The 57,671-nt window shown below is 66.1% G+C and carries 50 protein-coding genes (2 of these 50 running past the window's edge); 28 read left to right on the top strand and 22 right to left on the bottom strand.

Translation table 11 applies throughout. The features are described 5' to 3' along the window. On the bottom strand, window positions 1-236 hold the start of the coding sequence (locus NX775_RS21380) for a metallophosphoesterase (protein ID WP_258837800.1). 901 nt of this gene lie to the left of the window's left edge; only the first 236 of its 1,137 coding nucleotides appear in the window; its start codon is at window positions 234-236; the stop codon falls past the left edge of the window. A gap of 197 nt (window positions 237-433) precedes the next feature. Between NX775_RS21380 and NX775_RS21375 the strand changes: the two genes are divergently transcribed. The 8 genes from NX775_RS21375 to NX775_RS21340 all read left to right on the top strand — a co-directional run bounded on the left by NX775_RS21375 (window position 434) and on the right by NX775_RS21340 (window position 9,938). After that, entirely contained in the window at window positions 434-925 is a 492-nt protein-coding gene (locus NX775_RS21375) for a glycine zipper 2TM domain-containing protein (protein ID WP_258837799.1), read from the top strand. Between the two features lie 279 nt (window positions 926-1,204). Then, window positions 1,205-2,167, top strand: a complete 963-nt coding sequence (locus NX775_RS21370; protein ID WP_258837798.1) for a protein kinase domain-containing protein — start codon at window positions 1,205-1,207, stop codon at window positions 2,165-2,167. Further along, entirely contained in the window at window positions 2,164-4,524 is a 2,361-nt protein-coding gene (locus NX775_RS21365) for an FtsW/RodA/SpoVE family cell cycle protein (RefSeq protein ID WP_258837797.1), read from the top strand. Before NX775_RS21370 ends, NX775_RS21365 begins: the two co-directional genes overlap by 4 nt. Continuing rightward, window positions 4,485-6,050: an RAD23 family protein gene (locus tag NX775_RS21360; protein ID WP_258837796.1), complete on the top strand. Its 1,566-nt coding sequence runs from the start codon at window positions 4,485-4,487 to the stop codon at window positions 6,048-6,050. Before NX775_RS21365 ends, NX775_RS21360 begins: the two co-directional genes overlap by 40 nt. Window positions 6,051-6,057: 7 nt before the next feature. After that, window positions 6,058-6,534 carry an SH3 domain-containing protein gene (locus NX775_RS21355; protein ID WP_258837795.1) on the top strand — a complete coding sequence of 159 codons (477 nt, stop codon included), beginning with the start codon at window positions 6,058-6,060 and terminating at the stop codon, window positions 6,532-6,534. Between the two features lie 189 nt (window positions 6,535-6,723). Beyond that, a complete protein-coding gene (locus NX775_RS21350; protein WP_258837794.1) occupies window positions 6,724-7,143 on the top strand; it encodes a hypothetical protein in 420 nt (139 codons plus the stop codon). Between the two features lie 74 nt (window positions 7,144-7,217). Further along, window positions 7,218-7,892, top strand: a complete 675-nt coding sequence (locus NX775_RS21345) for a DUF6624 domain-containing protein (RefSeq protein ID WP_307732373.1) — start codon at window positions 7,218-7,220, stop codon at window positions 7,890-7,892. Window positions 7,893-8,345: 453 nt separating this feature from the next. Beyond that, window positions 8,346-9,938, top strand: coding sequence for a diguanylate cyclase (locus NX775_RS21340; protein WP_258837792.1), 1,593 nt, complete (start codon window positions 8,346-8,348; stop codon window positions 9,936-9,938). Between the two features lie 39 nt (window positions 9,939-9,977). Here NX775_RS21340 and NX775_RS21335 read toward each other — a convergent pair whose 3' ends face one another. The 5 genes from NX775_RS21335 to NX775_RS21315 all read right to left on the bottom strand — a co-directional run bounded on the left by NX775_RS21335 (window position 9,978) and on the right by NX775_RS21315 (window position 15,922). Continuing rightward, window positions 9,978-10,676, bottom strand: a complete 699-nt coding sequence (locus NX775_RS21335; protein WP_258837791.1) for a hypothetical protein — start codon at window positions 10,674-10,676, stop codon at window positions 9,978-9,980. Window positions 10,677-10,771: 95 nt separating this feature from the next. Continuing rightward, the gene (locus tag NX775_RS21330; protein ID WP_258837790.1) at window positions 10,772-12,901 is read right to left on the bottom strand and encodes a two-component system response regulator; all 2,130 of its coding nucleotides are present in this window, start codon (window positions 12,899-12,901) and stop codon (window positions 10,772-10,774) included. A 33-nt stretch (window positions 12,902-12,934) separates the two neighbouring features. Beyond that, window positions 12,935-13,876 carry a polysaccharide pyruvyl transferase family protein gene (locus NX775_RS21325; RefSeq protein WP_258837789.1) on the bottom strand — a complete coding sequence of 314 codons (942 nt, stop codon included), beginning with the start codon at window positions 13,874-13,876 and terminating at the stop codon, window positions 12,935-12,937. Window positions 13,877-13,897: 21 nt separating this feature from the next. Beyond that, entirely contained in the window at window positions 13,898-15,205 is a 1,308-nt protein-coding gene (locus NX775_RS21320) for a lipopolysaccharide biosynthesis protein (RefSeq protein ID WP_258837788.1), read from the bottom strand. A 240-nt stretch (window positions 15,206-15,445) separates the two neighbouring features. Then, a complete protein-coding gene (locus NX775_RS21315) occupies window positions 15,446-15,922 on the bottom strand; it encodes a GNAT family N-acetyltransferase (protein WP_258837787.1) in 477 nt (158 codons plus the stop codon). 165 nt (window positions 15,923-16,087) lie between these two features. Here NX775_RS21315 and NX775_RS21310 point away from each other — a divergent pair, with 165 nt between their 5' ends. Both NX775_RS21310 and NX775_RS21305 read left to right on the top strand, forming a co-directional pair. Beyond that, on the top strand, window positions 16,088-17,068 hold the full coding sequence (locus tag NX775_RS21310) for a PP2C family protein-serine/threonine phosphatase (RefSeq protein ID WP_258837786.1): 981 nt from the start codon (window positions 16,088-16,090) through the stop codon (window positions 17,066-17,068). A gap of 138 nt (window positions 17,069-17,206) precedes the next feature. Continuing rightward, window positions 17,207-18,790: an FHA domain-containing protein gene (locus tag NX775_RS21305; protein WP_258837785.1), complete on the top strand. Its 1,584-nt coding sequence runs from the start codon at window positions 17,207-17,209 to the stop codon at window positions 18,788-18,790. Between the two features lie 201 nt (window positions 18,791-18,991). Here NX775_RS21305 and NX775_RS21300 read toward each other — a convergent pair whose 3' ends face one another. The 8 genes from NX775_RS21300 to NX775_RS21265 form a co-directional block, all read right to left on the bottom strand. Continuing rightward, window positions 18,992-19,882: a pirin family protein gene (locus tag NX775_RS21300; protein WP_258837784.1), complete on the bottom strand. Its 891-nt coding sequence runs from the start codon at window positions 19,880-19,882 to the stop codon at window positions 18,992-18,994. A gap of 70 nt (window positions 19,883-19,952) precedes the next feature. Beyond that, window positions 19,953-22,229, bottom strand: coding sequence for a bifunctional serine/threonine-protein kinase/formylglycine-generating enzyme family protein (locus NX775_RS21295; protein WP_258837783.1), 2,277 nt, complete (start codon window positions 22,227-22,229; stop codon window positions 19,953-19,955). A 7-nt stretch (window positions 22,230-22,236) separates the two neighbouring features. Beyond that, entirely contained in the window at window positions 22,237-24,291 is a 2,055-nt protein-coding gene (locus NX775_RS21290) for a coiled-coil domain-containing protein (protein WP_258837782.1), read from the bottom strand. 125 nt (window positions 24,292-24,416) lie between these two features. Continuing rightward, window positions 24,417-25,421, bottom strand: a complete 1,005-nt coding sequence (locus NX775_RS21285) for a hypothetical protein (protein WP_258837781.1) — start codon at window positions 25,419-25,421, stop codon at window positions 24,417-24,419. Then, entirely contained in the window at window positions 25,418-26,497 is a 1,080-nt protein-coding gene (locus tag NX775_RS21280) for a hypothetical protein (protein ID WP_258837780.1), read from the bottom strand. The genes NX775_RS21285 and NX775_RS21280 overlap by 4 nt, the downstream gene beginning before the upstream one ends. Window positions 26,498-26,527: 30 nt before the next feature. Then, window positions 26,528-27,079, bottom strand: a complete 552-nt coding sequence (locus NX775_RS21275) for a hypothetical protein (protein WP_258837779.1) — start codon at window positions 27,077-27,079, stop codon at window positions 26,528-26,530. Further along, window positions 27,076-28,362: a hypothetical protein gene (locus tag NX775_RS21270; RefSeq protein WP_258837778.1), complete on the bottom strand. Its 1,287-nt coding sequence runs from the start codon at window positions 28,360-28,362 to the stop codon at window positions 27,076-27,078. Before NX775_RS21270 ends, NX775_RS21275 begins: the two co-directional genes overlap by 4 nt. Window positions 28,363-28,453: 91 nt before the next feature. Further along, a complete protein-coding gene (locus NX775_RS21265) occupies window positions 28,454-31,540 on the bottom strand; it encodes a penicillin-binding transpeptidase domain-containing protein (RefSeq protein ID WP_258837777.1) in 3,087 nt (1,028 codons plus the stop codon). Window positions 31,541-31,765: 225 nt separating this feature from the next. Between NX775_RS21265 and NX775_RS21260 the strand changes: the two genes are divergently transcribed. Then, complete coding sequence (locus NX775_RS21260; RefSeq protein ID WP_258837776.1) at window positions 31,766-32,011, top strand: hypothetical protein; 246 nt, start codon at window positions 31,766-31,768, stop codon at window positions 32,009-32,011. Between the two features lie 163 nt (window positions 32,012-32,174). Next, entirely contained in the window at window positions 32,175-32,765 is a 591-nt protein-coding gene (locus NX775_RS21255; protein ID WP_258837775.1) for a YXWGXW repeat-containing protein, read from the top strand. A gap of 22 nt (window positions 32,766-32,787) precedes the next feature. Here NX775_RS21255 and NX775_RS21250 read toward each other — a convergent pair whose 3' ends face one another. Next, window positions 32,788-34,743 (bottom strand): S9 family peptidase, encoded by a 1,956-nt coding sequence (locus NX775_RS21250; protein WP_258837774.1) that lies wholly within the window; start codon window positions 34,741-34,743, stop codon window positions 32,788-32,790. 87 nt (window positions 34,744-34,830) lie between these two features. Between NX775_RS21250 and NX775_RS21245 the strand changes: the two genes are divergently transcribed. The 3 genes from NX775_RS21245 (at window position 34,831) to NX775_RS21235 (ending at window position 37,471) form a co-directional block, all read left to right on the top strand. Further along, window positions 34,831-35,499 (top strand): ribonuclease HI family protein, encoded by a 669-nt coding sequence (locus NX775_RS21245; protein ID WP_258837773.1) that lies wholly within the window; start codon window positions 34,831-34,833, stop codon window positions 35,497-35,499. After that, window positions 35,493-36,152: an HD domain-containing protein gene (locus tag NX775_RS21240; protein WP_258837772.1), complete on the top strand. Its 660-nt coding sequence runs from the start codon at window positions 35,493-35,495 to the stop codon at window positions 36,150-36,152. Before NX775_RS21245 ends, NX775_RS21240 begins: the two co-directional genes overlap by 7 nt. Window positions 36,153-36,220: 68 nt before the next feature. Beyond that, window positions 36,221-37,471 (top strand): TCR/Tet family MFS transporter, encoded by a 1,251-nt coding sequence (locus tag NX775_RS21235; RefSeq protein ID WP_258837771.1) that lies wholly within the window; start codon window positions 36,221-36,223, stop codon window positions 37,469-37,471. A gap of 221 nt (window positions 37,472-37,692) precedes the next feature. Here the strand turns inward: NX775_RS21235 and NX775_RS21230 are convergent, their stop codons facing one another. Continuing rightward, a complete protein-coding gene (locus NX775_RS21230) occupies window positions 37,693-39,846 on the bottom strand; it encodes a TonB-dependent receptor plug domain-containing protein (protein ID WP_258837770.1) in 2,154 nt (717 codons plus the stop codon). 296 nt (window positions 39,847-40,142) lie between these two features. On the opposite strand from NX775_RS21230, the gene asd reads away from it, so the two are divergent. Further along, a complete protein-coding gene (gene asd, locus NX775_RS21225) occupies window positions 40,143-40,976 on the top strand; it encodes an archaetidylserine decarboxylase (RefSeq protein WP_502572607.1) in 834 nt (277 codons plus the stop codon). A gap of 6 nt (window positions 40,977-40,982) precedes the next feature. On the opposite strand, the gene NX775_RS21220 is transcribed toward asd, so the two are convergent. Then, entirely contained in the window at window positions 40,983-41,954 is a 972-nt protein-coding gene (locus NX775_RS21220; protein ID WP_258837768.1) for a LysR family transcriptional regulator, read from the bottom strand. A 108-nt stretch (window positions 41,955-42,062) separates the two neighbouring features. Here NX775_RS21220 and NX775_RS21215 point away from each other — a divergent pair, with 108 nt between their 5' ends. The 10 genes from NX775_RS21215 (at window position 42,063) to NX775_RS21170 (ending at window position 52,037) form a co-directional block, all read left to right on the top strand. Then, window positions 42,063-42,659, top strand: coding sequence for an FMN-dependent NADH-azoreductase (locus NX775_RS21215; protein ID WP_258837767.1), 597 nt, complete (start codon window positions 42,063-42,065; stop codon window positions 42,657-42,659). A gap of 139 nt (window positions 42,660-42,798) precedes the next feature. After that, complete coding sequence (locus NX775_RS21210; RefSeq protein ID WP_258837863.1) at window positions 42,799-43,593, top strand: pirin family protein; 795 nt, start codon at window positions 42,799-42,801, stop codon at window positions 43,591-43,593. Between the two features lie 81 nt (window positions 43,594-43,674). Continuing rightward, complete coding sequence (locus tag NX775_RS21205; protein WP_258837766.1) at window positions 43,675-44,145, top strand: hypothetical protein; 471 nt, start codon at window positions 43,675-43,677, stop codon at window positions 44,143-44,145. A 75-nt stretch (window positions 44,146-44,220) separates the two neighbouring features. After that, complete coding sequence (locus NX775_RS21200) at window positions 44,221-45,195, top strand: succinylglutamate desuccinylase/aspartoacylase family protein (protein WP_258837765.1); 975 nt, start codon at window positions 44,221-44,223, stop codon at window positions 45,193-45,195. Between the two features lie 172 nt (window positions 45,196-45,367). After that, window positions 45,368-45,664 (top strand): ArsR/SmtB family transcription factor, encoded by a 297-nt coding sequence (locus NX775_RS21195; RefSeq protein WP_258837764.1) that lies wholly within the window; start codon window positions 45,368-45,370, stop codon window positions 45,662-45,664. A gap of 9 nt (window positions 45,665-45,673) precedes the next feature. Continuing rightward, window positions 45,674-46,735: an alkene reductase gene (locus tag NX775_RS21190; RefSeq protein ID WP_258837763.1), complete on the top strand. Its 1,062-nt coding sequence runs from the start codon at window positions 45,674-45,676 to the stop codon at window positions 46,733-46,735. A gap of 172 nt (window positions 46,736-46,907) precedes the next feature. After that, the gene (locus NX775_RS21185) at window positions 46,908-47,876 is read left to right on the top strand and encodes an IS1595 family transposase (protein ID WP_258837762.1); all 969 of its coding nucleotides are present in this window, start codon (window positions 46,908-46,910) and stop codon (window positions 47,874-47,876) included. Between the two features lie 180 nt (window positions 47,877-48,056). Next, window positions 48,057-50,711, top strand: coding sequence for an aminopeptidase N (gene pepN, locus NX775_RS21180; protein WP_258837761.1), 2,655 nt, complete (start codon window positions 48,057-48,059; stop codon window positions 50,709-50,711). Between the two features lie 7 nt (window positions 50,712-50,718). Next, window positions 50,719-51,477, top strand: coding sequence for a hypothetical protein (locus NX775_RS21175; protein ID WP_258837760.1), 759 nt, complete (start codon window positions 50,719-50,721; stop codon window positions 51,475-51,477). Window positions 51,478-51,575: 98 nt separating this feature from the next. After that, the gene (locus NX775_RS21170; protein ID WP_258837759.1) at window positions 51,576-52,037 is read left to right on the top strand and encodes an acyl-CoA thioesterase; all 462 of its coding nucleotides are present in this window, start codon (window positions 51,576-51,578) and stop codon (window positions 52,035-52,037) included. Here the strand turns inward: NX775_RS21170 and arsC are convergent. After that, window positions 52,012-52,359: an arsenate reductase (glutaredoxin) gene (gene arsC / locus NX775_RS21165; RefSeq protein WP_258837758.1), complete on the bottom strand. Its 348-nt coding sequence runs from the start codon at window positions 52,357-52,359 to the stop codon at window positions 52,012-52,014. The genes NX775_RS21170 and arsC overlap by 26 nt on opposite strands. A 191-nt stretch (window positions 52,360-52,550) precedes the next feature. Between arsC and NX775_RS21160 the strand changes: the two genes are divergently transcribed. Next, window positions 52,551-53,183, top strand: a complete 633-nt coding sequence (locus NX775_RS21160) for a 1-acyl-sn-glycerol-3-phosphate acyltransferase (RefSeq protein ID WP_258837757.1) — start codon at window positions 52,551-52,553, stop codon at window positions 53,181-53,183. 25 nt (window positions 53,184-53,208) lie between these two features. On the opposite strand, the gene NX775_RS21155 is transcribed toward NX775_RS21160, so the two are convergent. Next, window positions 53,209-53,655 (bottom strand): ester cyclase, encoded by a 447-nt coding sequence (locus NX775_RS21155; protein WP_258837756.1) that lies wholly within the window; start codon window positions 53,653-53,655, stop codon window positions 53,209-53,211. Between the two features lie 94 nt (window positions 53,656-53,749). On the opposite strand from NX775_RS21155, the gene NX775_RS21150 reads away from it, so the two are divergent. Then, window positions 53,750-54,661 (top strand): LysR family transcriptional regulator, encoded by a 912-nt coding sequence (locus NX775_RS21150; RefSeq protein WP_258837755.1) that lies wholly within the window; start codon window positions 53,750-53,752, stop codon window positions 54,659-54,661. A 36-nt stretch (window positions 54,662-54,697) separates the two neighbouring features. Here NX775_RS21150 and NX775_RS21145 read toward each other — a convergent pair whose 3' ends face one another. The 3 genes from NX775_RS21145 to ureG form a co-directional block, all read right to left on the bottom strand. Next, the gene (locus NX775_RS21145; protein WP_258837754.1) at window positions 54,698-56,392 is read right to left on the bottom strand and encodes a SulP family inorganic anion transporter; all 1,695 of its coding nucleotides are present in this window, start codon (window positions 56,390-56,392) and stop codon (window positions 54,698-54,700) included. A gap of 73 nt (window positions 56,393-56,465) precedes the next feature. Beyond that, window positions 56,466-57,044: a HupE/UreJ family protein gene (locus NX775_RS21140; protein WP_258837753.1), complete on the bottom strand. Its 579-nt coding sequence runs from the start codon at window positions 57,042-57,044 to the stop codon at window positions 56,466-56,468. Between the two features lie 16 nt (window positions 57,045-57,060). Continuing rightward, window positions 57,061-57,671: the 3' portion of an urease accessory protein UreG gene (ureG, locus tag NX775_RS21135; protein WP_258837752.1), read on the bottom strand. It continues 13 nt past the right edge of the window; only the last 611 of its 624 coding nucleotides appear in the window; its start codon lies beyond the right edge, outside the window; its stop codon occupies window positions 57,061-57,063.

Genomic DNA, 57,671 nt, shown 5'->3' with positions numbered 1-57,671 from the left:
AACAGGCCCATCGACAGCAAGCCGAACCAGGCCACGGCATCGGACCAGCGGCGCCGGCGCATCGAGGCCGACATCAGCCCCACCGGCACCAGGATGCCCAGCAGGCACAACAATAATCCGGCGATCAGGTTGCCGACCATGCCAAGGGCCAGGTCGGGCAACAGGCGCATGCCGAGATACACCAGCAGCATGACCATGAGGAGCAGAACAACGAGGAAGCTTCGGCTTGGACGCATGAGGGGGATAGATGAAAAGCAATAGGAGCTACATGGGGCACATGGGCCGAGATGCAAGCGAGGATGTTACAGACCGGGCATCACTTGTAAAAATCTGTATTAGCAGATGGCACTATCAAGAACCAAGAATATAGTGATTCCTACCCGGTGAGCGAGAACATCATTCCGATCTCCGCCGGGGTAAAAAGGAAAAAGCCATGTTGAAATCGAAGACCTTTGGTGCTGTGCTGCTGGCCGCCGTCGCCGTATCGCCGGCGGCAATGGCCGGCGATCGTGGTACGAATACGGCCATCGGCGCCGTGCTCGGTGCAGTCGTTGGCCACACGGTTGGCGGCACCGGCGGCGCAGTGGCAGGCGGTGTGATCGGCGCGGCAGTGGGCAACTCGGTCCACTCGCGCGATGACCGTCGCCACTACGGCGATCGCGGTAACTATTACGACAATCGCGGCGGGTATTACCAGTCGCAACCGACCTACGTGCAGCAGCGCCCGGTGTATGTGCAGCAGCGTCCTGTGTACGTCCAGCCACGCCCGGTGTATGTGGAATCGCGTCCGGTGTACGTGCAACCACGTCCCGTCTACGTCGAATACCGTGACGGTGGCCGCGGCTGGGACCGTCATGACCGCCGCGACCGTTATGACCGCCACGACCGCTGGGACCGCGATGACCGTCGCGGCTACGGCCGCTAACCACGAAAGCCGCGCACTGCGCGGCTTTTTCTTTGCCCACAGCCGGGGTCAGGTCTGACATTCGGACACGACCTCAGCTTTAGCCACTTTCAACGGTGTCTTGCCCAGCATTAGCGTGGCCTTTTTTCCAGCCAGGTCCGATGTCCAACTACGCGACTGTCGAGACCGTGTCCGAATGTCAGACCTGACCCTGGCTTTTGCCCCGCGCTATTCCACTCCTTTCTGCTTCCCCCCGCTTTGCTTCCCCATCGGCGCGTTGCGCCATGCTCGGGGGACACCATGTACGATGCAGGCACCGTCATTTCGCTCACCGGCGGCCAATACCGCCTGCGCGAACCGCTGGCCGGGGCTGCTTATGGCGTCGTGTGGCGCGCCGACTGCCTGCATGCCACCGGCGCCGTTGCTCTCAAGCTCGTCAACCTCGACCAGATGGCGCGCGCCCCGGAAGCATTACGCGCACGCTGGCTGGACAGCGCCAACACCGAGATCGCGTTCCTGCGCAGCCTCGCGCCATGGGATGGCCGCCACATCGTGCGCCTGCTCGACAGTGGCGAGCATCTCGGGCTGCCGGCACTGGCCCTCGAACTGCTCGATGGCGACCTGGCCGCTTACCTGGCGGAAGAAACCGCTGCCGGCCGCACGATCGCCCCGGTCCGCGCGCTGGCCTGGACCGGTCAGGTCAACCAGGCGCTGGCCAAAGTCCACGCCAACGGCTGGCGCTACCTCGACCTGAAACCGGGCAATCTGCTGCTCGATCGCGCCGCCGACACGCTCAAGCTGGCCGATTTCGGCACCAACCGGCGCCTGGACGACCTGCGCGCCCATACCTATGCCGGCACCGCCAACTGGCAGGCCCCCGAGCAATTCTTCCCCGACGCCGACGGCTACGCCACCGAAGCGCGCACCGACTATTTCGCCCTGGGTGCCCTCTTCTATTACCTCGTCTGCGGCCGCCTGCTGCGTTACAGCAGCACCTGCGGCCAGGCTTGGCAAACGCATGGCCGCGATGGCGCAGCCGCGCTGCTGGCCACGCACCAGGCACGCCCGCCCGTGCTGCAACTCGATGAAGCGGCGCTGTTTGCCAACCACCTGGGCCAGGCCGCTGTGCCGGGCCTGGCGCTGCTGCGCCGTCTGCTGGCCGACAGCCCTGCCGAGCGGCCGCAGCATGCACTGGACATCAGCCGCTTGCTGGGTCAAGCGACCAGCCTGCTTGGCGTCCCGCCAGCCAGGAGCGCAGCATGACATCCAGCCGCCAACGCATGTCCTCCGGCGCCGCGACGGCATCGGTCCTGCTCGCGTTGCTGTGCGCCGTACAGTTGCTGGCCGTCTTGCGCGCGCCTGCCGCCTGGCTCCCGCGCGAGATCGCGGTCACCCTGCAGCCGGGTACATCGATCGTACTGGGCCGCGCGGAGCTGGGCGCGCCGCGCGCCGCCACGCGCCAGCTGACGCTGCGCCGCGATGCCGGCGGTGCGTGGTGGCTGCGCAATCTGGAGCCGGTCCAGCCGATCGTGCTGCGCCGTGGCGACGTGCGCGTGCGCAGCAGCGACGTGCCGCTGGAGCGCGGCCAACAGATTCAGACCGGCGCCGCGCGCTTCGAAGTGCTCGCGCAGGATGCCGGCAGCGTGACGCTGTCGAACGGCGAGCGTACCTGGCGCTACGACGGCGCCACGCTGCTGCAGGACGGCGCACTGCAGCCGGCCTGCCCCGATGCACCCCTCGCCAGCCGCGTGCTCGCACTGTGGAACCGGATCACGCCGTACCCCCTTGGCCTGGCGCGGCCCGTCAGCCTGGGCGGCCTGCTGTATTGCGGCAACCGGCTGGCCAGCAGCACGTTCGAGGCAGGCACGGCAATGCTGGGGCGCATGCCCGATGGCCGTATCGCGCTCTCGGTACGGGGCGACCAGCCGGTTCTCGTCTCGACCGCACAAGACTGGGAAGATGCCGCCCAGCGCGACCAGCCGCTGGCGGCCACCGATGCGGTTGCCGTCGGCCGCACCGTCTTCACGCTGGTCCCGAATGGCGACATGCTGCACTTGACGCCATCGGGCCAGGTCGCGCTGTCGAACGTGCCGCAGGTCCAGTTGCCCGACGCCGTGCGCTGGCAGTGGCAGGAACGCACGCTGTTTGCGCTGCCTGCCCCCCCGCCGCTGGCCTGGGCCGCCGCGATTGGCGTGCTGCTGCTGGGTGCGGGCAGCGTACTGCCCCTGCTGCGCCAGCGCGTCGCCAGCGCACGCCTCGCCATGCCGCTGATCGCGGCGCTGGTCGCGGCCACGGCCACCCTGCTGCTGATCGCCCAGCGCAGCAGCGGCGCGCCCGGTGTGGGCGTCTCGCTGCTGCTGGCCTGGGCCACGCTGTGGCTGACCCTGCGGTTTCACGCGCGCATCAGTCTGCTGTCCGCCGCCGCCGTGCTGCTGCTGGGCACCGGCCTGCTGGTGCAGCTCGAGATGGGCCTGGGCGCGAGCGACACCGCCTGGCTGCGCCACTTCCAGAACTCCACCGCGCTGCTGGGCCTGGGCTTGCCCGGCATGCTGCTGCTGTTATCGAGCGTCGGCCGCAACAACCTGTCGCGCCCCGTCACCGAACGCGTGCTCCTGGTCCTGGCCGGGATCGCGCTCGTCGGCGTGCTGCTGCAGGTCTGCTTCGGCAGCGAGACGGGCGTGTTCGACATCCAGCCGTTCGAGTTCGCGAAGTTCGCGCTGGCCGCACTGAGCGCCCACTGCCTGGCGCTGGTCGCAGGCGGCGCAACGCACCAGCAGCGCAACTGGCGCTTCTGGCTGCGCATGGCCGCGCCCGTGCTGCTGTTCGTGTTTTTGCTGGGTGTTGCGCTGGTACGCGTCGACGACTATTCGCCACTGGTGCTGCTGCTGGTCTGGAGCAGCGCGATGGCGCTGGTCTGGTGCGCGAGCCGTGGCCGGCGCGCCGCCCTCGTCACGGCCGCCGTTGCCATCTGCCTGCTGGTGGCCGGCGGCGCAGCGATGCGCAGCGGCGGGGCCGTCCTCGGTGCGCTGGGCTTTTATCCCGAGCGGTTCCAGGTCTGGAGCGCCCCCACTGTCCACCCGCACACGGGCCAGCAGATGCTGCTCGGCGCGCGCGCCATCGCCCAAGGTGGCTGGCTGGGGGCCGACAAGGCCTTCGGTCTGGCGGCGCTGGGCGGCGCGGCCGGCGACGCGCTGGCGATCCCCGCGATCCAGGATGACTTCGCGCCGGCCTTCCTGCTGCAGCGCCACGGCCTGGCCGCCGGCCTGGCGTTGTGGACGCTGCAGGCGCTGTTCCTGGTGGCGCTGGTGCGCGTTGCCGCCGGTGCCTGGGGCCGGGCGCTGGCCGCCAACGATTTCCGGCGCGCCTGGCTGGGACGCTTCCAGTGCTTCGCGCTGTGCGGCGGCGCCGCCTTCGTCGCCGGCCACCTGCTGCTGGCGTGGGGCACCAACCTGGCGATGTTCCCGATCATGGGCCAGCCGATGAGCTTTCTGTCGGCCGGCGGCTCGCACCTGCTGTTTTTCATCTGCCCCCTGCTAGCGTTCGGCATGGCAAGCACCCCATTCAACGAGGAGATTCAATCATGCCGGTCTATGTCCAACACGAAGTCCTGGGCAAGGTAGAAGACGTGTTCAACGCCGACGCGCTGTGGCAGGCGCCCGGTCTGTCGCTGTTCTCGCGCCGCACGCTGCTGCGCGACCTGCTCGAACGCTCGCCGCGCGAACTGCGCGGCCGCGCCGCCACCCGCTGCTTCTCGCATGTGACGCTGGTGCTGCCGCAGGACGACGTCGACGACGACCGTCACCTGACCCGCGGCGCGCGCGTGCGCGACCTGGCGCAGTCGCTCGCCGCGCTGCATCAGAAGGATTTCGGCGACCTGCTCGGCGGCGATGAGGTGCGCTATTTCATTTCCGGCGACGAGCGCATCGCGCCGGGCGAAGTGCAGGTCAAGTTCGGCCACGCCGTCTACTTGCCGGCGCCGGGCGAACAGGTGCAGTACACGGTGACCGCCTCGCGCGACAGCGCAATCTGGCAACCCGTGTGCGCGATCTACCCGAACCAGCGCCTGACCCTGGTGGGCATGGACCCGGCCAACGCCACGTTCGCGGTGCCGGGCTGGCCGTTTGGCCCGGACGGCGGCCTGCTCCTCGTGAACGACGGGCCGGAAGCGCCCCTCGAACTGCAGGTGCGCCCGAAAGACAGTTTCGACTGCGTCTTTGACGCTGCCAATGGCTACTACGTCCTGCGCGGAAAAGGCGCGAGCGCTCAGCGCCTGCTGCTCAGAATCAGCCGCGCTGGCGCAGCCGTTAAGCCGCCTGTCTCCGTGGCGGCTGCGCCTGCCGCCCCAGCCACCACACCCCAGCGCAGCCCCGCCGTCTGGAAGTCGCGCAGCAGCACGCCGCCGGCCGACCTGACCGCGATGCCGCTGGCAGCGCCAACGCCCGTGGCCACCCCGGTGCCAGCACCGACGCCGGAAGCCGACGCCACCTACGCGCCCGTCGCGCGCCATCGCATCACGCTGGCCGCGCTGGCCTTGCCGCGTCTGAGCCGCTACCGCGACACGGGTGCGCAGGCGCTCGAAGTGGGCCTCGACGCCCAACTCGTACCGGCCGCGCCGGGCAAGGACAACGTGATCCGCTTCGCCATCGACGATGCCGACGAGCTGCACGCGATCACGCCGGCCGGTCGCCAGCGCATTGCCGTGCCCTCGCAGTTCTCGCCGATGGACGGGGCCAGCATCGGCCTGCTCGCCGCACCGCAGTCGATGGCGGAGCGCTACAGCGCCCTCCTGGTGCTGCCGCAAGGCCCGTCGCAACCGGCGGCCGGCGGCTCGCGTCTGACGTTCGGACGCGGCATGCCGTCACTGGCCGCGCTGCGCGTGCTCGATGCGCCGCAGTTCGTGCGCCAGGCCGACGGCGGCGCCGCCAGCGCCGACCGCCTCGGCCTGTCGCGCAGCGCCTTCAGCTGGGAAGCGTCTAGCGATGGCCTGCGCGTCGTGCGCCTGTCGCCGAGCCAGGCGCTGTATCACCTGGATGCCGAACTGGCCCTGGTCGCGCAGATCGACGTGGCCACGCAGGATGCGCCGTATCTGATCCCGCCCGGCCACCACGTGGTGGCGGGCCACTACGTACTGCGCTTCGACGCCTGAGGCCAGCATGCCATCGTCGACCCACATCGCAGCGCATTTCGCCACGTACATTGGCGCGTTTGGCGCAGCCCTCGTGCTGACGCTGTGCGCCTGCGCGTGGCTCACGCCCCGCGCGTGGTGGCGCCGGCCCAACGCCCGCGCACTGGGCGTGCTGGTCGCCGGTACCGCGGCCGGCGGCGCGCTGCTGCTGGCGCTGTTCGGCATGCCGGGCACAATGCCGGCGTCGGTCGAGCTGGCCGAGGCGCCGCTGCTGGCAAACGACGTGCCCGTGGCCGGCGCGCCCTACCGCGTGCGCGATGCGCTCAACTTGCGCGTCGCGGGCGGCATCGGGGCCGAGCGTTTGCTGGTGGTGCCGGGCGGTGCACGCGTGATTGCGACGGGCCAGCGCGATGGCGACTGGTGGCAGGTGCGCGCCACGGTCGATGGCAAGGATGTCGAAGGCTGGGCGAGCAGCCTGTGGCTGCGGCGCGCGGACGAACGCTGATTTTTCCGGATCACAACCGCAGAAGCGATCCACTGATCGTGCCTTTCTTATCGAGATTGACCGATCATAATCAGCTGGCTTCCGCAACATCGAATCGTTGTGACAGTGAGAATTCAAGCATTTCCCACTTGAAACCGCCTGTACACTCCAGGTCTTCGACATTTAAATTACATACCCAGGGAGTACATCATGCATATGCAGCTATCCACGCCTGGTACCCTTCGCCGCGTTGGCACTCGTTCTATCGCTGCTATCCTGATCGCAGGCTCCATCACTGGTGCGATAAGCGCCAATGCAGAGCCAGTGGCCCCTGCGCCGACGTATATGGTATCGATGGCACTTGAAGCAGACGGTGAGAAATCGATTCCGCGTGTACTGGCCAAGGCGGGAGAACAATTCGCGGTAGCCTCAGGTAACTGGCGAGTCGAGATGACAGTGCGTCCAGGAGAAACACTCACTGACGTATGGGTGTCCAGTAAGATTTTCAAAGATTCTACGTTGATTAGTACGCCAACCTTGGCAGCACACGTTAACGAAAAAGCTGTTATTAAAGTTGGCGACGGCAGCGATGCTTTCAGCTTGGCTACGACGGTATCGCCGCAGCCGTAACCTGACTAAACCGTCGATTTCTCCCATGAGTCGACTTGGTGCTTGCGACCACTATTACGATTACGTCCCGGTTGATGAAAAAAATAGCAGTCGCATTCACCCTTCTTTCGTGTTTCAGTTTCACGAAAGCGCATGCACAACATGTGCCGCCACCATGCAATGATTATGAGCGAACCTTGGAAGCCATGAGGACTGCTGACCAAGCACTGCGGCATCGTATTGGCGAGCTCACACGTTTTCCACAAGCCGATGCAATGACTATCAAGAAGGTCACAGGGCATATTATTCTGGTCGATCGGACCAATACAGCGAAGCTCGTTTCTCTGGTCAAGCAATGTGGCTGGCCACGTCCCAAGATCCATGGAGAAAAGGCCGTTGATTACGCCTGGTTGATTGCGCAGCACGCTGACATGAATCAGACCGCGCAGCGTACCTTTCTCAAGCACCTGAAACAGGCCGTGGATAGCGGCGACTCGCCTGCTTACACCTATGCGTTTCTTGCTGACCGCATCGCGTTGAATGAAGGGAAACCCCAACAATATGGAACGCAGGTCGAAAACAAAACAGAGTGTGATGTCGTGATCGTCCCTCTCGACGACTATGCCAAAGCCGATGCGCGCAGGAAGACTGTCGGATGGCCATCGCTAAAAGATTATGTGTTTTTGCTGACGAAACATTTGAAGGAAAAAGGGTGTCCAGCGCCGCACGTTGCGATCGGCACTGAGTTACCGCCGCCTTTGTATCGTTGACGCGACCTGCTTTATCAGAGCAAAGCGATCCACGACGCTTGAGCAACCGACGACATCCTACGATCGTTCCAGAGACTTGCTCGTCAATATCGAGAAGGAGCGTATGCCTGGCTCGATGGCAAGGATGTCGAAGGCTGGGCGAGCGGACGAACGCTGGTCGCCGGTTGCGGGACGTACCGCCAGTCGGCCTCCGTCGCTGCCCACCTGTATCCCTTTCGGGTTCGCCCAGGGCCAGACATGTGGCCCCATCGTCCAAACAGACGCGGAAACAAGCAGCTCCTTCACTTATTGCCAACGCATAGCGGGGTTATGATTGCACATCATTAATTATTTCCCTAAGGCATGTTTTCCAGACTCGACCCCAGCCTTAAGGTATTCGGCGCCCTGATCATCATCATCGTTGCCTGCCTCGCCACGCTGCCCTGTATCAGCAGCTACCAGGCGAACGCTACTTTGCGCGCGCTGCAGGACGGCGCGAAAAAGGAGCGTGCATACAATCTCGCGCTCAGCCTGCTGAAGGATGCCGAGACCGGTCAACGCGGCTTCCTGATCGGCAGCGACGAAAGCTTCCTCGACCCCTACAACGTCGGCGTTGCGGGCATTCCTGCGGCGCTCGAGGATTTGCATCGACTCGCCAGTTCGGACCAGGAGCGAACCCTGGTGGCACGCATTGCCAGTCTCAGCCAGGCCAAGGTCCTCGAGATGGACAGCAGTATCCGCCTTAAAAGGGCGGGCAAGACGCAGGCGGCCATCGACGCCGTGGCGAGCCAGAAAGGCAAGCTCCTGATGGACGAGCTGCGCACCCAGTTCGGCCGCCAGATTTATGTGCTGGCCGAGCAGCGCAAGGTGCTGCGGGACGAACTGACGTCAACGCTGGGATACAACTCCGCGCTTGGTATCGGCGCCGCCCTGGCCAGCCTGGTCGTGATCGTGGCAACGGTGCTCATCGTGACCAGGAGCTTGAACAAGCAGGCGGAAGTGGCCAACCAGTCGCAGTTATTGGCCGAAAACAACGCGCTATTGGCGAAGCAGTCGGCCGTGCGCGCAGAGCGTCTGTCGGTGGCAGCGGAGATGTTGCACGCGCTGGACAGCGTCAAGGCGCCGTCCGAACTTGCCCGCATGCTGCCGGTATTCCTCCGCAAGCTATTACCGGACACGGCTGGCGCGGTATATCTCTACCGCAATTCGCGCGATGCACTCGAACTCAATGCGTCGTGGAATCTGACCGACGAAGCGCCCCCTGCCATCGCCCGCGATGAATGCTGGTGTCTGCGGCTGGGCAAAATGCATGTCGCGACGGCGCAGCACGACCTGTTCTGCGATCACGGCACGCCCTGGATTGGCAAGTATGCATCCCAGACGTGCGTCCCGATGATCTCTCAAGGCGATGTCGTGGGTGTTCTGATGGTCCTGGACGACCGGCACGAAGACAACCAGAGCGACAGCATGCACATCATCGCACTGGCGGAACAGCTGAGCCTGGCGATCAGCAACGTCTCGCTGCGCGACACGCTGCGCCACCAGTCAACGGTCGATCCGCTCACCGGCCTGTACAACCGGCGCTTCTTCGACGAATCGCTCAAGCGCGAGCTGGCGCGCGCCCAGCGTAGCCAGAGCGCCTGTTCGGTGGTGATGATCGACCTGGACCATTTCAAGCGCGTCAATGATACCTACGGCCATGAAGGCGGCGATCTGGTACTGAAGGCCGCCAGTCACGCCATCTTGCAACGGGTGCGCGCAAGCGACGTCGTGTGCCGCTACGGTGGAGAAGAACTGGTGCTGATGCTGCCGGACTGCAGTGCCGAGGAGGCGGAGAAGTGCGCCGAAGGCATCCGTTCGTCGATTGGCGGGATCGTCATCGAGCACGCGGGACAGACCATTTCGGGTATTTCAGCATCGTTCGGTGTGGCGCAATGGCCTGGTCATGGCAATGGCGAACAGGCTCTGCTGTCTGCCGCTGACCGCGCCTTGTACGCGGCAAAAAAAGGTGGGCGCAACCGGGTGATGGTGGCTGACGTCGTCATGCCGGCGCTGGAAGACGCCTAGTCGCCAACGGGCCGGGAAGCAGCGTTGCCGCTGACCGGCTCAGTCACGCGCAGTGCGCCATTCCTGCTGCCGGGCTGGCTCTTCATCCTTCGGGCAGGTCGTGATGCGCTGCTTGCCGTGCTTCTCGAACATTTCGACATCGGTCGTCGGCGCGCGGTCCGTCAGGCAGTAGGTGCCGTTTCCAGTAATGACACGGGTGCGCCGCGCGCCGTCGCCCGTGTTGTTGACCAGTTCGGCGACGCGCGGCGCCTCCCACAGGCGCGGGAGCGCCATCTCGCGCGCATGCTCGATGCCACGGCGCAGGCGCAGTTGCGGGCTGTCCGGCGGCAGCACGATCGTCGGCTGGCGCTCCTTGCGTAATGCCCGATCGATGTCGCCGATGCTGCGGCGTGCGCTGTCCATGATGGCGGCGGTGCTGGGGATGGCCGATTCAACCGGTACTGGCGGCGCATCCGGCACTAGCGCGGTCACCGGTGACGGAATTTGTACGGGCGTTTCTGCCTGCACCGCAGGCACAGGCCGCAACGGCATACTGGGCTTTGGCGTTGCCGCCACCTCCCGCTGGATCGGCTGCACGACAATCATGCGCGGCACCGGCGCCGGCACACGCAGCCACAGCATCGCGGCATCGTCCCCCACGACCGGCGCCGGCAACGTACGCGCCATCTGCCACCCCAGGATCAACAAAGCATGCACGAGCAGCGTGGCCACCAGGCCCGCGCTGCGGGGGTCATTCAAACGGTAACGCCAGGTGGCCCGGTTCATCTCCGCAGTATAGCCACCCCGACGGCGTCACTTACTCAACAATTCTCACCGCGCCCGGCCGCGTCCCCTCACGCGGCGGCAGACACCGGCACCTTGGCAGCGTGCAGCGCCATCAGCGACGTCACCAGGTGCGCCGGCAACGGACGGCTGACCAGGTAGCCCTGGATCTGGTCGCACCCGTGCGCCAGCAGGAAGGCCTTCTGCGCCGACGTCTCGACGCCTTCGGCGACGACCTGCACGTTCAGGCTGTGCGCCATCGTGATGATCGCGTTGACGATGGCGGCGTCGTCGGCATTCGTGGTTACGTCGCGAATGAACGCGATATCGATCTTGAGCTTGTCGATCGGAAAACGGCGCAGATAGGCCAGGCTCGAATAACCGGTGCCGAAATCGTCGACCGAAACCTGGATGCCGTGTGCGCGCAGATTGCTCAGACACTGCATCGTGCGCTCGGTGTTGATCATCAGCGACGTCTCGGTCAGTTCCAATTCCAGCAGCGCGGCCGGCACGTCATGCTCTGCCAGCGCGCGCAGGACATCGCCTTCAAGGTCACCCTCGGCGAACTGGCGCCCGGCGATATTGACCGACACCTGCATCGGCCCGGTTGCATGAAGCGTCCAGGCCTTGATCTGGCGGCAGGCCGTGTCGATCACCCAGCGGCCGACGCGCACGATCAGCCCCGTCTCTTCGAGCACCGGCACGAACAGGCCCGGCGACACCAGCCCGTGACCGGGCCGGTCCCAGCGCAGCAGCGCTTCGACACCGACAATGGTGTCTGCGCCGAGCAGCAGCTTGGGCTGGTAATACAATTCGAATTCCTCGTTCTCGACCGCCTTGCGCAGCGCGTGCTCGAGATCCTGGCGCTGCAGCGCATCGGCATTCATCTGGGCCGTGAAGAAGCGGTAGGTGTCGCGCCCGGCCTGCTTGGCCTCGTACATGGCGGTGTCGGCATACTTGATCAGCACCTCGGGGTCGGCGCCATCCTGCGGATGAACCGTGATGCCGACGCTGGCCGTGACGATGACCTCGAAGCCGCGCAGATTAAACGGCGGATACAGCACCTCGGCGATGCGGCCGGCTACGGTGGCCGCGTGCGCCGGGTCCTGGTCGAGCATCAGGATCAGGCCGAATTCGTCGCCGCCCAGGCGCGCGACGGTATCGCGCTCGCTCACGCAGGTGGCCAGGCGCGCGCTGAACTGCACCAGCAATTCGTCGCCCATGGCGTGACCGAGCGTGTCGTTGACGTTCTTGAAGCGATCGAGGTCCAGAAAGACCACCGCCACACTGGGACTTTCGCCATGCGTTTCCCGGACCGTGCCGTGGAGCGCCTCGTAGAACCAGGCGCGGTTGGGCAGGCCGGTGAGCACGTCATGGCTGGCCTGGTATTGCAGGATTTGCTGCGCGACCCGGCGCTCGGTGATGTCGCGCACCACGCTGACGATGATCCAGTCATTGCCGGACAACAGGGCCTGACGGTGGATCTCGACGTCCACCGACCCGCCATCCTTGCAGTGCAGTGTGACCTCGCTCAGCCTCGGCTTGATCCGGCCACCCGGCGTGGGCTCGAACATCGCCTCCAGTTCGTCGTGGGTCGCCGCGCCCAGCGCCACCGGGCCCAGGTTCAGCATCTCGGCGCGCGTGTAGCCCAGCATGGCGCAGGTGGTGTCGTTGACTTCGACGAAGCGCATCGTGTCGCGGCTGACCAGCATGAGCGCATCCGGCGTCGCATTCATCGCCGTGCGAAAGCGCAGCAAGTCGGCGGTGCGGGCAGCGATTTTCTGCTCGAGCACGAGCACCTGGTCTTCCAGGTCGCCCATATCTTTCAGGCGCAGCAGATTGCGCACCCGCAGTCCGAGCTCGGTAGGGTCGACGGGTTTGCTCAAAAATTCTTCGGCCCCCGCCTCCAGTCCCGCCTGGCGCGTGCCGGTGTCCTCCACGCCGGTGACCATGATGATCGGGATATTCTCGGTCGCCGGATCGGCCTTGAGGATGCTGGCCACCTGGCAGCCGTCGATGCCCGGCATCGTCTGCGCAATCAGGATCAGGTCGGGCGCTTCGGACGCGACCGAGGACAATGCCTCTTCGCCGCTGGCAGCGCTCGTCGTCTCGTAGCCGCCGGGCGCCAGCAGGCAGGCGAGCCGGTCGCGGCTCCTGGCTTCATCGTCGACGATCAGGACAGTCGGGGCGGAGGTGGTCATGAGGTACTATCCTTGGAAAAAACGGGCATGCGATCACACCTTCACCAGTCGCACCAGATCGCTGTGGGCGGTCCATTCGTCGATGTACGTGGAATTCTTGCCGTAACTGTTGTCGATCACGGTGTGGTGCTTGTCCATCAGGCACGCCAGGATGTGGCCGTGCAGGCGGTCGGTCACGATGTGGTCATGGCGCGCAAACAGCGCCACGGCCCTGGACGAAAAGCGCTGCGCGACCGGTATCCAATACCATGGCCCGATCAGCTTCTTGCAGGTTTGCCAGCCGCGCTTGATAAAGGCGGCCTGGATGCGCCAGGCAAAATCGATCAATCGCTTATCCTTGCCCACGACCTCGATCCAGTCGGTTCGGGTATCGAATTGCGCATCCTTCAGCGACGCCGGCACGACCGGCTTTTCCGTGTCCACGCGCTCGATGCGCAGCACGCCACTGGCCTTGCCGCCGCTGGCGATCGGATACAGGTGATGCGCCATATCGGGCGCCAGATACACATTGTCGGAAAACCGATTCGCAATCTGCTGCGACGCTTTATCCCGCACAAAAATGTGGACATCGGCATGGCGCCGGAACACGGCGACCGACCGGTCACGCGCCGCTTCACTCGCAAAGAACACGGTTTGCGGCAACATCACGATGCGGTTAGCCGGAAAGCGCGTGATGATTTCTTCGCGTATCTCGTTGATGTTCGCGTACAGGTCGCCGAAATTGCCGCCCCCGTGAAACACCAGGATGTCGCCCGGCCTGACCCATGACGGATCGAATGCCCACGACGTCGATATCGTTCGGGGAGACAAGCGCTTTTTTTTGAAGAACGCCAGCGTGCCCTGCATGATGAGCAGATCGCCGATATTGTCGTGCATCGGAATATCGATGTAATGAAAGTCTCTGCCCTTCAGCAAATCATGAATGGTGTCATGCTTGTTTTGCAGATCCTGCATCATCAAACGATGGTTACTCAAGGCTACTCCCGAAAAATCAGGTTACTTGGCGCGCGTCACCAGCCGGCGCAGGATGGCAAGATCGCCGCGGGTCGGGATGAAATCGGGCATCGGCTCATTGAGCCGGCGCACCCCGAGAATGATCGTCGTGATCAAGCGCAGACAGGCCCCCGCCAGCATCAGCCCCGCCAGCCAGACATACGTATTTTCCTGCGGCAGAAACGGGATGGCGATCAGCACCGGAACCACGGCGATGATCTGGCGCGCCAGCACCAGCCCCGGTTGTCCGGCGGCGGTGAAACGCTGCGCCAGCGTCCAGCTGGCGCCACCGATCACGCATTCGAACAGCAAAATCGCAAACGGCATCGTCATCGCTGCAAAGGACTTGCCATAGATGAGGTTGAGCAACCAAGGCGACAGCGCACCCCCGATCGCGGCCAGCACCATCAGTGGCGCGAACGTCACGCGGAAGGTATTGCGCACTGCCTGGCTCAGTGCTTGCTCATCCCGGCCGGCAAAGCGCGAAAACAACGCAACCGACGCCGATTCCTGCACCGCCCCGATCAGGCGTGACGTCGTGAATGCCAGCGCATAGAAACCATATTCGCGGATGGTGCCGCGATTGAGCAGGAACAGCTTGTCGAAATTGACCAGAAACAAGCTCAGCAACCCAATGCCCTGCTGGTGAAAGCCATAGCGCAAAACAACCCAGGGCTGAACCGGCTCCTTGACCTCGACTTTCAACTGCCAGACCCGGTGCTTGCGCGCCCACCACAGTCCCATGACCGTGACGCCAATCAGCATGAGCAATTGCGTGGCCAGGATCTGTTCAAAGCTCACCACGTCGAACCACAGCACCAGGGGCAGCATCAGGACCAGATTGCCGAACACCTGCGTAAAGCGCAGGATATTGAAGAAATGCAGATCCGAATGCAGTTGGGTCAGCGTGAAGATGTACATCTGGCTTGCCATGAACGCGGCAAACGCCAGGATCAGCCACATGAACCGGTGCAACTGCACCGCATCGCTCAATTGCAGCCCGGCGGCGGCCAGCGCAGTGGCAAAGATGCTGATGCTCAGCAGCGACAGCAGAAGGAAGCGCAGATACGGAAACTGCCGCGCCGCCCCGAAGTGATACAGATAGCTGCTGCCCATGCCGCACTGCGCGATACCGGCGGACAGCGAACAGACCAGGATGGCCGCCGACAGCAGGCCGCGCCCTTCCGGGCCCAATATGCGGGCGGTAATGACGGATGAGATGAATCCCACCACGGTCATGCCCATGGTGGTCATCAGGGTCTTGCCGAACGCGCGCGAAATGGATGGCATCGACGGCGCTGTCGCGCTCATGCCCGTGCCTCCCGTGCTGCCTTGGGCAGGACGGTTGCAGGAAGTGTGCGGATCAGGTTATGCAGAATCATCATCATCAAAACTTGTCGAGCACGGCGCACCAATGCGCCGCTCACGCCCGGTCAATACGGACGACCACCATTGTAACCTGCTGCCAAAACGAAAACTTTTGTCGCGAGGCAATATATACTGAAAGTGCACAGTACGTTACATGGCCGGGACGTGGGTCAGGCAACTGGGTCAATCCCCCGCCCAGGCAAGGTGCATCGGATTGAACGACAGTCCCTTGACGCACTGGGTTGGCGCCACCCGCACGAAGCCAAGCCGTTCGTAGGCCGACACGGCGTAGTTCGACGCATTGACCGTGAAATTGCCGTCTCCGCCGCGCGCAATGGCGGCGGCGCGCGCTGCGTGCCACAGGCGCCGCGCCAATCCCTGCCGCTGCCAGGCCGTGCCGACGAACAGGTGAAACAGATGGCTGTTGTCGCGGATCGCGATGAAGCCGGCCAGCCGCTCGCCATCGAGCGCCACATGGCAGATGTGCCCGCGCGCCAGGTAGCTGCGGATGCCATGCTCGTCATTCTCGGCCAGGAAGGTCGCGGCGCCGAGCGGCGTTGATTCGTGCACGATGAATTCCAGCGCCAGGCTGCGCAGCAGCGCGGCCATGGCCGGCGCCAGGACCGGCACGTCGGCAGAATCGAGGGGGCGGATGACCATGGCGCGTTCCGAAAAAGGCGGTGGTAGAAACGTCAACATACCATGACCGGTGTACCGGCTTGCAAATTCATTGCCTTTGGGTGGCGCGAATAATGGCATCTGTTCAACGCATGACTTGCCAACAAACAGTAGTACAGTGTCATCATCCCACCATCCCCCCAGCCCATGCCTTCGACGCTTGCCGACTTTCGCTTTGCCCCCTCCTTCGATGTCGCCGTCGCGAGCCGTGTGGGCGCAGGGCCCGCCACCCGCAGCGAAAACCAGGATAACTTTGTCGTCATCGATTTCGATGGCCGCGCCTGCCATCTGCACGACCAGCTGCCGGTCATCACAACGATTGCCGGCTGGCCCGCCGGGCATGGCCGTCTGGCAGTCCTCGACGGGATGGGTGGCCATGGCCACGGGCGCGAAGCGGCCGAAGCGCTTGCCGCCGGCCTTCTTGCCATGCCGCCCTGCACCGCACTCGCCGCGTTGACGGCCAACCTCGATGTCCTGCACGCCATGTTGCAGGCGCAGTTTGCCGATGGCGCCGGCGCGACGGGCCGGCCCGGCACGACGCTGACACTGCTCGAACTGCCGCCCGGCGCCGCGCCGCTGCTGTACCACGTGGGCGACTCGCGGCTGTATGAACTCGATGCGCAGCAGGCCACGGCGCTGACAGTCGACCACGTACCGACCACCGGCGCCGCAATCGCCGGCCGGCTTGGCGAAGCCGACTGGTGGCGCGAAGTCCACGGTCGCCACGCGCCGCAGATTGCCCAGGCGTTCATTCTTGGCAATGCCTTTGCCGATCCCTCGCGCCTGTCCGATGGCTTGTTTGCCCTCACGCCCGCGAACCTGCCATGCTGGCTGGCCCACCTGCCCGACCGCCGCGCGCTGCCATTGCGGACCGACGCAGCCTATTTGCTGGCCACCGACGGCTTCTGGTCGTGCGCCCAGCCGGACATGTTGGTCGCGCGCTGGCCGGCGCTGCTGGCCGATGCGCCAGCGGCGGCGACGCTCGTCGAACGCTTGTTCGCACTGATGGAGAACGAGCCGCCTGCTGGTGTGCAACCGGATAATCTGACGGCGCTCGTGCTGCGCCCCCTGCCCCGCCACGCCGACGAGACCGCCTTGCCGCTGGACGACGACGCCACGAATTATTGAACGTTGAAAAGATAGCAAATTATTTTGATGCTTTAGGAAAATAATGTTGGTAATCAACGAGCTCGGTGCGCCGTGCCTGCTGAAAACAGCGTAAGCTTGCAACACCGTTTTCGAACTTTCTAAACTGATCAATCTGACATGAATCGCTGCCGCAATCCCGCGCATCCGCACTGCACCGTCTGGGTCACCCCCGGCGAGGTGCGGTGCGCGCACGGGCATGCCCAGCCTGAGGCGGCGGCCGGTGCGTATCAGGCACACGCCGCGCCGTTGCCGCCGTCGGCAAACCCGGTAGTCGATGGCTTGCCAGCCAGTTTCGATACGATCAGCGCGGTGCGCACGCGCCGGGACACGGTCGTCCCGACACCGGCACCTGAGTCGACCAGCCTGCAGCGCCCGCAACTGCACATCAGCGGGTTCGATCCGCGCGCGGCAGGCGGCCGCCAGGCCCTGCGTCTCGAGCTGCGTGGGATGCCTATGGATTGCGCGCCCGACGTGCGCATGCTCGTCCATTCGGCGCTGCGCCTGCACGGCGGCGAAAGCTATTGCTTCCAGCGCACCTCGCGCGGCGACTGGCGGCCGCTGTTTCTCGAATTTTCGTCGCGCGGCCTCGAACACGGCCAGTACCGCATCGAGATCGAACTGCACAGCCGCCACGCCCATGCGCCCGACGCCAGTCGCACCTGGACCTGCTCGCCCGTGATTCTCGTGCCGCGCCAGGATGCCAGTCTGGGTGAAATCCACCAGACCTTCCTCGCCACGCACAAGAACGTGCGCGTCACGGCCGACGACGCCGGCATCGCCCGCGTCAATGCGCCAGGCGGCGGCCGCATCGATATCGACGTCGTGGCCCGCAACGCGTCCATTGCCCACCTGAACCTGGACGGCGGCAACGGCACCGGCAAGATCGACATGGGCATGACCACCATTGCCTGGGACGAAGACCTGATCGAAATCGACCTGCCGGCCCAGCCTGCCGCGCACCCATGCCTGACCGACAGCGCGTGCCTCGTGCACGCCGAAGCCGATTCGGCCACGCAGCGCCACGTGCGCCTGTTCGCGCTCGACGAATTCATGCTCGGCCGCTTCGAGCTCGATGCGCCCGACGCCGACGTGCTGCTGGCCCACCATCGCGAAACCGGCATGGACATCGGTGGCCTGACGCGCCGGCTGTCCGGCCGCCACGCCATCATCCGCCGCAGCCGCGCCGGGTTCGAGATCGAAGACGTGTCGCGCTATGGTTTGCTGCTCGACGGCGTCTGGCCCGGCAAGCACATGCCAGTGCAGCTGCGCCTGGGCATGCGCATCGAAATGACGGCCAGCATCAAGGGCATCGTCACGCTCGAAGTGACGGCGCTGCTGGCGCATGCGGTCGTGCTGCACCGGCTCGATGCGGGCGCACGCGCCGAATGCTTTTATCTGATGGCGCCGGATGCGGTGCCGCCGGCCGGTCAGGCAGCACTCAACGGCGCTGGCGCCCAGCCGATGGCGCTGCCGCGCGCCGCCGCCCTGCCGCTGCTGTTCCACCGTAATGGCGGCTTTTGGCAACGTGACCGGGCGAACGGCCGCGACGCGCCGCTGGCGATCAGTGGCACGCTCGACCGGGTGCAACAACCCGGCATCGGCATGGCGGCGCGCTTCGTCCCCACTGCCTATCCCGAGGCGCGCGCCGACCGGCGCAGCGTCGATCGCCGCAGCCTGATTGCAGCCGCGCTCAGCGCCTGATCAGCCGTACGACGGCACCAGCACCAGAAAAACCAGCGCCGCACCGGCCAGCAGCACGGCCTGCAGGGCGAACACGATCGCCGGCGCACGCAGGTGGTCAGGAATTTTCATGGCATCACCTCCCTCGTATTGACACGCACAGAGTGATGCCAGATTACGCCCGCCCGCACTGACCGGGCGCGCGTTAGCCGCGCGGCAAGGTCAGTCGCGGCGCCAGGTTGGCGGCCACTGCGGCAGCGGGATGCGTTCATTGTCGCCCGCCAACGGCACGAAGCGATCGTTTTCCCAGTCGCGCGCCGCCTGTTCGATGCGCTCGCGGCTGCTCGAGACGAAGTTCCAGAAAATGAAGCGCTTGCCGTCGAGCGGCGCCCCGCCGATCACAACAAAGCGTGCGCCGGCAGCGGCGCTCACTCGCACCGCCGCCCCCGGCTCGAGCATCGCCATCGTGTTGGCGGCGACGGGCTCGCCGTCGATCTCGATCGTGCCGAACGGCGCGTACAGCGCGGTTTCATCGGGCAAGTCATCCAGTTCGATGGCCGCGCCGGGCGCCAGTTGCACGTCGAGGTACAGCGTCTGGCTGAAGGTCGGCACCGGCGACGTCTGGCCGAATGCGCTGCCCACCAGCAGCCGCACCGTGGCGCCCGGCAATGCGATCTCGGGAATCCGGTCGGCCGGTGTGTGGCTGAACGCAGCGGGCGTTTCTTCGTGCTCGCGCGGCAGCGCCGCCCACAGTTGCAGGCCGTGCGTGCGGCGCGTGCGTTCGAGCAGATCTTCAGGCGTACGCTCGGAATGCACGATGCCGCTGCCGGCTGTCATCCAGTTGACGGCGCCCGGCTCGATGCGCTGCTCGGTGCCCAGGCTGTCGCGGTGCATGATCGCGCCCTCGAACAGGTACGTCACCGTGGCCAGCCCGATATGCGGGTGCGGCCGCACATCGTGGCGGGCGCCGGCCGGCGCTTCCACCGGCCCCATGTGGTCGAAAAACAGGAACGGCCCGATGGATTGGCGGGCCGCAGCGGGCAACATGCGGCGCACGGTGAAACCGCCGCCCAGGTCTTTATCGTGGGATCGAAACAGGTGCGCGATGGCCATGGCAGGTGTCGTAAACAAGAAAGGGAATGCCTCACTGTACACCGGATCGCCCGGCGCGTTCCAGTCTTGCCTACATCAGTTCGCGCACCACGCGCAGGCCGACGATATCGTTGGACAGCACGGCCGAGAAACCGTTGCGCAGCGCCGAGCGCAGATAGCGCGGGTTGTACAGCCACGAGCCGCCGCGCAGGATGCGGCGCACCTGGTCGCCGCCCGTTTCCCAGGCGCTGCCGTCGTCCGGCGCGCCGTCGTAGTTCTCGTGCACGACGTCCTGCACCCATTCCCAGACATTGCCGTGCATGTCGTGCAGGCCCCAGGCGTTCGGTGCGAAGGTATCGACCTTCGTGGTGCCGTGCCGGAACTCGCCGCGCGGCCCCCCGTTGTAGGTGAACGTGCCGTCGAAATTGGCTTGCGTCGTGGCGATCGTGTCGCCCGTGTTGAATGCGGTTTTGGTGCCGGCGCGGCACGCGTATTCCCATTCGGCTTCGCTTGGCAGGCGATAGCGCTTGCCGGTCGCTGCGCTCAGCCACGCGACGTATTGCAGCGCGTCGAACCACGTCACGCCGACCACCGGATGATCGTCGGTTTGCGGAAAGCCCGGCGCGGCCCAGTCGACCTCGCCGGCCGGCTGCCAGCTGCTTGCCTGCGCGAAGGCGCGCCACTCGCCCACCGTCACCGGATAGCGGCCCATCGCAAACGGGCGCTCGATGCCGACCCAGTGCTGCGGCGTTTCACGCGCGATCCAATTCTTTTGCGAACCGGCCGCCATCGCGATGCGGCGCTCGTGCTCGGGAGAACCCATCTGGAAGCGCCCCGTCTGGATCAGCACCATCGCCGGGCCACTGCCACTGCCGTCGATGAAGGCGTCGCGCAGGATGCCGGTGTCGGCGACCGGCGCCGCCGCCGTCGGGACATCTGCCAGCGCCACGGCGGCCACTGCGTCGGGCGCCCGTTCCTGGCTGACAGGCTCGCCCACAGCGCCCGCTGCGGCGTCCTCGCGCGCCTTTTTCTGCTGCGCCAGATAGGCTGCCGCAGCTTTGAGTTGCGCGGCCTTGCGCGCCGCTTCTTCCTTGGCCGCCTGGGTCTTGGCGACTTCTTCGTCGCGCCGGGCCAGCAGTTGCTGGCGCAGCGATTCCTTGCGCGCCAGGCGCGCCTGTTCGGCTTCGAGCCGTTCGCGCCGCTGCTGTTCGCGCAGCTGCACGCGGCGCTGCTCGTCCTGTTGCGCCTTGATGACAGCGGCCGCCTCGGCCTCGATTGCGCGCCGCGCGGCCAGTTCGCGCGCCACGCGTTCCTGCTCGACGCGCTCGCGGGCGTCCTGCGCCGCCTGTTCGACGGCAGACGGCCCGGCCGCCGCGCGGATCGCTGCGAGCAGCGCGTGCACGCTGGCCGGGCGCGCCGCCGGGTCGCGCCCGAAACCACCGCGCAGCACCTCCCACTGGCGCGCGCCCAGCGTTTCGGGCACCGTGCCGCCCGGTTCGCCTGGCAGCACGCCCGTGAGCAGCTGGTGGATCATGACGGAAACCGCATACACGTCCAGCGTGGGCTCCGGTGTACGGCCTTCGATCACGGCTTCCGGCGCGCGGTAGCCGGCCGTGCCGGAGGTGGCCGGGGCATCGAGCTTCGACGCCGGGCCGCTGGCCCGCGCGCGCGCCGCGATGCCGAAGTCGAGCAGCTTGACGTCGCCCTTGGTCGTGACGAATACATTGCCCGGCTTGATGTCACGGTGAACCAGGTGATGCCGGTCCCACGCATAGTCCAGCGCAGCGGCGACCGGATCGAGCAAGGCCAGCACGCGCGCCAGTGGCAGGCGGCCTTCGCGTGCCAGCACGGCGTCGAGGTCTTCGCCTTCGAGATACTCCATGATCAGGAAAAAGCTCGACGTGGCCGGGTCCTGCGCCCATTCGTAGACGCGGACGATGTGTTCGTGCGCCAGGCGCCGCGCGCGCGTGGCTTCCTGGATCAGAAGCTTGGCGTGACTGGCAGCGGACGTCGCATGGGCGGGCAGGATCTTGAGCGCCACCTGGGCGCTGTGCCCCAATTCGGCGTGCGTAGCCAGGTCGGTCGCCTGCCACACCTGGCCCATGCCGCCATGCGCGATCAGGCGTTCGAGCCGGTAGCGCCGGTTTTGCGGGCCGATTTCCTGGCCCGTCATCAGGCCGATTTCGGTGCCGGGGCGAACTGCAGGCGCAGCGGCGTCGTAGAGCGCATCCGGATCAGCGGGCCGCTCGCCCGGCTGGTAGGACGCGTCGAGGATCGCGTTCTTGCGCAGCTCGAACTCTTGCCGGCTCAGCAGGCCGTCGTCGTGCAGTGCGCGCAGTTCGCGGATCTTGTCGATGGCTGTTTGCATTGATCGATCAGGCAGACGGCGCCCCGCCGCAGGCGGCGCACACGCGATCGTCGCGTTGCAGGGCGTGGCCATGCACGCACTGGCGCGAACCCGCCACACCGGCTTGTGCATGCAAGGCCGCCTTGTTCACGTCGTTCTGCAGTCGCAAGAGGTCGAGCTGATGGCGCCGGTCCTTGTCCACTTCGTGTTCACGGCGCGCCTGTTCGTCGCGCACCAGCTGCGCCGCCGCGCGCGCCGCCTCGCCCATGTCGACCTTGCCGGCGCCAGCCACGCCGGCCAGCGCCGTCAACTGGTCAGCATCCATGTCGGCATGCACGCGTGTTTTGAGGTAATCGGCCAGCACGACGGCATTGGCGGCATCGGCCAGGGCCAGCTTGGCCGTGTCGTCCATCGCGCCCAGCGCCGCGGCGCGTTCCATCGCCAGCCGTGCGAGGGCGATCTCATGCGCCCGCTCGCCGGCGCGCGCCGCCTCGCCCAGGCCGGCGCGGCGTTCGTCAGCATGCAGCGCCACGTCCTGCAGCGAGCGCGCCTGCAACGCTTCGAGTTCGATCGTGCGCTGCAGTTTGTCCTGCTGGGCTTCGGCATCGAGCTTGCCGGCGCCGCGCCGTGCGCCCTCGATGCGCTGACGCGCCTGTTCGTCTTCCCATTCCTGCGTGCGGCCGGCCTCGCGCAGGCGCGCATCGTTGGCCAGCTTCAGGGCCTGGTAGCGCGCCTGGTACTCGGCTTCGTCGATATCGCGCATGCGCCGCGCCGCTTCGGCTTCGCTCTCGCGCAGGCGAATCAGTTCGTCACGCTGGCGCGTCGCGTCCTCGATCAGGCGCGCCTGATCGATCTTGTGGCGGATCTGCTGCTGCAGCAACTGCTGCGAGAACCGCTGCTGCGCCGACTGGCGCGCATGCTGCGCTTCCTGCTGGGCGCTGGCGACTTCGGCGCGCATGTGCACGCCGGCCAGCGCGCGCAGGTGCTGCCACTGCGCCGCTTCGTCCGCGCGCTGCGCCCCTTTTTGCGCGGCCTCGTGCTGCAGCTCGGCCAGCACCTGGCCAGCGCCCTGCGCCATTGCCTGCTCGCGCGAGGTGGCTTCGAGGATGCGGCCATACAGTTCGATCTGGCGTGCACGCACGCCGTGTGCGCGGTCGGCGCCCTGCAGCGACATCTCGGCGCGCGCGATGGCGTCGTCCTGGCGCAGCTCGGCGCGCCGGATGCGCAGGCGCGCTTCTTCTTCACTGCGCTTGATGCCCTGCCATTCTTCGGCCGTGTACAGCTCGTCCAGGTGGCGCTTGTGCGCCAGTTGCACGTGCTGCTCGTCGGCCGCCAGCCACATGCTGCCCACGCGCGCGCGGTTGGCGTCGTATTTGTCGTGGCGCAGCTCCACCGTCTGCACGCTCGTCACCGCCAGGCCGTAGTCGGCCAGCAGGAGCTTGAGGCCGCCCTGCAGGCGTTCGTCGAGTTCTTCGCGCAGCGCGCCGCCGGCCGCCATCTCGCGGATAGAACGCGCGCCGATGAATTCCAGCGCCAGCTGGCGCACCGGATGGGCCAGCAGTTCGCGCAACTCGGGCGTGCCGATGGTGCCGGGCGTGGTCATGAAGTGGCGCGCAAAGGCCGGGACGTTCTCGATTTTGATGCTGACCGTGAAGCGCACCGAAATGGCAAGCTGCTCGCAGGTGGGGATGTCGTCGAACTCGAATGGCACCGGCAACGCCGTCGTGCGCGTGACGAGGATTTCCGCGTGCTGGTCGCGCAGCAGATGGTTCAGGCGCGTGAAGAAGCCTTCGAGTTCGTATTCGCCCTGCGGCACTTCGGTCGCCTTGTCGCCCTGCAGGATGAAGCCGCGCGCCGTGGCGGGCACGCGCAGCGTCTTGACGAACAGCCCGGACAATTCGCGCAGGCCAAAGAACACGGCCAGTTCATCGGGCGCCGGCACCCAGCGGTTCTCGACCAGCACCGGCTTGCTGCGCGGCGCCCCCAGGATCACGCCGCAGCCCGCACAGTAGCGTGCATCGACCCCATTCTTGCGCTCGCACCGCGGGCAGCTGGCGCCGTTTACTCCGAACATGTGCAACATAGCTGACTCCGTTTTCTCTCTTGCCTTCTGCTTGCCAACCTGCCGTCCAAGCCACCGATTCTAGCAGCGCACTGTCTGCGGCCGCGGTGCGCTCGCGCACGCCCGTGGCTTCAAAATCCGTAATCTCAAATGATGCCGATGCGCTCGACACACGCGAGGCTCGCGCCGCGCGCGCGCAGCGCTTCGCGCATGCCCTGCGGCAGCGCGCCTTCCCATGCCTTGGGAAGCAGGATGCGGTCGCCCGGCCCCGCTTCGCGCAGGATCAGCGCGCACTTCGGCGCCAGCGCATCTACGGTCTCGACCTTGCCCGCATGCCAGGCGCTCGACGTGCCGGTGGCGATTACCCGGCCCCGCGCCATGAATTCGCGGCCACGCGCAATACGGTCAGCCATCACCAGCGCCAGACCATACGAGTCGCCCGAAAAGCCCGTCTCGCCAAAGCGCACTGTCGTTTTCCACTGACCCTGGCCACGCCCGTCAAAATGCCGCGAGCCGGCCAGCACGGCCCGCACCTGGCCCTGGCGCAGCGCGTCCAGGTCGGGCACGCTGATGGCATCGTCGTCGGCGTCAAGCGCACCGGCCAGCGGCCGCACGCTCACGTCGACCCAGCCGAGATCATCGTGGTCGCCGCCGCTGTGCAGCGGGAACCAGGCGCGCGCGCTGGCCGTGGCTGCGCCCGGATTCGGCTGACCCGTCAACGCGCCCAGGTGCGGCAAGGCGTCCGGACCACCGGCCAGCACGCCGTCGGGCACATTGACGAGCGCGCGGCCGTCGATCCGCCCCAGATGCCAGTCGTCGGACCAGCCATTGGCCACCACGGGTCGCACCGCTTGAAACACGCCGCGCACGATGCGGTCGGCCAGCACGGCGGCCAGTTCCCAGTCGCGGGTGGCCGGATCGAATGCGCGGTCGGCACTGAGCACCACCTGGTCGCGGCTGTCATAACGCGGCTCGGTATGGCGCGCCAGGCGCACCACCTGCTGCATCCGCTCAGCCTGCGCCGGTACGCCGGGCACGCTGCACTTGACGTCGGCGCGGCCCGCGCGCGGGCGGCGCGTCGCGGTGATGGTGAGCATGCTGCCGTCCGGCAGAATGCTGCGGCAGCTCGCCTCAAGAAGGGGCGCCGTCATGCCGTCACCTCGTCCTGCACCTGCGTGAGACGGCGCGCACCAGTTTCAACCTCGAGATTGGCAACGATGCGGTCGGCTTCGTCGAACAGCACGTCGAGCGGACCTTCGCCGGCAACCTTCATGCGCGCCAGCAGCGCCCAGGCTTCGTCGAGCGCTGCCGCGGCGCGGCGGCTGTGGCGTGCGCGGCGCAACTGCTCCTCGGGCGCCAGTGGCTGGCCGGGCGCGGCCAGTTCGAGCGCCGGCATCGTGCCAACCGACAGGCTGACCAGGTCGAGCCGGCGCAGCAACTCCTGGTGCTGGCGGAACCGACCCTGATCGGCCGGCAGTACCGCCATGCGCACCGCGCACATCAGGCACGGCAGCTCCAGGAACAGGCGCCGCAATGCACGGGCATCTTCGCAGGCCGGCACGAATGCTTCGGCTGGCATTGCAGCCGCTGGTTCGGCCGATACTGCCGCAGTCACTGGCACGACCTGCGCCGCCAGGCGTGCTTCGAGCAACGCCGGATAATCGTGCGCCGCGCCCAGGTCGACCGGCACGCAATCGTCGACCGTCACGCCAAAACGCGTGTACATCAACTGGTTGAACCCGGACCGGAACGTGTTCCACTCTTCGAGCGTCGTGCAGGGTGGCAGTTCGAGATTGCCCTGGGCCAGCTCGCGCTGCAGCGCCGTTTGCGCCAGCGCGCCAAAGCCCGCGAGGTCGACCACGCTACCCGCTTCGCTGGCCAGGAACAGGTCGAAACGCTGGTGCGTGGCGCGCGGATCGCTGGCATCGACGGCAAAGCTCACGTGCAGGCCAATCTCGGGTGCGCCGGCAAACGGGACGAGGTCACAGGTGTACGGCCCCGGATGGACGCACCAGGCGGTTTCCCCATCGAGGGCTGCGATGCGGCTGCCCAATGCCAGGCGCCGGCTGCGGCCACCCCGGTCGACCAGCACGGCGGCGCACGGCGCAGGAATGGTGATCCCGGCTGGCGCCGGCAACGCGATTGCTACGCTGCCAAGCAGGGTCGCGTCAAACGCGTCCTGCCGTGGCGGGCGTCGCAGGGGATTCCTGAACAGTGAACCTAGCATCGTTATCCTTGAGCGAATTCGGGAACTGCACTATGTGGATGGGGGCACGGGCATCACATCAAAGCGCGCCCCGTGCCGTTGAAAGTGTGAGGAAGGTGAGGCTGCAAACGGCCACGGGCCTTCGCACTCGCCGTCCGCGTCCAGGCTGCCCTGCACGATCACGCTGCCGGCGCCGTCGCGCACGGCGATCGCCGCGCGCGCTGCCAGCAGTTGCGCGGCGCCCGGCGCGTCCAGATCGAGCTGGACCACCACACCGGGCACGCCGCCCTGGTCGACGAAGTGCAGGCGCCACATCCGGTCGTCCGTGCGCAGCACCTCTAGAGGTGCGCCGCTGTCGGCCGCGCGGAGCAGTCCCGCGCTGCCGGTCCAGCTCATGTGCTGGGTGCGGCGCACATCGGCCAGATGGCGCATGCGGCGCAGCGTCAGGGGCGATGCCTGCAGCGCCGCGCGTTCACCGTGCGTCAGCGGCCGGCTGCCGTCCAATGCCTGCAGCAGGATGGCGTCGGCCAGCATCAGGCCATCGCCTTCCACGCGGCGCGCCAGCAGTGCGCCGGCCTGCAGTTTGCGATCCAGGTTCGTCATGCCCATCGTTGTTCCTCCTGTAGTCCAGCCACCTCGTTCAGACGCAGTATCGCGGCGTCGCGCCGCTTGCGCAGGGTTGGCAGCGAGACGCCGTCGAGCTGAGCCAGCTGGCCCATCGTCGGCAATTCGCCCGTGGCGGGGTCGCACCACTCGGAAGGGAAACAGTCGTCGAATGGCCCGAGCAGCTTGAGGTACACCGCCAGGCGTACCGGCAAGCTGTCCTGCGCCATCCGGCGCGCTGCCCAGCTGGCGCGGTCCTCGACCGTCGCTGCCACTACCAGATAGTTGGGGGGCAGTGAAACGCAGGGCGCGATGGAGGTCAGTGGTGCAGTCATTGGCGCTTCGATATCCGGCTCTGCATCCAGGTCGATGTCCAGCGCTTCCTGGCGCGCTTCGAGGATCTGATCCGGGCCGGGCGTGCTGCCCTGCTCGGACTCGTTCAGCACGCGCCAGTAATCGTCGAGCCAGGCGTCGGCCGCGCTGGCGTCCTGCAACCAGTCGCTGTCGCGGTTGGCCGACAGCGCGTCGTACTCGCCGATTTCGCGCAGCATCGCGCCGATCTTGTCGGGACTCGATTTGAGGCTGGCGAAGCGTTTCGAGCGCGTGTGCAACGGCCCCGGCGCGCCCGTGTGCGCTTCCAGGCTCTCGCTCCAGCGCATGATCCATTCAGGTTTGCAGTCGCCGATCGAGCGTAGCTGGCGCGCTTCAATCGGCATCGCCTCGACACTGCGGCCCAGGATCGCGCCGACCTGCGCCGCGTGTTCGCGCCAGCTCTCGAACAGTCGCGCGATGTCGTGGTACGCCGTGTCGAGCATCCGGTAGGCGTACATGCGGTTCGGGCTGCAGGGCCGGCCGCACGCCACCTGGTAGTGATCGCTGTCGACCTTGTCGCGCAACACCGCATACAGGTCATTGAATTTCTTGCGCAGCAGCGCGTCGCCGCCAGGTTGCGTCCAGAACGGACCGATGCGCGCGTATTCGGTGGCCACGGCCGTGCACAGTGCGACCCAGTCGGCGGGGCGCGCCTGCAATTCGTAGACGAGGCTCAGGGCCAGCTCGGCGGTCGTCTCGCCGTAGCTGTTGCCGGGGGCATGCGCGCGGCTGCCGCCCGCGTGCAGGATCGGTGCGACCGCCTCGACGTACGCGGCCAGCGACCCGTCCGTATCGGCGCCCTGCAGACTGGCGGGGTCGATGCGGGCGAGCGCCTGCAGGGAACACTGACCCAGCAACTTGCGGACCTGCTCCCAGCCGTGCTCCTGATACCGGGTGCCCGGTAAACGCATACCTTCCTCGTCCTCGATTTCGCTGCGCACGTGTTGCACAGTGAAATAGATGATGCCATACAACTACAGCATTCAGGCGCGATGGAGACCCCTATTTGTGCCTCTTTTCCAACGACTGCCCCGCCATGGATGCCAGCAGGGCCGCCACCACCGGCGCCGCATGGCCACCGCCCGTCAGCGCCGAATGGCTGACAAAAACGGCAAATGCCAGCCGGCGGGTCTGACCCGGCAAGCTGCCCTGCTCCAGATAACCCATGAACCAGACCGTGGCCAGATCGTCATTCCCTACCGGCGCGGTGCCCGTCTTGCCATACAGTCCGGGGCGCAGCGCAGCGAATGCAGGGCTGCGGAATGCACCGGCCGCCGTGCCGTAATCGATCACGCCCTTCATGCCGGCGCGTACGCGGTCCAGCCGCACGCCAAGCGGCGCGCCCTGGCTCGACGCTGCGTCGCGGTCGTCGAGCGCGAGCAACAGGCGCGGCGTCACGCTGCGCCCTTCGCCGACGCTTGCCGCCACCAGTGCCATTTGCAGGGGCGTGGTCTGCATGCGCAGGCCAATCGCCATCTGGCGCAGTTCATGACGGCTGTGGACCGGATCGAGCTGTGACGCGGATGCCGACAGCGCATCCCAGTCGCCCCAGCGGTAATCCGGCGGCAGCAAGCCGCCGTCCAGCCGCAGCGGCTGGCCAAAGCCCAGGCGCGCCGCCATCGCGGCCACCGGCCGCGCGGCGTCGAGCGCACCCGGCTCCAGCGCGGTGGCGCCAGGCATGCCGCCGTCGGGCTGGCCGAGCAGCGTGCGGTCGCTCAGTTCACCGGTCCAGGCAAACCACGTATTGACACTGTGCGCCATGGCGCCGGCCAGGCCCAGGCGCCCGTCCGCAGCGCGCGCGCCGGTGATCTGGTCGCGGAAATTGGTGATGCGGGCACGCGTGCCGCCCGCCGGGTAGCTGGGCGCATCGGTGCGGAAGTCGTAGCCGCCATCGCGCGCGATGCGGTCCACCTGCGCCAATGGCAAGCCGCCCAGCAGCGCATCGAGCTTCTTGTCACCGCGCGCGGCCTGCTCGAGTCCGAGCGCCGTGATCACCTTGAACGTCGAGCCAGGCGCGCGGTGGGCGCCGCCGTCATGCTGGAATGCGGCGATGCGCAACGGGCTGCGCGCCGGGTCGGCGCGGTCGAAGTCGCGGACCTCGGCCCAGTTGTCCGGCGCAGCAGTATTTCCACCACTCGATGCGGCGGCGAGGATGTCGCCCGTGCCGGCGTCGAGCAGCACCAGGCCGGCGCGCCGCTCGACGGGCGCGGGCTGGGCGCCACGGCAGACGCGCCCATCCCACTGGCCGCCCTGCTGGCCAATGCAGTCGAGCAGCACCTGGGCGCGCGCTTGCAGCGTCAGATCGAGCGTCAGGCTCGCCGCATGGTCGCTCCCGCCCAGGCGCGCCAGCATGCCGGCCACACTGCCGTCGTGCTGGCGATGCACGCCCAGCAGCGGCGCCAGGCCGGCCAGCGTGGCCTGGACCGACGGCGCGCCATCCTGCCAGAGGGCCTCGCCATTGCGGTCGACCAGGCGCACCGCGGCGCCGGCGGGCCGCACGCTGCGGCTGCCAGCAGGCAGCGCCTGCCACGCGAGCACGCCCCGCTCGACCTTCAGATGGCGATACGCCGCGTCGGCGCCGCCGGACAGTCTGGCCAGGTCGAGCGGCTCGATCTCGACCTTGACCGACGTTGCGCCCGGCAGCGGCGACAGCAGCAGGTGCGCGACGGCGCCCGCATCCGGACAGGCGCGCCCGTCGCAGACGCCACGGGCCGCCACCGTGGCGCCCAGTACACTGCGCACACGGCCGGCAACCAGCAGCTCCAGCGGCTTGCCTTCTGCTCGTGTGCTGAGGCTTACCAGACTGTCACGCCGCCCACCCTCCCAGCCGCCGACACGATTCCACGGCGCCCAGTCCTGCGGCAACTGCGCGAACAGGCGCATCGCCGCCAGTGGCAAGCCGGCCTCGCGCACGGCCGCGCTGCCTGACACTGCCGCTTGCCAGATTGTCGCTGCGCCGGGCCGCACGCGCCACGCCACTAGCCGCCGTTCGCTATTGAACACGCGCACCTGTTCGCGCACGAAGGCGCCGTCGGCCCGGTGATGCAGGCGTTCGAGCAGGCGCCGGTCACCGGCGTCGAGCTGGAAATGCTGCCACCCGGGCAGCGGCGCGCGTACGGATTCGTCGGCCTGGAGCCAGGCCAGCAAATCGCGCGGCGCCAGTTCGATCAAGCCGTCGCGGCCAAGGCGCAGCAAGCCGCGCGCCCGCAGCGCCTCGAACAGCGCCTGGTCTTCCAGGCCGGTACCCGGGACCAGCGGCACGGTCCAGACGCCGGGACGCAAGCGCAGCGACACCGGCGCGCCGGATGCCGGGAAGGCCTGCACGAGCGCTGCCGCCGCAGCCTGTTGACCAGGCTGAAAATGCTGCAGCACCAGTTCACCGGCCTGCGGGCAGGCGCTGCTCGGCTGACGCGTGAAGCGCAGCGCTTCGCCGCGCCACAACAGCCAGCCCGCACTGCCCAGCGCAGCCTGGCCCTGGCGCGCATGCGTCGCCACCCCGCCCGTCGCGTCGCTGATCCAGCTCGCGGTTTCAAACCCTGCGTTCCAGGCGATCGCCAGCCCCGCGCCCGCATTGCCCGTGATGTCGATGCGCGGCATGGCCGAACCGTCGCGCGCCAGCAGCACGCTGCGTGCTGGCCCATTGCTGCTGCGCGCGAGCGCTGCCGCTTCGCCAAAGGGATAGCCGACGCGCAGCGGCAGCAGCCGTCCGTTCGTCGGATCGAGCATTTGTGTGCACAGGTCGACCCGGACCGCCGGCCCGGCCTGCATGCCACTTGCAATGACGAGCGCCAGCGCGCCACGCTGCGTCAGTGACACTCCGCTGTCGGGCGGCACGACGAGTTCCAGGCCCGGCGCCAGCGGCTGCAGCGCTGCCAGTGCCTGCGCGCCGGGGACGTCCTGTGCATCGTTCGGCAACGCGCGCGCGTGCAGCGCCAGCGCGACCGCGCCGCCCATCACCAGCGCCAGCGCGGCCCAGGCCCAGGCCGGACCGAGCGAAATGGTCCAGCCCCGGCGCAGATTGCGGGCGCGCCGCCGTGCCGTGCGTGACGCGGCGATGTTGCGGGTCAGGGTGGCGAAGGGGCCGGTCATGCACGAGTCCAGTCGGTAGCGTGGCGCCCATGCGCCCTTGCGCAGGACTAGCGGAGGGCTGGTGAAACCGCTGAGCGCTTCAAGGCTGCGCGCACAGGTCCAGGGCCGTCCTGATGCAGCTCACCCCCCGTTTTCTGCCACTCGTCGCACGCCGCTGGAAGCGGTGCGGGGACGCGCCTACAGTACATACATCGACACACCACTCACCCACCAAGGAGAAGCAAAATGAACGTCCTCAAACACATGGAAGCCGTCTTCATCGCCGCCGCCCTGATCGCTGTTCCAGTCGGCTATCTGGCCAAGGTATCGGACGCCAATGCCAACTCGCTCATCGCCTTGAACGCAAGCAGCGCGGCGATTGCCAGCGGCGCCAAGGTCGCCACCGTGACCGTCACCGCCAAGCGCCTGAGCAACGCCGAGAAGTCGCAATTGCTGGCACTGGACACCGTCACCGCAGCGAGCCGGCTGTGACCGCGGTCGGTCGTCGCGGCGCCGCCAACGGGCGGCGCGCGGCGGCCAGGTGGACGGCAAACGCCACCAATCTGTGTCAGATGTAATAACTTGCTTCAGGCTTCGCGTCACCGATCCCGGATTGCTATATTCCGCTTATCCGCTTACGGATCTGGAGACGAACATGAAATCCCCGCTTATTCTTGCAGCCCTGATCGCCATTGGCGCGGCTGCCACCATCCCGCTGTCTGCACAGGCCCAGCCACATGTCTCGGTCGTGATCAGCAACGCCCCGCCCGCCCCTATCTACGAGCGCATTCCCGGTCCGCGTCACGGCCACGTCTGGGCGCCCGGCTACTGGGAATGGCGCGGCCATCGCCATGACTGGGTGCCCGGCCACTATGTCGTCGCGCGGCCCGGCTATGTGTACGCGCCGCCGAGCTGGCACCATCGCGGCAACCGCTGGGTGATGGAACCGTCGCGCTGGAACCGCGGCCCTGGCCACCACTACGGCCCGCAGCCCGTGTATGTGCGCGGCCCTGACGGCTATGACCGCGACCGCGGCTATCGGGACCACTACCGCGACCGTGATCGCGATCGGCATCACGGCAATGGCCGCGGGCGCGGACCGGACTTCGACCGCGACGGCGTCCCGAACTACCGTGACCGCGATCGCGACAACGACGGCATCCGCAACCGCCACGACCGGGACCGCGATGGCGACGGCGTGCGCAACCGCCACGACAGCCGGCCTGACAATCCTTATCGCCGTTAATTGACGCTGTTAATTCACGCTGTTAATTCACCTCCTGGCGTTTCAGGTGCTTGTCCAGAAACGCCAGGATCTTCGCGCTGGCCTCGGTCTGGTTTTTCTTCTTCGAGAAACCATGGCCTTCGTCGTCGAACACGACGTACTCGACGTCGACCTTGTTCTTGCGGACCGCTTCCACGATCTCGTCGCTCTCGGGCCGGATCACACGCGGATCGTTCGCGCCCTGGATCACCATCAGCGGCTTGATGATGCGGTGCGCGTGGAACAGCGGCGACGTCTCGACTAAAAATGCCTTGTCCTTGACCGGGTCGCCGATTTCGTCATACAGCGCCTTGCGCTGCGCTTCCCAATACGGCGGAATGCTCTCGAGCGTGCGCACCCAGTTACTCACGCCAAAGATGTCGATGCCGACCTTGAATGCCTCGGGCCGGAACGCCAGCGCCGCCAGCGTCATGTAGCCGCCATAGCTGCCGCCCATGATGCCGATGCGCTCGGGATCGATGTACGACTGGCTCGCCAGCCACGTCTTCGCTTCGATGCAATCCCACAGCGGCTCCATGCCGTGCTTGCGATCGTCCGCACGGAAGAACGTCTTGCCATAGCCTGAGCTGCCCCGGTTGTTGATGCCCAGGACCGCATACCCGTGATTGACCAGGTACTGGATCTGCGCGCTGTAGCCACGCATCGTCTGTCCGCCCGGCCCACCGTGCACGTACACCACCGCCGGCACTTTGGCGTTCGGCGCCGCGCCTTTCGGCTTGTAGTAGATCGACGGGATCACCGTGCCGTCGAACGACTTGAAGCGCACGACTTCGGCTTCCACCAGGTCGTTCGGATCGATGGCCGGGTTCAGGCTGCGCGTGAGCTGGGTCGTCTTCTTGCTGCCAAAATCGTGCACGTACAGGTTGTTCGGCGAGCGGTCGCCATTCAGATAGAACGCCATCAGGCGGCCGCTGGCCGACAACGTCACCTGGCGCATTTCGCCGCCCGGCAGTTTCGGCAGCGTGACCGGTTTGCCGGCGGCGTCGAACACGCGCACGTCGATGCTGCCGTCGCGGTTGACGATGCTGACCCGGTTGGCGCCATTGCGCGAGTAGCTGGTGTCGAGCAGGTCCCAGTCGGCTTTCTCGACATCGCTCGTCGCGCCGCTGGCCAGATCGTATGCGGCGATGCGCGTGAACTCGCCGCCGGCATTGGTGGTGAACAGCAGGCGTTTCGATTGCGGATCGAACGTGGCGGCCGAGTGGCTGGCCGGCGCCGTGTGCGGCGTGATGTGCTTCATCGTGCGCGTCGGCAGGTGATACACGTAGACGTCGCTGTCGGACGTGGTGCTGGACTTGTCGAACGCGAGCCAGTTGCCATCGCGGCTGATGTCCGAGACATTCATGCCGCTGTCGTTCTGGTACACCATCGTGCGGTCGTAGCTGCCCGCGTCGTACAGGTAGATGTCGAAGAATTTCGGATCGCGCTCGTTGGTGGCGACGTAGAAGCCGCTGCCATCGGGCTTCCAGCCGGCGAACGAAGCCTTCAGTTTGCCGGGCGTCAGGTCGCGCTCCTTGCCGCCCGGTTCGAGCACGTACAGGTGATTCTGCTCGTCGCCGCCCGTGTCGCGCGTAATCAGGATGCGGTCGTCGTTGTAGAAGTAGCCCACCGCGTAGGTCGAATCGCCGGTGGACGTGGTCAGCGCGCGCGGCGTGCCGCCGCCCACCGGCAGCGTGTACGCATTGAAGATGCCGGATGCGTTACTGCTGAACAGGATCTGCCGCTCGTCCTTGCTGAACGAGGCGCCGGTCACGGAGGTCGTCGCCATGAACTGCTCGATGGTGTAGCGCTTGACGTGCTTGCCCTGTTTGAGCGGTGCTTTCGCCAGCGGCTGCGCGCCGGGTTTCTCAACCTGCGCGCTGGACTGCAACGGCATCGACGCGGCGCCGACCAGCACGGCGAACAGGGACAATCGGACTGCATGGCGGAACGGACGCATCGCTTCTCCTCAGGTTGGACAGCATCGGTCCAGTGTTTCAAAAGTCTTAACTTCTGTCAACGAATCAAGATCGGTTATGCTCTCGCCATGAACGACCTGAGCCTTCTGCGCGCCGCCGCATTCAAGACCGAACTGGCGGCCAGCCAGCGCCTGATGGCGCGTGCCGGCCTGAGCGAGCTTGAGGCCCTCACCCGCACGCTGACGCACAGCGCTGGGCTGGCCGGCCTGAAAAATTTGCTGGCCGAACGCGCGGCGTTGCGCCTGCATGCGGCGCAGCAGTCAGACCGACGCGCGGCGCTGGCCAGTGCATCGCGCACGCGGGGTACTGGCGCCGGCAAGACGGCGTGGCGCGCCTGGTTCGACGGCTCGGCGCGTCCGAATCCGGGGCGCTGCGGCATCGGCGCCGTGCTCGAAGGCCCCGGCGGCGTGCGCGTCGCGATCTCGCACGCCGCCGGCTACGGCAACAGCAGCGAAGCGGAATATCTGGCCCTGATCGCCGTGTTGGACGCCGCCGTGACGCACGGCGCGCACGACGTGCTGGTGGTGGGCGACAGCCAGGTCGTGATCGACGACGTGAATGGCCCTGCCAGCGCAAGTGCGCCCAGCCTGCGTGACTACCGCGCCCGCGCCTGCGCCCTGCTCGAGCGCCTGCCGCAGGCGCAGCTGCGCTGGATCCCGCGTCATAAGAATTTCGAGGCCGATACGCTCTCGCAGCGCGCCGTGCCGCCTCTTTTACCGGAAACATCAACATGTTAGAACGTACTCCGACCGACTTCGCCGCCTGGCGCACACAACTCATTGCGCTGGCGGCGCAGGATGCCGGCACCGACGGCGCCCACGACGGCGCCCACCTTGACCGCGTCTGGCGCAACGCCCAGGCCCTGCTCGCGCACCACCCGGAAGCCGACCGCCTGGTGGTGCTGGCGGCCAGCTATCTGCACGACCTGGTGAACCTGCCGAAGAACGACCCCGCGCGCAATCAGGCGTCGCGCCGCTCGGCCGAACTGGCGCGCGAGTTGCTCGCGCCGCTTGGCTTCCCGCCCGAGAAGCTCGACGCGGTCACCCATGCCATCGAAGCGCACAGCTTTTCGGCGGCGATTCCCGCCACCACGATCGAGGCGAAGATCGTGCAGGACGCCGACCGCCTCGACGGCCTGGGCCTGGTGGGACTGGCGCGCATGTTCTACATCGCGGGGCGCATGGAAAGCGGCCTGGCGCATCCGACCGATCCGCTGGGCGACGACCGCGCGCACGACGATCGCCGCTACGCGCTCGACCACATCGTCGTCAAGCTCGACAAGCTGCCGGACATGATGCAGACGGAAGCTGCGCGCGCCGTGGGCCGCGAACGCCTCGAACAGCTGATAACGTTCCGCGCGCAGTTCGCAGCCGAATGGAGCGGTATCTAACCGTTCTTAACGGCATGCAGGCGTTGCCGCAATGCTAAGATAGGCGACCGCCAACCGCCGAGGTGTCCATGACCAGTACGACCACCGTGCCGCAAGCGTCCAGCGGCAACCTCAATTTCGTGCTGGTCTGCGTGTTCATCGACATGCTCGGCATTGGCCTCATCGTGCCCGTGCTGCCGCTGCTGGTCGGGCAGTTCGTCGAAGGCGCCGACATGCGCGCGCTCTGGTACGGCGTGCTGGCCACGGTATTTGGCCTGCTGCAATTCCTGTTCATGCCGGCGCTGGGCGCGCTGAGCGACCGCGTCGGCCGGCGCCCGGTGCTGCTGTATTCGATGGGCGGCATGTGCCTGAACTTTCTCGTCACCGCCTGGGCCCCCAGCCTGGCATGGCTGTTCCTCGGACGCGTCATCGGCGGCATGTCGTCGGCCAGCATGTCGGTGGCCTCGGCCTACGCATCCGACATCTCGACCCGCGAAAACCGCGCCAAGAGCTTCGGCAAGATCGGCGCCGCCTTTGGCCTGGGCTTCATCTGTGGCCCGATGCTGGGCGGCGTGCTTGGCGAAACCAACCTGCACTTGCCGTTCTACGTCGCCGCCGCGCTCTCTGGCGCGAACCTCGTATACGGCTACTTCTTCGTACCCGAGTCGCTGGCGCCCGGCGCGCGCCCGCCCTTCGCATGGGCGCGCCTGAACCCGTTCACGGCGCTGCTGCGGCTCGTGCGGCGCCAGGACATCCGCGGTCTTGTCGTCGCGGTGTTTCTGGCGACCTTCGCGCAGATGATGCTGCAATCGACCTGGGTGCTGTACACCACCTTCCGCTTCGACTGGACGCCGCGCGACAACGGCCTCGCCCTCTTCTGCGTGGGCCTGACGTCGGTCATCGTGCAGGCCGGGCTGCTGGGCATCCTGATCCGGCGCTTCGGCGAACTGCGCCTGGCCCTCCTGGGCCTGGGCTCGGGCGCCGTGACGTATGCCGCTTACGGCCTGGCGACCGAAGGCTGGATGATGTATGTCTTCATCATGTGCAATGTGCTCGCTTACGCTGCCGGCCCGGCGCTGCAGGGGCTCGTCTCGAAATCCTCGCCGCCCGACCAGCAGGGCGAGTTGATGGGCTCACTGCAGGCGATCGGCAGCCTCGCCGTCATCATCACGCCACTGCTCGGTACGGGCATCCTCAGCGCCGTGAGCCACTTGCCGCAATCGGACTGGCGCGTCGGCAGCAGCTTCTACCTGTGCGCCTTCATGCAACTGCTGGCACTGATCGTGGCCTGGCGCTACTTCCGCAACCACAAAAAAGAAGAAAGCCGGGGTCAGGTCTGACATTAGAAAGCCGGGGTCAGGTCTGACATTCGGACACGACCTCGGCATTAAGCACTTGCTTGGATGATGATTGCGCAATTTTCGACGTGGGTTCAGATACCAGTGCGTGAATTAGTACCTTTTTGAAGAAATAGTGCTGAGGTCGTGTCCGAATGTCAGACCTGACCCCGATGTTTAGACCTGACCCCGATGTTTAGACCTGACCCCGATGTTTAGAGCCATTAAAACGTCAGCTGATACGTGAGCGTGGCGCGCAGCGGGCCGGCGAAATAGAAACGACGTCTTTCCAGGCCTGTCACCGGGTCGGCGTACGACGGCTCGAAGCCTTCATTCTCGCGCAGCAGATTGGCCAGCGACAGCCGCAGCAAGCGCTTCGCATCGATGCGCCAGGCGGCGTACGCGTCCAGGTCAGTGCGCGGCGCGGTGTAATAACCGCGATTGGCCGTCACGCGCACCTGGCCATTGCGCTTGTGCGCCACGCTGCTGCCCAGCGTCAGTGCGCCGCGGCGGTAATCGATCCCCAGGTTGGCCGACAGTGGCGTCTGCCGTTCGAGACGGTTATCGGGGCCCGGTACGGATTCGACGCGCGACCAGTGGCGCGCCACGCCCGCCCGCACGTCGATCTCCGGCGCGTCCGCAAACAGGGACTTGAGCGGAAACTTCGTTTCCAGTTCCACTGAGCGGGTCTCGGCGCGGCCGTCGTTCACCGGCGTGAAGATCCAGCGGTAGCCGTCAAAATAAATGCGGTTGCTCGTGTAATCGTCAATGCGGCGCAGCGAGGTGGCGATCGACACCATCGCGTTCTCGGCCCAGTAATGCTCGTACCCGGCGTCGATGCCCCACGCCAGTTCGGGTTTGAGGTTCGGATTACCCTGGAAGTCGGCCTCGGTGGCGCTGTTGTTTTCAAACGCCTGGCGACGCGGCAGCAGGTTCCACAAGTCCGGCTCCTTGTAGGTGCGCGTGAGTGCAAAGCGCATCTGGTCGCCCTTGCGGCCCGGGATCTTCCACAAGGTCTGCATGACCGGGCTCCAGACCCCGGAACCGGAGCGGGTCGAGGCAAACGAATTGCCGGAAGCGCGCGTGCGGATGCCCTCCCAGCGCAGTCCCAGGTACATCGACCAGTGCGGCGTGATGTCCCACTCGTCCTGGGCATACATGGCCAGCCGGGTCACGCGCGCCTCGAACGTTTCGTCCAGCGCCAGCCCGGACGGAAACGTGCGCACGCGATCCTGTTCGATGCGCGTCTCGTCGCGCCAGGTGACGCTGCCGTCCCAGCCAGTGGCAAGCGCGTGACCGCTGCCGAGCTTGCGCATCGCCTTGCCGGTCGAATTGATGCCGCGGTCACGCCGCGCACCGTCGATACGGCCATCGGTCTCGGGATTGCCGGCCGCGTCGCGCCCATCGCGCAAACTCACATTCTCGCTGCGCTCACCCGTCAGGCCAAGCTTGGCTTCGATGCTGGCCCCGGACGGGAAGCCCCGGCTCCAGCGCAGGTCGGTGCGCGCCGTTTCATCATCAGCGCGGTAATGCGAGACCAGGTCGGGCGCAGGTGGCGGGCCGCCGATCAGGGTGGTGACAAGAGCATGGCCACGGTTGCGAAACCGGGTCACGTTCACAAACGTTTCGGACGTGATCTTGTCGCCGCCAGCCAGTGTCCACTCCAGGCGCGGCGTCAGGTTCAGGCGTCGCATGCGGCCACGTTCATCGGTCGCCGTCGTGCGCAGCAGGTCGATGGCGCCGTCGGTTCCCGTGTTCTCCAGCACCATCCCATTGACGCGATCGAGCCGTTCGCTCACGCCATCGCCGGCCAGCGACCAGGCGAAGCCCTCGCGCCGGTCACTCAGTTGCAGGGACGCGTTCGGCCCCCTGAACACATCCGAACCGAGCATGCCCAGCTTGAGTTCGCGCTCCCTGGTTTTGGCCACGTGGCGCAGGACGATGTTGACCGTGCCGGCCACCGCCTGCGTCGACAGGTCTGCCGTCGCGGCGCGCAGCACCTCGATGCGCTCGACCACCTCGGGCGACAGCGTGTCGAAGCTGAAGTTGCCGGGCGCCCGTTCGCCGTTGATCAGTACCTGCGTATAGCCGGCACCCAGGCCACGCAGCTGGATCGTTCCGCCCTGACCACTGCTGCCGTCGATCGTCACACCAGGCACGCGCCGCAGCGCATCCAGAATGGAGCGGTCACCGTAGCGCGTGAGTTCGTCGCGCTTGATGATGGTCCGGGTGGCGGTATCGTCGCGACGCGCATCGTAGCCGGCAGCGCTGCCCCGGATGTCCACCTGCGGGATGCCAGGTTCAGTCTGGGCAGCCGCCGGTATCGGGACGCTTGCCGCGATCAACAGAGACACGGTGTAGTGCATTGGCAGTTTCATCACGGCGGCTTCTCCAGGTTATTGAACAGGCCGGGTCAGAATATGCCACTTCATAGCAAAGTGTAAACGTAAATATGGAAATTTTTTATTCTTTCAAATCGCAGACCTTATTGCTAGCGGATGGAACTTATAAATAACAGGGAAGCGCATGCTTGCGCTGTCCGCCATCCCTCGGCTACCTGCGGTACACTCGCCTCAACAGTGTTAAAAGCGGCAACAGAATTTCCGTCTGACATGCCCAGCTATAATGCGCACTTTTCCGCGAAAGGCGATCGACCGTGTCCAGACTCAAAGTCCTGCCCCAATATGTGATGCCGAAGCAGGCAATGACCAACCTCGCCGGCCGCGTTGCCGGCCATCGTGGCGGGTCGATGACGACTGGCCTGATCCGTTGGTTCGTGGGCAAATATGGGGTCGACATGAGCGAAGCGGTCAATCCGGACATCGCCAGCTACCCGAGCTTCAACGAGTTCTTCACCCGCGCCCTGCGCGATGGCGTGCGCCCGCTGGCGCAGGCCGATTATGTGTGTCCGGTCGATGGCGCGATCAGCCAGTTCGGCGATATCGACGATCACCAGATCTTCCAGGCCAAGGGCCACAAGTTCACCACGGCCGAACTGGTCGGCGGCGACCAGACGCTGGCGGCGCACTTCCAGCACGGCCACTTCGCCAACGTCTACCTGAGCCCGAAGGATTACCACCGCATCCACATGCCGTGCGACGGGCGCCTGACGCGCATGATCTACGTGCCGGGCAAGCTGTTCTCGGTGAACCCGACGACGGCGCGAGGCGTGCCGGGGCTGTTCGCGCGCAACGAGCGCGTCGTGTGCGTGTTCGACAGCGACGAATTCGGGCCATTCGTGATGACGCTCGTCGGTGCAACGATCGTCGGCAGCATGGCCACCGTCTGGCATGGCGTCGTCAATCCGCCGCGTATGGCGCGCATCTGCGACTGGCAATATGAGCCGGGCCAGGTCACGCTGAAAAAAGGCGACGAGATGGGCCGCTTCCTGCTCGGCTCCACTGTCGTGATGCTGTTCCAGAAAAACGCGATCCGCTTCAATCCGGCTTGGGCGCCCGAGGGCAAAGTGCGCCTGGGCGACGTGATGGGCAATCGGCCGCTGCGCTGATCGGTCTCAGGCAGCGTCCGACGCGCCGTTCTCCAGCGCGGCCTTCGCCCTGAAGGCCGCAGCGATCTGTTCCGGCCCATGACCATGGGCCGTACAGGTCTCTTCCATCATCGCCAGGAATGCGCGCGTCTTGGCTGGCATCAGCTTCCGGCTTGGGAACACCGCCCAGCCATTCGCGGTCGGCATTTCCCACTCCGGCAGCACCCGCACCAGTTCCCCCGTCTGCATATACGGTTCGGCAAACAGCGTCGAGCTGAGCGCGATCCCGGCGCCACGTGCGGCAATGCGCGCCAGCAGGTCCGGCGAATTGGCGGTCAATCGGCTTGGCAGCGCGCGCTGCCAGCGCACCTTCCCGCGAATCAGCGTCCACGGCATCGGGCCGCCGCTGCGGCTCAGGATGCACAGCACATCGTGCGTGGCCAGGTCATCGGGATGCTCGGGAATCCCGTGCCGCGCCAGGTAGGCCGGTGATGCGAACAAGCCCGGCTGCTCGAGGATGAACGGGCGCGCACTGAGCGTGGCGTCGTCCGGCAAGTCACCCATGCGGATGGCGATGTCGAAATTCTCGGCCACCAGATCGACGCGGCGCGGCGTCAGATCCATCTCGAGCGTGACGGCCGGATAGCGTTCGAGAAAGCGCGCGATCACGTGATTCAGCGTGCTGTTTGCGAAGTCGCCCGGCGCCGAGATGCGTAGCTTGCCACTTGGCTCGCCCTGGCGGTGCTGAGCCAGTGCGCCGGCCGCCTCCACTTCATCGGCCAGGCGCCGCGCGTGTTCATACAGGCTGGCGCCGAATTCCGTCACCACCAGCTTGCGCGTCGTGCGCTGCAGCAGCCGCTCACCGAGGGTCGTCTCGAGCAGCGCCAGGCGGCGCGACACGGTCGACTTCGGCAAATTGACGCGGTCGGCTGCACGCGTGAAGCTCCCGGCCTCGACGATGCGGGCAAATAGCAGCAGGTCATTCGGTTCGACATCCATGATTGTCCCATTAGCAGAATAATGTTATCCATTTTACGGGCTTTCGCATTGTTTTTGGAAAGACTAAAGTAGACCCATCGCTACTCCAACCACGAAGGGACCACCACCATGAACATCCTGCACATCACCTCGAGCATCCGCGGCGACGCTTCCGAATCGACCCGCGTCACGCAACAGATCGTCGACAAGCTGGTCGCGGCCAATCCGGGCGCGACCATCGTGCGCCGCGACCTGGGCGCGGCCCCGGTGCCGCTGCTCGACGGCGCTGCTCTGGGCGCGCTGTTCACGCCGGGCGAGCAGCGCACCGCCGCGCAACTGGCGCGCGTGGAGCAGGACGACGCGCTGATCCTCGAAGCGCAGGCGGCCGACGTGATTGTGCTGGGTGCCCCGATGTACAACTTCTCGATGCCGGTGCAGCTGAAAAGCTGGTTCGACGCGATTGCCCGCGCTGGCGTGACGTTCCGCTATACCGAGACCGGTCCGGAAGGCCTGCTGAAGAACAAGAAGGTCTACGTGGCGGCAGCGCGCGGCGGTGTCTACGAAGAGGCGCAGGATCCGCAAGTGCCGCAGATGCGCGCGCTGCTGGGCTTCCTGGGTCTGGTTGACCAGACCTATATCTACTCGTCGGGCATGGCGATGGGGCCGGACGCCGTGGCTGCGGGTCAGGCAGCGGCCAATGCCGCCATCGAAGCGGCGCTGGCATAACATCCGCACTACCCCGGCCGCCATCAGGCGGCCCAACCATCAGGAGAACAGATTGACCACTACCGTCACGCAGCCAGTCACCAAAGCGCCTCTCGTCAAAAGCCGCGGCGTCGAACGCATCATCAACGGGCAGTTCGTGATGGATGGCGCGGGCGTACGCATCAACCGTATCCTGACTGGTCCCCTGCAGCGCCGCCTGGACCCGTTCCTGATGCTCGACGCCTTCGGCAGCGACAAGCCGGGCGACTACATCGCCGGTTTTCCGGAGCACCCGCACCGGGGCTTCGAGACCATCACCTATATGCTGGCCGGGCGCATGCGCCACCGCGACAGCGCCGGCAACGAAGGCCTGGTCACCGATGGCGGCGTGCAGTGGATGACGGCCGGGCGCGGCGTGATCCATTCCGAAATGCCGGAGCAGAACGCCGGCCTGATGGAGGGCTTCCAGCTGTGGCTCAACCTGCCCGCGAGCGACAAGATGACGGCGCCGTGGTACCGCGACATCCCGCTCGAGGAAGTGCCGCGCCTGACGACCGCCGACGGCGTGAGCGTGCAGGTGATCGCCGGCCGCACGCACGGCATCGACGGCGCGGTGCAGCGGGCGCATACCGAGCCGCTGTATCTCGACCTCGAGATTCCCGCCGGCGTGACGTTCGAGCAGCCAATTCCGGCCGGGCACAATGCATTCGTCTATGTGTTTCGCGGTGAAGCCGTCATCGACGGCAAAGGCGTGCCGCAAACGCGCATGGCGATCCTCGACAATGCCGCCGGCGCGGACGGCGTGCGGATCAAGGCGATCGCAGCGACGCGCCTGCTGGTACTGGCCGGGCGCCCTTTGAGCGAGCCGATCGCGCAATACGGACCGTTCGTGATGAATACCCAGGCCGAGCTGCATCAGGCGGTCGATGATTTTCGCGCCGGGCGTTTCGCGTAAGCGCTTCGTCAGCGGCCACCCTGCGTACCTGGCAGGCATGCGCTACACTCTCGGGATGACACAAGCGCAACACAGCCTGCCATGGCACTGCTAGACACCCTGGGCGACCTGCTCGCCCGCGCCAGCTACGCGCTGGGGCTGGAAAACGCCGACCGCTTCCCGCGCGGTCACGCTTCCCCGTACACCCGCTGGAACAAGGCTTACTTCGACATCCCGTCCGACCTCAAGGCCGAGCGTATGGAAACCATCATCTGCGCGGCCATCGCCAACACGCCCTATGTGTTCGGCGAGATCCGCAATCCCACGCCCCGCATGCAGCGCGCGCTCCTGGCCATCATCGAAGCGCGCCTGCGCCGCGCCGACGCGCCGGCCGATCTGGTGGCGCTGCTGATCAGGGCGTACCGTCAGCCGCATACGCCCGACATCGTGCCGGGCCTGCGCGCGACGATCGCGGCCAATGCGCAGTTCGATGCGAATATCCAGGCGCATGCGGTGCTGGCGTATCTGGGCGATGCGCCGGCGGGGTTTGGCGTGATCGAGGCGCGCGGCTAGTGCAGCCAGCATGCGTCAACGCTGGCATTTACCGATAAAATACCGCCACCCATTTTCTCTTCAATCACACTGCCCATGACTTCGCCCCGCCAGTTCCAGTTCAAATCCATCAACTACACCGGCCTGCAGCCGGGCCCGCGCGTCATCATCATGGGCGCGACCCACGGCAACGAGGTGTGCGGCACCAAAGCCATCCGGCGCGTGATGGACGAGATCGACAGCGGCGCGCTGCACATCGCCGCCGGCAGCGTGACGTTCGTCCCGATCGTCAATCCGCTGGCGTACCAGCAGGTCACGCGCAATGGCGACCGCAACCTGAACCGCGACCTGTTCCCGAAGGCGAACCCGCAGGATTTCGAAGACCAAATCGCGAACTGGCTGTGCCCGCTGCTCGGCCAGCACGACGTGCTGCTCGATATCCACTCGTTTGCCGCCACGGGCGAGCCGTTCGTGATGGTCGGTCCGCTCGACAATGACGGCACGCTGCAGCCGTTCCGCCACGCCGAAAAAGAACGCGCGTGGGCGCGCCGTCTGGGCGTGCGCCGCTTCGTCGATGGCTGGCTGGCGACCTATGGCGACGGCGTGCAGCGCCGCAGCCGCAGTGCCGACGAACTGGAAACCGTCTTGCGCTACGGCGTGGGCACCACTGAATACATGCGCAGCACGGGCGGCTACGCGCTGACGCTCGAAGCCGGCCAGCACGACGATCCGGCCGCGCCCGATGTGGCCTACCGCGCGATCATGAATACGCTGGCGCACCTGGGCTTGATCGCCGCGCCCGACCCCGTGCCCGTTGATTTTGACGCCATGGAAGCGCTGTCGATGGTGGTCGTGCACGACAAGCTGCACGCGGATGACGCGTTCTCGCGTGCGTGGAAAAGCTTCGATCCGGTGGCCGAAGGTGAACTTATCGGCACGCGCGCCGACGGCACGCCAGTCACCGCCGAATTCGGTGGCCGCATCCTGTTCCCGGCCGCCAGCGCCGCCGCCAATACCGAGTGGTATTACCTCACCCGCACAAACCCCCTGTTCGGACGCGAGCAGGGCTGAGCTTCACGATGCCGCTGATGATCAGCGCGTTCGGCAACAGGCGCAGCGCGCCGGTCCAGATGGCGTAGGCGGCACCCTGCGGCGAAAATCGGACCCCCGCCAGCAGACTTTTTTTGAATATCGTAAGATGACGATATTCGGATCGAAAGATCCCGATATAAGGAACCAACCGATGGACATCGACGCGATCCACAAAGCCCTGGCCAACCCGGTGCGGCGCCAGATCCTGCAGTGGCTGAAGGATCCGCAGCTGCACTTCAGCGAGCAGGAACATCCGCTCGAGATGGGCGTGTGCTGCAAGCTGATCGATCAGCGCACCGGCCTGTCGCAATCGACGGTGTCGGCGCACCTGACCACGCTGCAGCGCACGGGCCTGGTGGGCACACGCCGCGTCGGCCAGTGGGTTTTTTATCATCGCAACGAGGAAGCCATCGCGGCCTTCCTCGCCCAATTGAACGACGCAATCTAGGAAAACAAGATGACTACCATGTTTGATCCGATCAAGGTCGGCGCCCTCGAGTGGCCAAACCGCATTGTGATGGCCCCGCTGACCCGCTCGCGCGCCGATGCCGGCCGTGTCCCCAATGCCCTGATGGCCGAATACTATGTGCAGCGCGCGTCGGCAGGCCTGATCCTGTCCGAAGCCACCTCGGTCACCCCGATGGGCGTGGGCTACGCCGATACGCCGGGCATCTGGTCCGACGAGCAGGTCGAAGGCTGGAAGCTCGTGACCGACGCCGTGCACGCCGCCGGCGGCCGCATCTTTTTGCAGCTGTGGCACGTCGGCCGCATCTCCGACCCGTCGTTCCTGGACGGCCAGCTGCCGGTGGCCCCATCGGCCATCAAGCCGGACGGCCACGTGAGCCTGCTCCGCCCGAAGCGTGAATATGTCACCCCGCGCGCGCTGGACCTCGAAGAAATCCCGGGCATCGTGTCGGCCTACCGCAAGGGCGCCGAGAATGCCAAGCTGGCCGGCTTCGACGGCGTCGAAATCCACGGCGCCAATGGCTACTTGCTCGACCAGTTCCTGCAAGACTCGACCAACCAGCGCACCGACGCGTACGGCGGCTCGATCGAGAACCGCGCACGCCTTCTGCTGGAAGTGACCGATGCCTGCATCGACGTCTGGGGCGCCGACCGTGTCGGCATGCACCTGGCGCCGGCACGCGACTCGCACGACATGGGCGACTCGACGCCGGCCGAGACTTTCGGCTACGTCGCGCGTGAACTGGGCCGCCGCAAGATCGCGTTCATCTTCACCCGCGAAGGCGAGAGTCAGGATGAACTGGGCCCGATGATCAAGAAGGAATTTGGCGGCGTGTGGATCGCGAACCAGCAGCTGAGCAAGGAAAAGGCCGAAGAACTGATCGCCAGCGGCACGGCCGATGCCGTCTCGTGGGGCCAGCTGTACATCGCCAACCCGGACCTGGTGGAACGCCTGCAACTGAACGCACCGCTCAACAAGCCGAACCCGGACACGTTCTACCATCCGGGCGCGACCGGCTACACCGATTATCCGGCGCTGCCGGCCACGGTGTAAGCATCCCTTTCTCCGCGCCCTCGCCCGCTGTCGCCGGCGAGGGGCGGCGCTTCTTCGAACAGGACCTGCGGGTCCTGTTTTTTTTGGCGCAGTCAACGTTAAATAGAGCCGAGCGATGAACTGATCAGCGGTCCCATGGTCCAACGCCTGTCCCCAGCGTCAGGAGTCGATCATGAAAGCGCCCCGTTTCAAGAACTGGTTTGCCAGGTTGCCAGCGCTGAATCAGCCACAGCGCCGGCAAGTGCTCGACGCCCTGCATCCCGCAGCTGGCCTCGACCAGGTAGTCGCACTGATCGCGCAAGCCAGAGCGCCTGCGCGCTGCTGCCCCAGTTGTGGCAACGAACGCTGCAATCGGCACGGATTCGCCAGCGACCTGCAGCGCTTTCGCTGCTGCGCCTGTGGCCGCACGTTCAACGACCTGAGCGGCACGCCGCTGGCGCGACTCAGGCACAAGGCCAAATGGCTCGCGTACTCGCAGGTGCTGCTCCATTCACTGTCCGTACGCAAGGGCGCAGACCAGGTCGGCGTGCACCGCAACACGGCATTCAGGTGGCGCCACCGCTTTCTCGATTGGGTCAAGCTCGACCGGCCTGCATCGCTCAACGGCATCGTGGAGGCCGATGAAACATTCCTCCTCGAATCGCAAAAAGGATCACGCACACTCGACCGCCCGCCACGCCGACGGGGTGGCCCCGCGCCCAAGCCTGGTATTTCCCGCCATCTCGATTGCATTCTGGTGGCGCGCGACCGGAATGGCCGCACCATCGATGCCGTGACTGGCCGTGGCGCACTGACAGCCACCCAACTCGAACGCGATTTGCTGCCCAGGCTTGATCCGCAGGCGCTCCTGGTCAGCGACAGCCACGCCGCGTACCGGGCCTTTGCACGCAAGCACAGGATTGCGCACGAGACCGTCAATCTGCGCGCCGGCGTGCGCGTCAGGCATATGGGCAGCCGCGCCATCCACGTACAGAACGTGAACGCGTATCACGGGCGTTTCAAGGACTGGCTACGAGGCTTTCGCGGGGTGGCATCGCGCTACCTGCCCAATTACCTGGGGTGGCGCTGGGCCCTGGATAGTGGGCGGGTCAGTTCCGCAGAACAGTTGTTCTGCATCGCAGTCGGCGTCATCAACAGATAAGGTTGACTGAGCCTTTTTTTTCGTATTGACGCTTGAATGAAGCATATGTATGCCATATGCATGCGTGAAAAAGGATCATCGTGATGGGTGTCCAGCCACGAACGTTAGTGATATTCTTGCGCGATTGTTAGATTGTTACTGCGCGCACGTGTCGATGCGCCTACCGAGAGAGGATTTTCAGTGAACGTTCCAGCACACCGCGCCATGGCGCTTGCCATCGCTTCCGCCATCGCCTTGGGCGGCGCCGTCCACGCTGCGCCGGCGGCCCAGGGCGCGCGCGCCGAGACACCGTTCCTGTCGCAGGTCGACGCCTTTGCCCGCTCCGCACGCGTATCGAACGTGGACTATGTGCTGGACTTCACGCTGACCGGTAAGGAAACCTTTGCCGGCACCACGACCGTCACCTTCGACCTGAAGGATGCCGACGCGCCGGTCACGCTTGACCTGAAGGACGCCACTGTCAAATCGGTCAGCGTCAACGGCAAGCCGGTCGCCACGCGCTACAACAAATGGTTCGTCACGCTCGACGCGGCCAGCCTGGCCAAGGGCCGCAACACGGTCGTCATCGATTACGAGCGTCTGCACAGCACCAATGGCGAAGGCCTGCACCGCATGGTCGATCCCGCCGATGGCCGCATCTATACCTATTCGCACTTTGAGCCGGTCGCGGCCCAGCAGATGTTCGCCGTATTCGACCAGCCCGACCTGAAGGCCAGCTACACGGTGTCGGTCACCGCGCCGCGCGACTGGCACGTGGTCACGACCACGCGCGAGACCAAGATCGACGAGCGTGGCGCGAACCGCCACTGGACCTTCAAGACCACCAAGCGACTCAGCCCGTACAACTTCTCGCTGCACGCCGGCCCGTACCAGGTCTGGGAAGACAACAGCGGCAAGTACCCGATGCGCCTGTTCGCGCGCCAGTCGCTGGCCAAGCTGGTGGTCCCGGCAGACTGGTTCCGCCAGACCAAGGCCGGCCTCGGCTTCTTCGAAGAATACTTCGGCGTCCCGTATCCGTTTGAGAAATACGACCAGCTGATCGTGCCGGACTTCCTGTACGGTGCGATGGAAAACGCCGGCGCGATCACGTTTGCCGAAGCGCGCTACGGCGTGGGCAATATGACGGCCGAGCAGAAGCAGTCGCTGACCGAAGTGATCATGCACGAGATGGCGCACCAGTGGTTCGGCAACCTGGTGACCATGAAGTGGTGGAACGGCCTGTGGCTGAACGAAAGCTTCGCGTCCTTCATGGGCGTGCTGGCGACGGTCGAATCGACCGAGTTCAAGGATTCGTGGCAGAAGTTCTACCAGAGCGGCAAGCAGCGCGCCTACATCCAGGACCAGACTGCCAGCACGCACCCGATCGAAGTGCCGGTGCCGTCGTCGAGCAATGCCTTCGACAACATCGATGCGATCACCTATTCCAAAGGCGGCTCGACGCTCAAGCAGCTGCGCCACCTGCTGGGCGAAGACGTGTTCCGCAAGGGCGTGCACAATTACCTGGTCAAGTACTCGTGGAAGAACGCGACGCTCGACGATTTCATCGGCAGCCTCGGTGAAGCAGCAGGCCGCGACCTGTCCGGCTGGACCAAACAGTGGCTGTACAACGCCGGCGTGAACACCATCGCCGCGAACTACAGCTGCAGCGGCGGCAAGATCCGCAACTTCACGCTGACGCAGACCGCGCCATCGAAGGACCTGCCGACGCTGCGCGAACAGCGCGTGCAGATCGGCGCCTTCAAGATCGACGGCGGCAAGCTGACGCTCGTGAAGAACGTCCCCGTCACCTACACGGGCGCCAGGACCGCGGTGCCGGACATGAACGGCACGGCCTGCCCGGATCTGGTCTACCCGAACTACCAGGACTGGGGCTACGCCAAGGTCAAGCTCGACAAGCGCTCGTTCGCCACCGCGCGCACCAGCCTGGCCAAGGTCGACGATCCGCTGCTGCGCGCGATGCTGTGGCAGAGCCTGTGGGATGGCGTGCGCGACGCCGAGATGCCACTGAACGACTTCCTCACCGTGGCGCTGAACAATGCGCCGCTCGAGAAGGATTACACGCTGCTGGGCGATGTGCTGGGCAAGGTCAGCGAGTCGAAGGCCTACCTCGATGCGATGAACCTGGATAACGCCTACACGCGCCAGACCACGCTGGCACTGGAAAAGATGGCATGGGACGGCGTGCTGGCCAACAAGGGCAATGCCGACTTCCAGCGCCGCTGGTTCAACCAGTACGTGAGCGTTGCCAGCAGCCCGGATGCGCTGACACGCCTGGCCGGTATCCTGGGCGGCCAGGTCGATGCGGGCGGCGTGCCCGTGGGCCAGCCGCAGCGCTGGTCGATCATCGCGCGCCTGAACCGCTACAACTATCCTGGCGCGTTCGACCTGATCGCGCAGGAGTCCGCACGTGACAAGTCGGACGCCGGCCAGATCGCGGCCGTGGCGGCCACGGTCGTCCGCCCCGACGCCGCAGTCAAGGCGGACTGGGTCAAGCAGATCGAAGACCAGAAAACGGCGTTGCCGTTCTCGCGTATCCGCACCGCGATGGGCAGCATCTTCCCGGCCGAACAGGGCGCGCTCAACGAGCGCGATGCCGATGCGCGCCTGGCGCGCTTGCCGCAGGTGGACAAGACGGGTGGTCCGGTCTTCATGCGCGCATATGCGGGCACGATGATCCCTGCCACCTGCACGCCGCAAAGCGTGGCGCGCCTGAGCCGCGCAGCAGCCACGATGACGGACCTGTCGGCGTTCACGCGCCGCACGTTGCTCGACACGCTGCAGGACGATCAGCGCTGCGTGGCGATCAAGGCAAAGCTGAGCGCACCAAAAGGCTGATCGCCATATGCTGGGTGAAGGGGTCCTGACGCCGCGCCGCACGCCCGGCTGGCCGCTTGTGGTCACCGTTGGCCTGCACCTGCTGCTGGGCTGGTGGTGGTTGCAGGCGACGGGCGTGCGGGTGCTGCCGGCGGTTGTGTCGGCGCCCCGTGAATTCATCGTGGTGGCAGTGCTGGCGCCGGCGCCTTCACTTTCTTCCACTGCCCCCGCCGCCGCATCGTCATCACGACCGCGCGCAGCGCAAGCATTTCCTGCGCGCGCTGCCCCACCGGCGCCGCCAGTAGCGCCACAGCCCATCACGCCAGCACCTGCAGACAGCGCGCCGCCTGCGGCCACGAGCGAACCCGCCGCAGAACCGTTCCCGACCCCGCCCGGCTCAGCACAAGACACCGCCGTCACAGGCGACGACAGCCTGGCCAGCCGCGGCAAACGCACGGCAGGCGCGGTCGATCACGAGCTGCGCAAAGGGAAGCTGGCGCCGCTCGACCCAGGCGACAACAAGTGGCAGCGCTTCGCGGAGGCTGTCAGCAATGCCCGTGTGGACACCTCGCGCACGTTGGTATCGGAAAGTTATACGGCGCCGGACGGCGTCGTCGTGTACCGCTTCCGCCTGGGCGGGCGCACCTGGTGCCGCACCGGTGGTGGCATCAGGCCGAGCCCGTTCGGCGCCCAGGTAGGCGGCGCAACCTCGTTCGACACGGCCGGCGGCGGGGGCTTCGCCGGGACGATCGAGTGCCCGACCCGGGTGCAGTTCAAGCGCGACTGAGCCGCTGACAAGCCGCGCGCGCTCGCCATCCACCGCCATCCTGCCCTGCCGTAAAATGGCCGGACTTGCGGCCCCTTGCCGCTCACGGAGACAACACATTGGACTGGGATTACCCGCAACCGTTCATCCTGGCGGTGACGCCACAGGCCGGCGACATCGATGGCCTGAACCATACCAATAATGCGGTGTACGTGCGCTGGTGCGAGCAGGCCGGCTGGGCGCACTCGAACAGTCTTGGCCTGTCACTCGACGACTACCGGCGCCTGGACCGGGCGATGGCGATCCGGCGCGGCGAATACGATTACCTGCTGCCCACATTTGTTGGCGAAGCCCTGCGCCTGGCCACCTGGCTCGTTGGCGGCGACGGCAAGCTGTCGATGGAACGCCGCTTCCAGCTCGTGCGCGACAGCGATGGCGCCACGGTGCTGCGCGGTCGCTGGGACCTGGTCTGCATCGAACTGTCGAGCGGCCGGCCGCGCCGCATGCCTGCTGAGTTCCTGGACACCTACATGCCCGTGATCGTGGGCGGCCCGCCTACAGTATCTCGTGCACGCGTGTGAACGGCCGGCATAGCCGCACGCCGTTGGGTGTCACGACAAATGGCCGCTCGATCAGGATCGGGTGCGCGGCCATCGCGTCCAGCAGCGCAGCGTCGCTGATGCCCGGCTGGTCCAGCCCCAATTCGGTGAAAACCGCTTCCTTGCTGCGCACGGCCTCCCGCACTGAGATACCCGCATCGGCAATCAAGCGGGTCAGCGTGTCTCGTGTTGGCGGGTTGACCAGATAGTCGACGATCTGCGGTTCGTGACCGGCGTCGCGAATGGCGGCCAGCGTGTTGCGCGATGTGCCGCAGCGGGCATTGTGGTAAATCGTGATGGCCATGGTCATAGCAACGGTGTTTTTCTCATCATAGTGTGGCGAATCGGACAACGACATGATAACCACAGCGCATACCCGTCACCACTATTTTGCTTGTGACCCCTTCCGGCGCGGGCTAGAATCGCACGCTTGATTTTATCGAGCGTGAGAACTGCAGCCCTTGCAGATGACTGACGCCACCCTCCGGAGACCCGATGACTGACTACCTGCTGCGCCCTGCAGCCCTGCCCACCCTGCGCCAGCGCGCGGCGCTGCGCGTACTGCAGTGTTTCGGCTGGAAGGTGTTCTTCAAACCGTTGCCAGGGCCGCACGGCGTCTGCGTCATCTATCCGCACACGTCGAACTGGGATTTCCCGATCGGCCTGCTGGCGACGTGGGCCATGGGCACGCAGTTCAAGTGGCTGGCCAAGGACACGCTGTTCCGGGGGCCGATGGGCCGCCTGATGCGCCACTGGGGCGGTGTCCCGGTCGATCGCAGCGCGCCAATGGGCGCAACGCGCCAGCTGGCCGACACCATGCTCGCTGCGCCATCGTTCTGGATCGGCATCACGCCGGAAGGCACGCGCGCCTACCGCCCCAACTGGAAGAGCGGCTTCTACCACCTGGCCGTCACGGCCAATGTGCCGATGGTGCTGGTGCGTTTTGACTATGGCAAGAAAGAGCTGAGCCTTGTCGACACGATGACGCCGACCGGCGACGTCGAGCGCGACATGGACGCCATCCGCGCCGTCTACGTAGGCAGCCAGGCGCTGTACCCGGAGAATGCCGCGCCGATCGTGCTGGCCCCGCCACGCGACGAGCAATCTGCGCAGCGCAAGCGCGCCTGACACCGTTCAATGGCGGTAAAAAGGTTCAGCCTTGTAGCGGGAACTGGCCAAGCTGCAGGAAGAGACCAAACCAGTCCTCCATGTGCCAGGTGGTGGTGATCAGGCCGCCTTCGAGCGTGTGAAACTCGTGCAACCGGAAGCTGACTTTCTTGCCGGTGGGCGCGATGCCGAACAGCTCGCCCAGATGCGTCCCGCTGATCTCCGCGCGCACCGCGACCTTCCCGGGTTCCTGAATCGTGTCATGGATAGTGATGTGCACGTCCGGAAATGCGGCCGCCAGCATCCGGATGATCGGCTTGATGCCAGCAGGACCGGGGCCCTGGCCCGGGGCCAGCGGAATGTCCTCCCACGCCGGGGCGAGCACGGCATCGACAAGATCCGGGTTCTGTTCGCTGAATGCGCGGTACAGCGTTTCCACGACGGTGAGTTCGGTGCGTAGCTGGTGCGACAAGGCGGTCGTTGATATCGTCATCGGAAGGATCTGCTCGAAGTTGAATGAGGCGCCAGTGTGTTCTGCGCGACTCAATCAGTCCAACAAATAAGCGATATACCGTATTATTCGCTCCATGGATTTTCATGGCCTGGATTTGAATCTGCTGGTCGCATTCGACGCGTTGATGAACGAACGCAATGTCACGCGTGCTGCGACCCAGGTGGGCGTCAGCCAGCCGGCAATGAGCGCCGCCTTGTCACGGCTGCGCACCTTGTTGGGCGATCCCCTGTTCCAACGCAGCAGTGCCGGCCTGGTTCCCACCGCACGCGCACGCGATCTGGCATTGCCCGTGGCTGCGGCCCTGCGTCAGATCGAGCTGGCGATGCTGACGCAGCCTGCGTTTGAACCCACGACGGCGTCGGTGACGTTCAGACTGGGCCTGCAGGACTACCCCACGCTGGTCCTGCTGCCGGCGCTTGTGGAAGCGCTCGAACGCGCCACGCCGGGCATATCGTTGAATGTGCTCGCGTATAACGACCGGGATACAGCGGTCGATCTGCTCGATGCCGGATCGATCGATGTTGCCATTGGCGTGGCGCCGACCGTGATGGATGCCCGCGTCATGACCCGGCCACTCATGCGCGATGCGTTTGTCACGATCGTGTCGACCGACCATCCGGCGGCTAGTCATCCGATGGATTTGCGCACCTATCTAGACCTGCAGCACGTGCTCGTGTCACCCGAAGGGCAGTTGCATGGTCTTGTCGATCAAACCCTCGCGCAGCAGGGCAAGCAACGCAAGCTTGCCTTGACCTTGCCACAACTGTTTGCCGTGCCTGCGGTCATTGCGCGCACCAATATGGCTGCCACCATCCTCAAGCGCGTAGCGGATGATTCGCTGGCCAGCCATCGGCTTGTCATGTTCACGCCACCTTTGGTGCTGCCGGAAATCACGTTTCACCTGATATGGCATCGCCGTAGCGACAGCAACCCCGCACAACAATGGTTCAGGGAATTCATCGCGCAGCAGTCAGCCGCCTTGTAATCATCCGTTGCGTTGAAGGCAGCAGCGCGCGAACTGCTACGGCTTACCCGCCGGCTGCGCGGCCGCGGCCGGCGTGCCGGCAGCACGCGATCCGGCCAGCTGGTCCCACGCAATGGCGGCGCTCAGGAACACCTGGCCGTTGAGCTTACCCAGCAGATCGCTTTCCTTGAGCCGGTCCATGACCGGCCCCTTCACTTCGGCCAGGTGCATCAGCACGCCGCGCCGGTTCAGCGAACTGTTCAACTCTTCCAGCCCGAACAGCGCCGACGTGTCGATTGCATTCACGGCCGACAGCACCAGCACCAGATGGCGCGTGCCCGCATGGGCGACCAGTTCTTCGTCGATGCGCTCGTTGACTGCATCCACGTTGCCGAAGAACAGACCGGCATCGACGCGCAGCATCAGCAGACCCGGCGTCGTCTCGGCCGAATAGCGCTCGACATTGCGGAAGTGTTCGGTGCCATGGATGCGGCCCAGCACCGCGATGTGCGGCCGGCTGGCGCGCCAGATCAGCACGACCATCGACAGCGCCACGCCCACTAGCACCCCCGCTTCAACGCCGAGGATCAGCACCCCGCCGGCGGTGGCCAGCAGCGCCAGCGCATCGGCGCGGTCGTAATGCCAGGCGGTGCGCAGCGTCGACAGGTCGAGCATCCCGAGCACGGCCACGATGATCGTCGCAGCCAGCGTCGGCAGCGGCAGCAGCGCGAGCCAGCCGGTGGGCAGCACGAGCGCCAGCGCCAGCAGGCCGGCCGTGATCATGCTTGCCAGTTGCGTGTTGGCGCCGGCCGCGAAATTTACGGCAGAACGCGACATGCTCCCGGTGACGGGAAAGCCGCCCGTCAGTGCACTGCCGATATTCGCCGCGCCCAGGCCGACCAGCTCGCGGTTGCTCACCAGTTTCTCGCCGCCCCGCTTGAGCGCCAGCGCCTGCGCGCCGGACATGCTGATCAGGAACACCATGAAGCCGATCAAGAGCGCCGGTTGCAGCAAGGCTTGCCAGTGCTGCGACGACGTCGCCAGGTTCAGGCCCGGCAAACCGGTCGGCACGGCGCCCGTCGTGGCCACCCCCATCTGCACGAGACCCAGCTGCTGCACGAGGGCCATCGCGCCCAGCACGACGGCAATCGGCGCCAGCTTGGCCCCGACGTCGGCCGCCGCTGTCGGCACGCGCAACCGGCGCAGCAGCGGTGCGAGGTGGCTGCGCGCGGCCAGCAGCAGCACGAGCGAGCCCACGCCCAGCAGGATGCTCGGCGGGTGCGGCGTCATGCCGATTTCGATGGGGCCGCCCACCAGCGTGCGCAGTTGCCCCCACGCGATGACGATCGCCGAGCCGATGGTGAAGCCGCTCATCACGGGGCGTGAGAAAAAATTGGCAAGAAAGCCGATGCGCAGCAGCCCGCACAGCAGCAGGACCAGGCCGGACAGCAAAGCCAGTTGCGCGGCGAGCACGCCATACAGCGCGGTGCCGGGCGTGGCCAGGGGCGCCAGCGTGGACGCCGTCATCAGGGAAATGATCGCCATCGGCCCGACCGATTGCGTGGTGCTGGTGCCAAACAGCGCATACAGCAAGGGCGGGATGATGCTGGCGTAGATGCCGACCGCCGGCGGCAAGCCCGCCACCAGTGCATAGGCCATGCCCTGCGGGATCATCATCATCGCCACCACGATGCCGGCGCTGATATCGCCCGGCAGCGCGGCGCGCCGGTACGGGCGCAACCACTCAAGCATGGAAAGTCCTGGCCGGGACGGCCGACGGTAAAAAGAGCGCTAGCGTAGCATAATTACCCGTACCGGCAGGGCATCAGCCGGCCAGTGCCACGAGCCAGATGCCCGCCGCACCGATGGCCGCAGCCAGTGGCCGGCGCAGGCGCTCGCCCGGGATCGCGCCCAGCAGCATCAGCCCGGCGCTGGCCAGGATGAAGCCGGCGCCGCTGGCCATGCCGGTCAGTTCATTGCCGTGCGCGAGTCCATGCACAAAGGCGCAGGCGCCGACGGTGAGTACGGCCATCTGAGGCTGCTGCAGACGAGGCGCATACGCCGCCAACCCGCCCAGCAGCAGCACGGTCGCCGCGATCGACAGTTCGAGGGCCGGCAACACGACGCCGCCACTGCTGGCCGCGCCCAGCGCCATCATCACGAGGAACGTCGGCGCGAGCAGATAGCGGTGCTGCTGGCGGCTCCAGAGGCCCACGGCCAGTAACGCCAGCAAATGGTCGACGCCCGTTACCGGGTGCAGCAGGCCGGCCATGAAGCCGCTGTTGGGCGCGTGCCCGGGATGCGCGGCTGCCGGCAGCGCCAGTGTCAGGGCGGTCACGGCCACGCCCGCGCGGACGAAGTGGTGCCGGATGGTGTGGCGCAGCGCGCGCAAACTTGTCGTCATGGTCATCTCCCTGGTGTTATTGGTGGACTGCGTCGAGCAAGCCCTGCTCGCGGATGAACGCGACCACTTCTTGCACGCCCTCGCCCGTACGCATATTGGTAAACACGAAGGGCCGCTCGCCACGCTGACGCCGTGCATCGCTCGCCATCACCGACAAGTCGGCCCCGACATGCGGTGCCAGATCGGTCTTGTTGATGATCAGGAGGTCCGAGCGCGTGATGCCCGGCCCGCCCTTGCGCGGGATCTTCTCGCCGCCCGCGACGTCGATCACGTACAGCGTCAGGTCGGACAGCTCCGGGCTGAAGGTTGCAGCCAGGTTGTCGCCACCCGATTCGACCAGCACCAGCTCCAGGTCCGGAAAATCGGCCTGCAGGCGCGCGATGGCTTCCAGGTTGATCGACGCGTCTTCGCGGATCGCCGTGTGTGGGCAGCCGCCCGTCTCCACGCCCATCAGGCGTTCGGGCGCGAGCGCGCCGGCGCGCAGCAGGATGTCCATGTCCTCGCGCGTGTAGATATCGTTGGTGATCACGGCCATGTCGTAATCGTCGCGCATGTGGCGGCACAGCAGCTCGCACAGCGCGGTCTTGCCCGAGCCAACCGGCCCGCCAATGCCGACCCGCAGCGGAT

The organism is Massilia aurea (genome assembly GCF_024753205.1).
Lineage (GTDB): Bacteria > Pseudomonadota > Gammaproteobacteria > Burkholderiales > Burkholderiaceae_D > Telluria > Telluria aurea.
Note: the sequence above shows the minus strand (reverse complement) of the source record. Positions and strands in the feature narration are given on the sequence as shown.

Excerpts from the sequence above, each read along its gene's own strand:
- NX775_RS21315 (WP_258837787.1), bottom strand. The coding sequence starts at position 15,922 with ATGGTCATCCGCCCCCTCGATTCTGCCGACGTGCCGGTCCTGGCGCCG.
- NX775_RS21280 (WP_258837780.1), bottom strand. The coding sequence starts at position 26,497 with ATGCTAGGTTCACTGTTCAGGAATCCCCTGCGACGCCCGCCACGGCAG.
- NX775_RS21240 (WP_258837772.1), top strand. The coding sequence starts at position 35,493 with ATGTTAGAACGTACTCCGACCGACTTCGCCGCCTGGCGCACACAACTC.
- NX775_RS21370 (WP_258837798.1), top strand. The coding sequence starts at position 1,205 with ATGTACGATGCAGGCACCGTCATTTCGCTCACCGGCGGCCAATACCGC.
- NX775_RS21160 (WP_258837757.1), top strand. The coding sequence starts at position 52,551 with ATGACTGACTACCTGCTGCGCCCTGCAGCCCTGCCCACCCTGCGCCAG.
- NX775_RS21300 (WP_258837784.1), bottom strand. The coding sequence starts at position 19,882 with ATGGCCATCGCGCACCTGTTTCGATCCCACGATAAAGACCTGGGCGGC.
- NX775_RS21220 (WP_258837768.1), bottom strand. The coding sequence starts at position 41,954 with ATGGATGTCGAACCGAATGACCTGCTGCTATTTGCCCGCATCGTCGAG.
- NX775_RS21200 (WP_258837765.1), top strand. The coding sequence starts at position 44,221 with ATGACTTCGCCCCGCCAGTTCCAGTTCAAATCCATCAACTACACCGGC.
- NX775_RS21195 (WP_258837764.1), top strand. The coding sequence starts at position 45,368 with ATGGACATCGACGCGATCCACAAAGCCCTGGCCAACCCGGTGCGGCGC.
- NX775_RS21275 (WP_258837779.1), bottom strand. The coding sequence starts at position 27,079 with ATGACGAACCTGGATCGCAAACTGCAGGCCGGCGCACTGCTGGCGCGC.
- NX775_RS21320 (WP_258837788.1), bottom strand. The coding sequence starts at position 15,205 with ATGAGCGCGACAGCGCCGTCGATGCCATCCATTTCGCGCGCGTTCGGC.
- NX775_RS21345 (WP_307732373.1), top strand. The coding sequence starts at position 7,218 with ATGAAAAAAATAGCAGTCGCATTCACCCTTCTTTCGTGTTTCAGTTTC.
- NX775_RS21185 (WP_258837762.1), top strand. The coding sequence starts at position 46,908 with ATGAAAGCGCCCCGTTTCAAGAACTGGTTTGCCAGGTTGCCAGCGCTG.
- NX775_RS21205 (WP_258837766.1), top strand. The coding sequence starts at position 43,675 with ATGGCACTGCTAGACACCCTGGGCGACCTGCTCGCCCGCGCCAGCTAC.
- NX775_RS21330 (WP_258837790.1), bottom strand. The coding sequence starts at position 12,901 with ATGACCACCTCCGCCCCGACTGTCCTGATCGTCGACGATGAAGCCAGG.
- NX775_RS21295 (WP_258837783.1), bottom strand. The coding sequence starts at position 22,229 with ATGCAAACAGCCATCGACAAGATCCGCGAACTGCGCGCACTGCACGAC.
- NX775_RS21290 (WP_258837782.1), bottom strand. The coding sequence starts at position 24,291 with ATGTTGCACATGTTCGGAGTAAACGGCGCCAGCTGCCCGCGGTGCGAG.
- NX775_RS21245 (WP_258837773.1), top strand. The coding sequence starts at position 34,831 with ATGAACGACCTGAGCCTTCTGCGCGCCGCCGCATTCAAGACCGAACTG.
- NX775_RS21255 (WP_258837775.1), top strand. The coding sequence starts at position 32,175 with ATGAAATCCCCGCTTATTCTTGCAGCCCTGATCGCCATTGGCGCGGCT.
- NX775_RS21155 (WP_258837756.1), bottom strand. The coding sequence starts at position 53,655 with ATGACGATATCAACGACCGCCTTGTCGCACCAGCTACGCACCGAACTC.
- NX775_RS21175 (WP_258837760.1), top strand. The coding sequence starts at position 50,719 with ATGCTGGGTGAAGGGGTCCTGACGCCGCGCCGCACGCCCGGCTGGCCG.
- NX775_RS21210 (WP_258837863.1), top strand. The coding sequence starts at position 42,799 with ATGGATGGCGCGGGCGTACGCATCAACCGTATCCTGACTGGTCCCCTG.
- arsC (WP_258837758.1), bottom strand. The coding sequence starts at position 52,359 with ATGGCCATCACGATTTACCACAATGCCCGCTGCGGCACATCGCGCAAC.
- NX775_RS21365 (WP_258837797.1), top strand. The coding sequence starts at position 2,164 with ATGACATCCAGCCGCCAACGCATGTCCTCCGGCGCCGCGACGGCATCG.
- NX775_RS21230 (WP_258837770.1), bottom strand. The coding sequence starts at position 39,846 with ATGAAACTGCCAATGCACTACACCGTGTCTCTGTTGATCGCGGCAAGC.
- NX775_RS21375 (WP_258837799.1), top strand. The coding sequence starts at position 434 with ATGTTGAAATCGAAGACCTTTGGTGCTGTGCTGCTGGCCGCCGTCGCC.
- NX775_RS21360 (WP_258837796.1), top strand. The coding sequence starts at position 4,485 with ATGCCGGTCTATGTCCAACACGAAGTCCTGGGCAAGGTAGAAGACGTG.
- NX775_RS21355 (WP_258837795.1), top strand. The coding sequence starts at position 6,058 with ATGCCATCGTCGACCCACATCGCAGCGCATTTCGCCACGTACATTGGC.
- NX775_RS21235 (WP_258837771.1), top strand. The coding sequence starts at position 36,221 with ATGACCAGTACGACCACCGTGCCGCAAGCGTCCAGCGGCAACCTCAAT.
- NX775_RS21215 (WP_258837767.1), top strand. The coding sequence starts at position 42,063 with ATGAACATCCTGCACATCACCTCGAGCATCCGCGGCGACGCTTCCGAA.
- NX775_RS21150 (WP_258837755.1), top strand. The coding sequence starts at position 53,750 with ATGGATTTTCATGGCCTGGATTTGAATCTGCTGGTCGCATTCGACGCG.
- NX775_RS21190 (WP_258837763.1), top strand. The coding sequence starts at position 45,674 with ATGACTACCATGTTTGATCCGATCAAGGTCGGCGCCCTCGAGTGGCCA.
- NX775_RS21265 (WP_258837777.1), bottom strand. The coding sequence starts at position 31,540 with ATGACCGGCCCCTTCGCCACCCTGACCCGCAACATCGCCGCGTCACGC.
- NX775_RS21145 (WP_258837754.1), bottom strand. The coding sequence starts at position 56,392 with ATGCTTGAGTGGTTGCGCCCGTACCGGCGCGCCGCGCTGCCGGGCGAT.
- NX775_RS21305 (WP_258837785.1), top strand. The coding sequence starts at position 17,207 with ATGAATCGCTGCCGCAATCCCGCGCATCCGCACTGCACCGTCTGGGTC.
- NX775_RS21310 (WP_258837786.1), top strand. The coding sequence starts at position 16,088 with ATGCCTTCGACGCTTGCCGACTTTCGCTTTGCCCCCTCCTTCGATGTC.
- NX775_RS21250 (WP_258837774.1), bottom strand. The coding sequence starts at position 34,743 with ATGCGTCCGTTCCGCCATGCAGTCCGATTGTCCCTGTTCGCCGTGCTG.
- NX775_RS21260 (WP_258837776.1), top strand. The coding sequence starts at position 31,766 with ATGAACGTCCTCAAACACATGGAAGCCGTCTTCATCGCCGCCGCCCTG.
- NX775_RS21350 (WP_258837794.1), top strand. The coding sequence starts at position 6,724 with ATGCATATGCAGCTATCCACGCCTGGTACCCTTCGCCGCGTTGGCACT.
- NX775_RS21140 (WP_258837753.1), bottom strand. The coding sequence starts at position 57,044 with ATGACGACAAGTTTGCGCGCGCTGCGCCACACCATCCGGCACCACTTC.
- NX775_RS21270 (WP_258837778.1), bottom strand. The coding sequence starts at position 28,362 with ATGCGTTTACCGGGCACCCGGTATCAGGAGCACGGCTGGGAGCAGGTC.
- NX775_RS21285 (WP_258837781.1), bottom strand. The coding sequence starts at position 25,421 with ATGACGGCGCCCCTTCTTGAGGCGAGCTGCCGCAGCATTCTGCCGGAC.